This window comes from Nonomuraea sp. B12E4, from assembly GCF_039871825.1.
Lineage (GTDB): Bacteria > Actinomycetota > Actinomycetes > Streptosporangiales > Streptosporangiaceae > Nonomuraea.
Genome location: NZ_JBDPME010000030.1, coordinates 1 through 57,671, shown reverse-complemented (window position 1 = coordinate 57,671; position 57,671 = coordinate 1). Strand labels below are relative to the sequence as shown.

50 protein-coding genes and 5 pseudogenes (1 of these 55 running past the window's edge) are annotated in these 57,671 nt (G+C 68.4%); 31 read left to right on the top strand and 24 right to left on the bottom strand.

All coding sequences use genetic code 11. The annotated features are described in order from the left end of the window. A protein-coding gene (locus ABGB18_RS40945; RefSeq protein ID WP_347701068.1) for a hypothetical protein crosses the window boundary here: on the top strand, positions 1–805 show its end. 1,007 nt of this gene lie to the left of the window's left edge; the window shows 805 of its 1,812 coding nt (coding positions 1,008–1,812); the start codon falls outside the window, past its left edge; the stop codon is at positions 803–805. A 215-nt stretch (positions 806–1,020) separates the two neighbouring features. On the opposite strand, the gene ABGB18_RS40940 is transcribed toward ABGB18_RS40945, so the two are convergent. Then, positions 1,021–2,211, bottom strand: a complete 1,191-nt coding sequence (locus tag ABGB18_RS40940) for an alpha/beta fold hydrolase (protein ID WP_347701067.1) — start codon at positions 2,209–2,211, stop codon at positions 1,021–1,023. A gap of 87 nt (positions 2,212–2,298) precedes the next feature. On the opposite strand from ABGB18_RS40940, the gene ABGB18_RS40935 reads away from it, so the two are divergent. Continuing rightward, entirely contained in the window at positions 2,299–2,715 is a 417-nt protein-coding gene (locus ABGB18_RS40935) for a MarR family transcriptional regulator (protein WP_347701066.1), read from the top strand. 193 nt (positions 2,716–2,908) lie between these two features. Here the strand turns inward: ABGB18_RS40935 and ABGB18_RS40930 are convergent, their stop codons facing one another. From ABGB18_RS40930 to ABGB18_RS40920, 3 genes are all read right to left on the bottom strand, one after another. Next, a complete protein-coding gene (locus ABGB18_RS40930) occupies positions 2,909–3,796 on the bottom strand; it encodes an alpha/beta hydrolase (RefSeq protein WP_347701065.1) in 888 nt (295 codons plus the stop codon). A gap of 327 nt (positions 3,797–4,123) precedes the next feature. Beyond that, positions 4,124–4,495, bottom strand: coding sequence for a hypothetical protein (locus ABGB18_RS40925; protein ID WP_347701064.1), 372 nt, complete (start codon positions 4,493–4,495; stop codon positions 4,124–4,126). Between the two features lie 9 nt (positions 4,496–4,504). Then, positions 4,505–5,284 (bottom strand): SDR family oxidoreductase, encoded by a 780-nt coding sequence (locus ABGB18_RS40920; protein ID WP_347701063.1) that lies wholly within the window; start codon positions 5,282–5,284, stop codon positions 4,505–4,507. 102 nt (positions 5,285–5,386) lie between these two features. On the opposite strand from ABGB18_RS40920, the gene ABGB18_RS40915 reads away from it, so the two are divergent. Then, positions 5,387–6,223 carry a helix-turn-helix transcriptional regulator gene (locus ABGB18_RS40915; protein WP_347701062.1) on the top strand — a complete coding sequence of 279 codons (837 nt, stop codon included), beginning with the start codon at positions 5,387–5,389 and terminating at the stop codon, positions 6,221–6,223. A gap of 412 nt (positions 6,224–6,635) precedes the next feature. On the opposite strand, the gene ABGB18_RS40910 is transcribed toward ABGB18_RS40915, so the two are convergent. Together ABGB18_RS40910 and ABGB18_RS40905 are read right to left on the bottom strand one after the other, a co-directional pair. Next, a complete protein-coding gene (locus ABGB18_RS40910) occupies positions 6,636–7,634 on the bottom strand; it encodes an amidohydrolase family protein (RefSeq protein ID WP_347701061.1) in 999 nt (332 codons plus the stop codon). A gap of 120 nt (positions 7,635–7,754) precedes the next feature. Further along, a complete protein-coding gene (locus ABGB18_RS40905; RefSeq protein WP_347701060.1) occupies positions 7,755–8,942 on the bottom strand; it encodes an MFS transporter in 1,188 nt (395 codons plus the stop codon). Positions 8,943–9,053: 111 nt separating this feature from the next. On the opposite strand from ABGB18_RS40905, the gene ABGB18_RS40900 reads away from it, so the two are divergent. Further along, positions 9,054–9,518 carry a MarR family transcriptional regulator gene (locus ABGB18_RS40900; RefSeq protein ID WP_347701059.1) on the top strand — a complete coding sequence of 155 codons (465 nt, stop codon included), beginning with the start codon at positions 9,054–9,056 and terminating at the stop codon, positions 9,516–9,518. Positions 9,519–10,001: 483 nt separating this feature from the next. On the opposite strand, the gene ABGB18_RS40895 is transcribed toward ABGB18_RS40900, so the two are convergent. Further along, the gene (locus tag ABGB18_RS40895; protein WP_347701058.1) at positions 10,002–10,373 is read right to left on the bottom strand and encodes a hypothetical protein; all 372 of its coding nucleotides are present in this window, start codon (positions 10,371–10,373) and stop codon (positions 10,002–10,004) included. Positions 10,374–10,916: 543 nt separating this feature from the next. Then, complete coding sequence (locus ABGB18_RS40890) at positions 10,917–11,687, bottom strand: TetR/AcrR family transcriptional regulator (RefSeq protein ID WP_347701057.1); 771 nt, start codon at positions 11,685–11,687, stop codon at positions 10,917–10,919. Between the two features lie 195 nt (positions 11,688–11,882). Between ABGB18_RS40890 and ABGB18_RS40885 the strand changes: the two genes are divergently transcribed. Continuing rightward, positions 11,883–12,503, top strand: a complete 621-nt coding sequence (locus tag ABGB18_RS40885) for a DUF2306 domain-containing protein (protein WP_347701056.1) — start codon at positions 11,883–11,885, stop codon at positions 12,501–12,503. A 57-nt stretch (positions 12,504–12,560) separates the two neighbouring features. Here the strand turns inward: ABGB18_RS40885 and ABGB18_RS40880 are convergent. Then, a pseudogene (locus ABGB18_RS40880) lies at positions 12,561–12,676 on the bottom strand (IS5/IS1182 family transposase); the annotation flags it as partial. A gap of 351 nt (positions 12,677–13,027) precedes the next feature. Between ABGB18_RS40880 and ABGB18_RS40875 the strand changes: the two are divergent. After that, positions 13,028–13,999 (top strand): helix-turn-helix transcriptional regulator, encoded by a 972-nt coding sequence (locus tag ABGB18_RS40875; protein WP_347701055.1) that lies wholly within the window; start codon positions 13,028–13,030, stop codon positions 13,997–13,999. A gap of 681 nt (positions 14,000–14,680) precedes the next feature. Here the strand turns inward: ABGB18_RS40875 and ABGB18_RS40870 are convergent. Then, complete coding sequence (locus ABGB18_RS40870; RefSeq protein WP_347701054.1) at positions 14,681–19,411, bottom strand: PQQ-binding-like beta-propeller repeat protein; 4,731 nt, start codon at positions 19,409–19,411, stop codon at positions 14,681–14,683. 39 nt (positions 19,412–19,450) lie between these two features. After that, positions 19,451–20,572, bottom strand: a complete 1,122-nt coding sequence (locus tag ABGB18_RS40865; RefSeq protein WP_347701053.1) for a HupE/UreJ family protein — start codon at positions 20,570–20,572, stop codon at positions 19,451–19,453. 601 nt (positions 20,573–21,173) lie between these two features. Between ABGB18_RS40865 and uppS the strand changes: the two genes are divergently transcribed. Both uppS and ABGB18_RS40855 read left to right on the top strand, forming a co-directional pair. Further along, entirely contained in the window at positions 21,174–21,902 is a 729-nt protein-coding gene (uppS, locus tag ABGB18_RS40860) for a polyprenyl diphosphate synthase (RefSeq protein ID WP_347701052.1), read from the top strand. Further along, entirely contained in the window at positions 21,899–23,311 is a 1,413-nt protein-coding gene (locus tag ABGB18_RS40855; RefSeq protein WP_347701051.1) for an oxygenase MpaB family protein, read from the top strand. Before uppS ends, ABGB18_RS40855 begins: the two co-directional genes overlap by 4 nt. 432 nt (positions 23,312–23,743) lie before the next feature. On the opposite strand, the gene ABGB18_RS40850 is transcribed toward ABGB18_RS40855, so the two are convergent. Continuing rightward, positions 23,744–24,811, bottom strand: a complete 1,068-nt coding sequence (locus ABGB18_RS40850) for a LacI family DNA-binding transcriptional regulator (RefSeq protein ID WP_347701050.1) — start codon at positions 24,809–24,811, stop codon at positions 23,744–23,746. A 152-nt stretch (positions 24,812–24,963) separates the two neighbouring features. Between ABGB18_RS40850 and ABGB18_RS40845 the strand changes: the two genes are divergently transcribed. The 7 genes from ABGB18_RS40845 (at position 24,964) to ABGB18_RS40815 (ending at position 32,647) form a co-directional block, all read left to right on the top strand. After that, positions 24,964–26,283 carry an extracellular solute-binding protein gene (locus ABGB18_RS40845; RefSeq protein ID WP_347701049.1) on the top strand — a complete coding sequence of 440 codons (1,320 nt, stop codon included), beginning with the start codon at positions 24,964–24,966 and terminating at the stop codon, positions 26,281–26,283. Positions 26,284–26,294: 11 nt separating this feature from the next. Then, entirely contained in the window at positions 26,295–27,176 is an 882-nt protein-coding gene (locus ABGB18_RS40840; protein ID WP_347701048.1) for a sugar ABC transporter permease, read from the top strand. Further along, positions 27,176–28,060, top strand: a complete 885-nt coding sequence (locus tag ABGB18_RS40835) for a carbohydrate ABC transporter permease (protein WP_347701047.1) — start codon at positions 27,176–27,178, stop codon at positions 28,058–28,060. Before ABGB18_RS40840 ends, ABGB18_RS40835 begins: the two co-directional genes overlap by 1 nt. Before the next feature lie 29 nt (positions 28,061–28,089). Beyond that, positions 28,090–29,487 carry a cellulase family glycosylhydrolase gene (locus ABGB18_RS40830; protein WP_347701046.1) on the top strand — a complete coding sequence of 466 codons (1,398 nt, stop codon included), beginning with the start codon at positions 28,090–28,092 and terminating at the stop codon, positions 29,485–29,487. Next, positions 29,484–30,575 (top strand): mandelate racemase/muconate lactonizing enzyme family protein, encoded by a 1,092-nt coding sequence (locus ABGB18_RS40825; RefSeq protein ID WP_347701045.1) that lies wholly within the window; start codon positions 29,484–29,486, stop codon positions 30,573–30,575. Before ABGB18_RS40830 ends, ABGB18_RS40825 begins: the two co-directional genes overlap by 4 nt. A gap of 420 nt (positions 30,576–30,995) precedes the next feature. Next, positions 30,996–32,417 carry a phosphatidylinositol-specific phospholipase C domain-containing protein gene (locus ABGB18_RS40820; protein ID WP_347701044.1) on the top strand — a complete coding sequence of 474 codons (1,422 nt, stop codon included), beginning with the start codon at positions 30,996–30,998 and terminating at the stop codon, positions 32,415–32,417. 56 nt (positions 32,418–32,473) lie between these two features. Continuing rightward, positions 32,474–32,647 (top strand): hypothetical protein, encoded by a 174-nt coding sequence (locus ABGB18_RS40815; RefSeq protein ID WP_347701043.1) that lies wholly within the window; start codon positions 32,474–32,476, stop codon positions 32,645–32,647. An 8-nt stretch (positions 32,648–32,655) separates the two neighbouring features. Here the strand turns inward: ABGB18_RS40815 and ABGB18_RS40810 are convergent, their stop codons facing one another. Continuing rightward, positions 32,656–33,294 (bottom strand): substrate-binding domain-containing protein, encoded by a 639-nt coding sequence (locus ABGB18_RS40810; RefSeq protein ID WP_347701042.1) that lies wholly within the window; start codon positions 33,292–33,294, stop codon positions 32,656–32,658. A gap of 531 nt (positions 33,295–33,825) precedes the next feature. On the opposite strand from ABGB18_RS40810, the gene ABGB18_RS40805 reads away from it, so the two are divergent. After that, a complete protein-coding gene (locus ABGB18_RS40805; RefSeq protein WP_347701041.1) occupies positions 33,826–36,417 on the top strand; it encodes a M14 family zinc carboxypeptidase in 2,592 nt (863 codons plus the stop codon). Here the strand turns inward: ABGB18_RS40805 and ABGB18_RS40800 are convergent. The 3 genes from ABGB18_RS40800 to ABGB18_RS40790 form a co-directional block, all read right to left on the bottom strand. Beyond that, positions 36,392–37,027, bottom strand: a complete 636-nt coding sequence (locus tag ABGB18_RS40800) for a hypothetical protein (protein WP_347701040.1) — start codon at positions 37,025–37,027, stop codon at positions 36,392–36,394. The genes ABGB18_RS40805 and ABGB18_RS40800 overlap by 26 nt on opposite strands. An 86-nt stretch (positions 37,028–37,113) precedes the next feature. Next, positions 37,114–38,526: an APC family permease gene (locus ABGB18_RS40795; RefSeq protein ID WP_347701039.1), complete on the bottom strand. Its 1,413-nt coding sequence runs from the start codon at positions 38,524–38,526 to the stop codon at positions 37,114–37,116. After that, the gene (locus tag ABGB18_RS40790; protein WP_347701038.1) at positions 38,526–39,473 is read right to left on the bottom strand and encodes a proline iminopeptidase-family hydrolase; all 948 of its coding nucleotides are present in this window, start codon (positions 39,471–39,473) and stop codon (positions 38,526–38,528) included. Before ABGB18_RS40790 ends, ABGB18_RS40795 begins: the two co-directional genes overlap by 1 nt. Before the next feature lie 160 nt (positions 39,474–39,633). On the opposite strand from ABGB18_RS40790, the gene ABGB18_RS40785 reads away from it, so the two are divergent. The 3 genes from ABGB18_RS40785 to ABGB18_RS40775 all read left to right on the top strand — a co-directional run bounded on the left by ABGB18_RS40785 (position 39,634) and on the right by ABGB18_RS40775 (position 41,127). Beyond that, the gene (locus tag ABGB18_RS40785; protein WP_347701037.1) at positions 39,634–40,320 is read left to right on the top strand and encodes an FCD domain-containing protein; all 687 of its coding nucleotides are present in this window, start codon (positions 39,634–39,636) and stop codon (positions 40,318–40,320) included. A 51-nt stretch (positions 40,321–40,371) separates the two neighbouring features. Continuing rightward, a complete protein-coding gene (locus ABGB18_RS40780; RefSeq protein ID WP_347701036.1) occupies positions 40,372–40,737 on the top strand; it encodes a transposase in 366 nt (121 codons plus the stop codon). Between the two features lie 234 nt (positions 40,738–40,971). Continuing rightward, positions 40,972–41,127: a hypothetical protein gene (locus ABGB18_RS40775; RefSeq protein WP_347701035.1), complete on the top strand. Its 156-nt coding sequence runs from the start codon at positions 40,972–40,974 to the stop codon at positions 41,125–41,127. A 51-nt stretch (positions 41,128–41,178) separates the two neighbouring features. On the opposite strand, the gene ABGB18_RS40770 is transcribed toward ABGB18_RS40775, so the two are convergent. Then, entirely contained in the window at positions 41,179–41,448 is a 270-nt protein-coding gene (locus tag ABGB18_RS40770) for an HAD-IA family hydrolase (RefSeq protein WP_347701034.1), read from the bottom strand. A 179-nt stretch (positions 41,449–41,627) separates the two neighbouring features. On the opposite strand from ABGB18_RS40770, the pseudogene ABGB18_RS40765 reads away from it, so the two are divergent. The 3 pseudogenes from ABGB18_RS40765 to ABGB18_RS40755 all read left to right on the top strand — a co-directional run. After that, positions 41,628–41,897, top strand: a pseudogene (locus ABGB18_RS40765) (glycoside hydrolase family 20 zincin-like fold domain-containing protein); the annotation flags it as partial. Positions 41,898–41,968: 71 nt separating this feature from the next. After that, positions 41,969–42,604 (top strand): annotated as a pseudogene (locus tag ABGB18_RS40760) (family 20 glycosylhydrolase); the annotation flags it as partial. A 73-nt stretch (positions 42,605–42,677) separates the two neighbouring features. Beyond that, positions 42,678–42,989: pseudogene (locus ABGB18_RS40755) on the top strand (family 20 glycosylhydrolase); the annotation flags it as partial. Between the two features lie 238 nt (positions 42,990–43,227). Here ABGB18_RS40755 and ABGB18_RS40750 read toward each other — a convergent pair. From ABGB18_RS40750 to ABGB18_RS40735, 4 genes are all read right to left on the bottom strand, one after another. Then, positions 43,228–44,076, bottom strand: a complete 849-nt coding sequence (locus ABGB18_RS40750; protein ID WP_347701033.1) for an LLM class flavin-dependent oxidoreductase — start codon at positions 44,074–44,076, stop codon at positions 43,228–43,230. Between the two features lie 88 nt (positions 44,077–44,164). Further along, positions 44,165–45,517 carry a fumarylacetoacetate hydrolase family protein gene (locus ABGB18_RS40745; RefSeq protein WP_347701032.1) on the bottom strand — a complete coding sequence of 451 codons (1,353 nt, stop codon included), beginning with the start codon at positions 45,515–45,517 and terminating at the stop codon, positions 44,165–44,167. Next, positions 45,514–46,143: an SDR family NAD(P)-dependent oxidoreductase gene (locus tag ABGB18_RS40740; RefSeq protein WP_347701031.1), complete on the bottom strand. Its 630-nt coding sequence runs from the start codon at positions 46,141–46,143 to the stop codon at positions 45,514–45,516. The genes ABGB18_RS40745 and ABGB18_RS40740 overlap by 4 nt, the downstream gene beginning before the upstream one ends. Then, entirely contained in the window at positions 46,140–47,291 is a 1,152-nt protein-coding gene (locus tag ABGB18_RS40735; RefSeq protein ID WP_347701030.1) for an epoxide hydrolase family protein, read from the bottom strand. Before ABGB18_RS40735 ends, ABGB18_RS40740 begins: the two co-directional genes overlap by 4 nt. 189 nt (positions 47,292–47,480) lie before the next feature. Here ABGB18_RS40735 and ABGB18_RS40730 point away from each other — a divergent pair, with 189 nt between their 5' ends. The 4 genes and pseudogenes from ABGB18_RS40730 to ABGB18_RS40715 form a co-directional block, all read left to right on the top strand. Continuing rightward, the gene (locus ABGB18_RS40730; RefSeq protein WP_347701029.1) at positions 47,481–48,419 is read left to right on the top strand and encodes a LysR family transcriptional regulator; all 939 of its coding nucleotides are present in this window, start codon (positions 47,481–47,483) and stop codon (positions 48,417–48,419) included. Between the two features lie 760 nt (positions 48,420–49,179). Further along, on the top strand, positions 49,180–49,314 hold the full coding sequence (locus tag ABGB18_RS40725) for a hypothetical protein (protein WP_347701028.1): 135 nt from the start codon (positions 49,180–49,182) through the stop codon (positions 49,312–49,314). Positions 49,315–49,840: 526 nt separating this feature from the next. After that, a complete protein-coding gene (locus ABGB18_RS40720; protein ID WP_347701027.1) occupies positions 49,841–51,145 on the top strand; it encodes a hypothetical protein in 1,305 nt (434 codons plus the stop codon). Positions 51,146–51,480: 335 nt separating this feature from the next. Beyond that, positions 51,481–51,597, top strand: a pseudogene (locus ABGB18_RS40715) (IS630 family transposase); the annotation flags it as partial. Positions 51,598–51,645: 48 nt separating this feature from the next. Here the strand turns inward: ABGB18_RS40715 and ABGB18_RS40710 are convergent. Further along, complete coding sequence (locus ABGB18_RS40710) at positions 51,646–52,062, bottom strand: MarR family transcriptional regulator (protein WP_347701026.1); 417 nt, start codon at positions 52,060–52,062, stop codon at positions 51,646–51,648. Between the two features lie 114 nt (positions 52,063–52,176). On the opposite strand from ABGB18_RS40710, the gene ABGB18_RS40705 reads away from it, so the two are divergent. Further along, positions 52,177–53,091, top strand: a complete 915-nt coding sequence (locus tag ABGB18_RS40705; RefSeq protein WP_347701025.1) for an alpha/beta hydrolase — start codon at positions 52,177–52,179, stop codon at positions 53,089–53,091. A 184-nt stretch (positions 53,092–53,275) separates the two neighbouring features. Here ABGB18_RS40705 and ABGB18_RS40700 read toward each other — a convergent pair whose 3' ends face one another. Beyond that, on the bottom strand, positions 53,276–53,443 hold the full coding sequence (locus ABGB18_RS40700) for a hypothetical protein (RefSeq protein ID WP_347701024.1): 168 nt from the start codon (positions 53,441–53,443) through the stop codon (positions 53,276–53,278). 72 nt (positions 53,444–53,515) lie between these two features. Here ABGB18_RS40700 and ABGB18_RS40695 point away from each other — a divergent pair, with 72 nt between their 5' ends. Beyond that, entirely contained in the window at positions 53,516–53,881 is a 366-nt protein-coding gene (locus tag ABGB18_RS40695) for a hypothetical protein (protein ID WP_347701023.1), read from the top strand. A 527-nt stretch (positions 53,882–54,408) separates the two neighbouring features. Beyond that, the gene (locus ABGB18_RS40690) at positions 54,409–54,822 is read left to right on the top strand and encodes a response regulator transcription factor (protein ID WP_347701022.1); all 414 of its coding nucleotides are present in this window, start codon (positions 54,409–54,411) and stop codon (positions 54,820–54,822) included. Between the two features lie 509 nt (positions 54,823–55,331). Here ABGB18_RS40690 and ABGB18_RS40685 read toward each other — a convergent pair. Continuing rightward, positions 55,332–55,790, bottom strand: coding sequence for a MarR family transcriptional regulator (locus ABGB18_RS40685; RefSeq protein WP_347701021.1), 459 nt, complete (start codon positions 55,788–55,790; stop codon positions 55,332–55,334). A 106-nt stretch (positions 55,791–55,896) separates the two neighbouring features. On the opposite strand from ABGB18_RS40685, the gene ABGB18_RS40680 reads away from it, so the two are divergent. Both ABGB18_RS40680 and ABGB18_RS40675 read left to right on the top strand, forming a co-directional pair. Then, positions 55,897–57,192, top strand: a complete 1,296-nt coding sequence (locus ABGB18_RS40680) for an MFS transporter (RefSeq protein ID WP_347701020.1) — start codon at positions 55,897–55,899, stop codon at positions 57,190–57,192. A gap of 47 nt (positions 57,193–57,239) precedes the next feature. After that, complete coding sequence (locus ABGB18_RS40675; protein ID WP_347701019.1) at positions 57,240–57,578, top strand: heme-binding protein; 339 nt, start codon at positions 57,240–57,242, stop codon at positions 57,576–57,578. Positions 57,579–57,671: the final 93 nt, after the last annotated feature.

Genomic DNA, 57,671 nt, shown 5'->3' with positions numbered 1-57,671 from the left:
CGACAACATCGATCTTGGTGACACGGCGGGGGCGGGATCGTTCGTCATCTTCACCCGCCGGGTACGCGACAGCCACGTACGCGGCATCCGCGGCGGCGACACCCAGCGTCGCCTGATCTTCTTCGACACCGACGTGAGCGGCTGCGCGGTGGAGGACTTCCGCTTCGGCGCCACCAAGGGCACCGCCGGCGACGGCCGGGCCATCCACTGCGCGGGCCCCGGCAACCGCTTTACCGGCGGGTCGTTCGGCCACCAGAACACCGCCGCCCCCGAGGCCATCCTCATCTCCGCACGCGACGTCACCCTGTCGGGAGTCGACGTGCGCGAATGCGCCGCCCCACTGATCCTCAACGGTCCCCCTGCCGCCGAGGGCCTCTCGCTCACCGACTCCCGCTTCACCGCCGCGACCGCCTCCGCCTTCCGGGTCAAAGGCCCCGGCACCGTCATCCAGGGCAACCGCTTCTATACTCCGGACTCCCCCTTCGTCGGCCGCTTCGAAGGGCCGGACGGCCAGTGCGTCGGCAACCACCTGGCCGGCACCGGCCGGCAGCGCCTGATCCTCACCCCTGGCGCCTCCGCGCTCATCGCTCTCAACACCTTCGGCGCCGGCTCGTCGATCGAGTTCCAAGGCAGCACCCTGTACGCCAGCGCATGCTTCGCCAACACCGGCGTGACCGGCACCGGCCCGAACCACCTGCCGCTCGGAGGCGGAGCGCTGCACGCCGACGGATCCGGACGCCTGCGCATCAAGAACACCGCCTTCACCTCCGACACTGATGGCGTCGTGGTCGGCACCCAGACCTGATGCCCCGGCCGGCGCAGGATGGATACGCCATCCTGCGCCGACGGCAAGCCGGCGCTCCCCTGCCCGGCAGATCGTCGCGGCCGGTAGCCAACTCCCGCGGCCAGACTCGCCCCTGGCCCGGCCCAGGGGCGGACGTGACCGCATCGGCCGGCCTCAGCGTTCCGGCGTCACCGAAGCGCGCCGCACCACGATCCGGGCATGCTTGATCGGCTCGCTCACTGGTCAGCTCCCTTGAGGGCGGACAGCCAATCGAAGATGACCTCATGGGCGAGGTGAACGGCGCCGTTCTGGCAGTGCAGGCCGCCACCTTCGGCCCCGGGGAACTCGTGCACCCGGACCGAGCGCGCGCTGGTCAACCGGCGGGCGAAGTCGTGGGCGAGGCGGTTGTCGAAGAAGTGCTCGTCCTCGCCCAGCAGCACGAGGACATCGGCTTCGATGGCTTCCGCCCACTGGCCGTCGTCGTATCTGCCGATCTCTGCGATCAGGTCGGGAAGAGTGGCCACGCCGAACGTCCACAGCGCGTTGCCGAGCGCCCAGCGCAGTTCGGCGTCGTAACGTGCGTTCAGCCTGATCAGCAGCTGAAGCCAGGCGGGCATGGCGGAGAGCCGCCCGCGCAGCGGGCGGGGCATCTTGTGGGCGAACGCCTGCATCATGCCTGGGAAGTAGTCGAACAGCACGATCGCGTCGTAGCGCTTCTCCATCGCGGCCGCCCGGGCCAGTAGGTGGCCGCCGAAGCTCACCCCGACCCCGATGATCGAGCCGGGATCGCAGTGCCGTGCCAGCGAGTCGATCGCCGTGGCGACCGGCCGTTCCCAATGCGGCGTGAACGGCATCCCGAATTCCCGCAGCAGGTTTCCCTGCCCCGGCCCCTCGTACAGCAGCACGTGGAAGCCCCGCTCCAGCGCGCCGGCGCCGATGACGAAGTACAGCTCTTCCGGCGTCGAGTCGAACCCCCCGTGCACGACCAGCACGTCCCTGGCCTCCGGGCGCGGTGAACGAAGGAAGATCGTCTCCATCTCGGCGCCCTCATATGGAATGCGCGAGCGTGTGGCGTCCACGCCGAGAGCTGCCAGTCCGGCATCGAACCACGTCCGGGAACGGCGCGCGCAGTCCATGCGACGAGGGTCGCCGGGGTCGAGGTAGAACTCGGCGGTGCGCATGTAGTTGCTCGCCCGCAGCAGGGCCTTACCCCGCGAGACCCGGTCGCTCAGCCGTTCGCCGCGGCCGTGTGCGGTCATGGCCAGGCTCGCCCACTGCCGGTGCCAGGACTCGAAGTCGCCCGGTCGTACCCGTGAGACCGCGGAGACGACCTCGCCGTAGTCGGCTCCGTTGAACGGGCTGGACCACAGTGCCCGGACCGCTTCGAAGTGAAACGTTGATGTTCGTGACAGGACGGGGCCGCGCATACCACTCTCCTCGATATACGTCATGACGTCTAATGACATGACGCACAATATCTATGTCATGTCATCGATTCAAGTAGACTGCCGCCCGTGGACCAAGTGCTGGAATTCGTACTCGCCGTCAAGGCCGCACACCGGGAGATCAACCGGCGTTTCAGCGAAGCCCTGAAACCCCTGGGCATCACGGTGGTCCAAGCCGAAGCGATCCTCATCCTCGCCGACGACCAACCCCTCACCCTCGGCGAACTAGGCTCCCGACTCATCGCGGAGACCGGCAACCCCAGCCGCCTCGCCGACCGCCTTCAGGCCGCCGGCCTCATACACCGCCATCCATCTCCACACGACCGCCGCCGCATCGAACTCACCCTGACCACCCACGGCCGCGAGATGGCCACCCGCATCCAGCAAGCGCGCCGGCCACTGCTCGACTGGGGCCGCACGCTCCTGGACGACTCCCAGTTCGCCGCCGCCACTACCGCACTGCACCGCGTTCGCGACCAATCCTGACCTTTACGCCCGGGCGGCTTGGACGGGGCACAGACGTTCTGGATCAATGGTGTGCCGACGGGCACCGGCCTTGACCACGCCGACGTGCCGGAGTCGCGGCAGCATCAGATCCAGCGGCGGCGGTGCCGTGGGTGGGGCCCCGCCACCGCCGTACGCCCGGAGCGACGGGGGAACGCCGTCTGGCGCTCCCGTGTCAGACCAGGAATTCGAGCAGGGCCTTCACCACGGCCGCCGGAGCTTCCTCAGGAAGGAAGTGACCGGCCCCCGGGATGACGAGCCCGGTAACGTCTGTGGCCACCAGGCGCATGACCGTCTCCACGAACGTGCCGCCGCTCAGTTCGCCGCCGAGCGTCAGCACGGGGATGGTCAGTGGCCCGGCCTCACGTACCCGCGCCAGCCCTTGGTCCGCACGGTAGAACTCGAAACTGGCGTGTAGTGCGGCCGGGTCTCGCAGGGCGTCCACGTACACATCCACGGCGTGGGGCGGGATGGCGTAGGGGGTGGCGGCCTTGGAGGCGAACTGGTGGCCGAAGTAGATCTCCTCGCGACCGGCGACCATGCGTTCGTTGACGTCCGCGGGCAGGCGGTTGAAGGCGAAGTGCCACATGAGGTCGCCTCTGGCCGGGTCCGTCATGGGCGGCGGGAAGTCCGAGATGCCAGGGAGGATGGCTTCGGCCACCGCCAGGTGGGTGACACGGTCGCGGTGGCCGGCGGCGAGGGCGTAGCTGACGACCATGCCGAGGTCGAAGCCGGCGATGGCGAAGCGGTGGTGTCCCAGGCGGGTCATGAGGGCGGCCATGTCGTCGGCGAGTGTGAGGGGGTCGTACCCGGTGGCGGGTTTGTCGCTGGCCCCCACACCGCGGACGTCGGCGGCGACGACGGTGAAGCGCTCGGCGAGGTCCGGCATGGCCAGGCGCCAGCAGTACCAGAACTGGGGCCAGCCCGGGAGCAGCAACAGCGGCGGTCCGTCGCCACCGACCACGGCGTGCAGGGTGAGATCACGGACCTGGACCGTTCGGCTGGTGAACGTGCTGGTGAACCCGTCCGGCAGGTGTGGCACGTCTGTCACGGTGAAGGGCATGTTCGTCCTCCTTATGAGGGCAGGTGAAGAAGGGCAGGCAAAACTCGCCCGTGCGGAAATCCGGACGAGCCATCCGGTCATGCTGGTCGCATTACGAGGGCACCGCTGTGCGAGGACGCTGCTCGTAACCGGCAGCGCATCGCTGACGTGGGCCGAACAGGTGCTCACGACGACGCGCCTGTGCCGCGGGGTCGTGTGCCCCGACGTGACCCGGGACGACCTCATCCCGCTCATGTGCGGCGTGACCTACGCCATCGACGAGACGGCCATCGACAGGAAGGCCGGCCATCTCGATCGTCACGCAGCCGGGAGTCGGGCGCGGACAGGCTACGTCCAGCGGCGGATCGCGTCGATCGTGGTCTCGGGCGAGGTGTTGAAGCAGAACCGGATGCCGGGCTGCGCCGCCACCAGTACGTTGATCAGCCGCTCGAAGAGCACGGTGTGTTCCGGCAGCACGCGCACCCCGGCCCCGATCATGGCCAGGCCGAAGGGACCTTCGGCCGACAGTCGCTCGCGTACGGCTTCCTCGGCCACGACCGGGTCGGCGGCGATGAGGCACGACACGGTGTCCAGCCCCGCCGCATGCAGCGCTGCCTCGCCCTGTTCGATACGGGCGGCCAGCGTCGCCTCGTCCAGGCCGGGATGACCGGAGAAGTCGATCGCGCTCGGGTGCAGGCCGATCGTCAAGATCTTGGTCATGTGGGGCTCCTACCAGGGGACGGGTCCGTTGCGGTCGAAGAAGCCGCCCGTCGGCCCTTCGCGGTCCAACGTGGCCAACCGGATGACCGGCTCGGCGGCCTCCGCGACGGTGTGCATGCCGGTGTGCTGGTTCATGTCGGTCGCAGGGTTGCCCGGATCGGCGGCGTTGACCTTGAAGCCGGGCAGTGCACGGGCGTACTGGGAGACGAGCATGTTGAGCGCGGTCTTGGACGAGGCGTAGTCCAGGCTCAGGAAGCCGGACTCCGGGCGTGCGGGGTCGCAGGCGTAGGTCAGGGATGCAAGTGCGCTGGAGACCATGACGATACGGGGATGGTCCGACTTGCGCAGGAGGGGCAGGAACGCGTGCGTGACCCGTACCGGGCCGAACACGTTGGTTTCGTACAGGACCCGGAGCCGATCCACGCCCATGTCGGCGGGATCCAGCCGTGAGCCGCCGACTCCGGCGTTGTTGACCAGGACGTCAAGATGGCCGGCCCTCCTGGCCACCGTCTCGGCCGCCGCGGCGACGGAGTCGTCCGAGGTCACGTCCAGTTGGACGAACTCGACGCCAAGCGCGTCCGCCGCCCGCGTACCTCGTTCGCGATCACGGGCGGCCAGGAACACCCGCCAGCCCCGCTCCGACAGGCGGCCGACCGTCTCTCTGCCCAGCCCCTTGTTCGCTCCGGTGACCAGCGCCACCGTAGTCGTGTCCGCCGCCGTGAGCTGTTCCGCGCCCGGTGCCGGTGTATCCGCCGGCATCGGCTCATCGCCGTTGGTGTCCGTTGTCATGGATTGATCGTCCGGGAACGGGCCCAGCCCTCACCAGGACCGCTTTGGCCTGGGACTGACCGTACCACCCGATTTAGCTGATCAGCGCGGCAGAATCAAGGAGTGAATCGTGCCGAACTCGCCGCAGTACTCCGCCAGGCCCGCTCCCGCCTGCGACCGCAGGATGTCGGCCTGCCGTCGGGCACCCGCCGCCAGGTGCGCGGCCTGCGCCGCGAAGAGGTAGCCCTGCTCGCGGGGCTGAGCGTCGATTACGTCGTCCGGTTGGAGCAGGGGCGCGGCGCACGGCCGTCCGCCCAGGTCATCGCGGCGCTGGCGCAGGCCCTGCGGTTCGACGACGACGATCGTGACCTGGTGTTCCGCCTGGCCGGTCACGAGCCGCCGCAGCCCGGGCACGTTGCCATGGTCGTACGGCCGAGCGTGTTGCGGCTGCTGGACCGGATGGCGGATCTGCCGGTGCTGGTGCTGTCGGCCAAGGGCGACGTGCTGGCCTGGAACCCGCTGGCCGCAGCACTGCAGGGCGACATGACCGCCTGGCCCCGGCGCCGGCGCAACCTGATCTGGCAGCGCTTCCTTGGTAGCAGCCGCTGCCAGATCGCCGCGGACCCGCGCGAGGACGAGGCCGCCGCCCGCGCCGCCGTCGGTACCCTGCGCGCCGCCCAGGCCCGTTATCCGCGTGACACCGACCTCGCCCGGATGATCAGTGACCTGCGCCGCGGCAGTTCCCGGTTCGAGGAGCTCTGGCAGGAGGGACGCTCTGCGGCCTGGCGTGCGGCGATCAAGTCGATCCGCCATCCCCAGCTCGGAACGATCACGCTCGACTGCGACACCCTCCTGCTCCCCGACGCCGATCAGACCGTACTCGTGTACTCCGCCGAACCGGGAAGCCCTGAGGCCACAGCGCTCGACATGCTCAGGGCGACCGGGCTGCAGCAGCTGTGAGGACAGATTCGGGGCCCTGCACCGCGTCCAGCGCGCACTTGGCGGCGGTGAGGGCGTCAGCACAGGGTTCGGTTGGTGCGCCGGAGGATGGGTGCGCAGCGTCGCGATGCCCCGTTGGCACGAGTGCCGTGCAGGGCTCGCCCGGTCCGCTCATCGTGATCGGGCGGTCGCACCCGGAATCCGGCTCTGCTTCAACACCTCACCGGAGACGACGATCGACGCCCTTCACCGTTGGGTACAGCCCTCCCGGATTGCACTCAGCGGAAGGCCGCCGCGCGCTGAGGGATGCGGACCTATCCGGGCACAGGCCGAGATATAGGGCCGTGGACGACACGCTGTATGTCAAGCAGTGGACCAAGAAGGCGTGACTCCCCTCCGTCCGAAGCCGGTGGATGGAAGCGGTTCACGGTCATCAGAGGGCGCGGTTCTGGCTGGCCGGGGTGTGCTCGACGCCGCCGCACCAGATGCGACGGATGTTCCGGGTAGCGCGAATGTCGGCAAGAGGGTCGCCGTCGATCAAGATCAGGTCGGCGCGCAGCCCTGGCTCGACAGCACCGCGATCGGTCAGGCCGAACGCCTCGGCCGCGAGCCGGGTGGCCGCGCGTAGCGCCTCGGCGGGGCGCAGTCCGGCGTTGACCAGCAACTCGAGTTCGTGGTGCAAGCTGCCTCCGGCTTCGGGCTGGAACGGCACGCCGGCCGTGTCGTTCGTGTCGGTCCCGGCCACGACCCGCACCCCGGCCTGGTGAAGCAGACCCACGCTGCGGCGGGCGCCGGCGAACCCCTCCGGCCGCCCGATCGTTGCCGCGATGCCTTCCATCATGGTCATGGTGGGGACCACAGCGCAGCCGGCGTCCACGATCCGGGCCACGACCGGCAGGTCCAGCGCTGGGCCGAGCGGGACGTGGGTGATGATGTCCGCGCCCGCATCGAGGGCCATGATGACGGCGGCCTGGGACACGGCGTGTACCACGACCGGCTTGCCGCGGGCGTGTGCCGCGCGGGCCAGGGCTGTCACGGTTTCCTGGTCCGGGCCGCCTTCGCCCGGATCGGCCACGATCTTGATGTAGTCGCTGCCTTCGGCCAGCCGCGCGGCGACGAACGGCTCGGCCTGGTCCGGGCCGGTGACGATGGCGTCGGCCGGCATCGTCGGGATGCGCGAGTGCAGGCCGCCTGGGCCGATGGCGGGGGTGCCCGCGCTTCGCACGTCGCTCCCGCCCCGCACGCCGCGCAGCGTCGTCAATCGCCGCGCCGGCCAGGTCGCCATGTCCAGCCCCGTGGTGACCCCATACGAGCAGAGTTTCTCCCGCGTGTCCTCACCACTGAGGTGAATGTGCGCATCGATCAGGCCGGGCAGCATCACGCCGCCGTCAGCGTCGATGATCTCGGCGTCGTCGGCATCGGTGCCGATCATGTCACCGTCGATGACGACCGTACGTGGTTCGGACAGCCCATGTCCGTCAAAGACCCGCACGCCCGTGATGGCGACTCGATCATTCATGATCTTCCTGCTTTCTTCGTGTGCCTGAGCTGGTCAGCTCCGGGTGTGGCTGCCACGGGCATCGTCCGCGCCGGCCGCGCCGCTGTCCGGCCGGGTGCGCATCGACCACCACAGTGCGGTCAGCGCCAGGAGCCCGGTGATGAACGCGGCGTAGCCGATGCCGGTACGGCCGGCCAGGCTGTAGCCGATGGCACCGACGAGTCCGCCTGCGCTGATGCCGAGATAGATGGCGCTCTGGTGAAGGCCGAGCACGATGGGCGCCACCTCTGGCGCCGCCGCGGCGACGCGCAACTGCTGCGGGACGTTGACCATCCAATGCAGCATCGCCCAGGCGCCGACGCCCAGCAGCGCGAGCGGCATGGTGACCGCCACCGACGGGACCACCAGGACCGCGGCGGTGAGGCCGGGGGCGACCGCCGCGATCGTACGGTCCGGACCGTACCGATCCGCCAGCCGTCCGGCGAGCAGGTTGCCTGCCATCGCCCCGGCCCCGAAGCAGAGCAACGTCAGGAACTGGCGGTCCGGGTCGCCTCCGGTGGCCGGCATCAGGACCTCGTCGATGAAGTTGTACACCGTCCAGCTTGCGGTGAGGCACAACCAGGTCGCCAGCAGAGTGGCGAGCACCCACCGATCTCGCAGCGGCGCCACCCGATCCCTGAGTGCGACCGCGCGCGACCCCTCGAGCGCCGGCAGTAACAGGATCCCGGCCATCGGCAGCGTCGCGAGGAGTGCGAGCAGGCCGAGCACCAGTCGCCAGCTCGTCGTGACACCCAGCCACGCACCGATCGGAAGGCCGAGGACGATGGCCGTCGTCAGGCCGCCCACCACGACTGCCACAGCGCGTCCTTGCCGGTCTCCTGCGACCAGGCGCCGAGTGACGGCCAGTGCGTTGGCGGTGTAGACGCCGGCGCCTACGCCGGCGATCACACGCGCGGCGGCCGCACCGGGAAAGTCCATCGCGACCGCGGTCAGGGCGTTGCCCACACCGAACACGGCCAGCGCGACGAACAGCACCTGCCGTGGCGGCCGGTGCCCGACCAGAGTGGTGAGCAAGGGGCCGCCCAGCGCGTAGGCGAGCGCGTAAACCACGATGAGCTGCCCGACGACGGCTCGGCCGGCGTGCAGGTCCGCGCTCATGCGGCCGAGCATGGGCGCGATGACGAACGTTGAGACCCCGACCGCGAAGTTACCGGAAGCGAGCGTGAACAGCTTCGCCTTCATGGGGCTCTTCTCCGCGACATGAATGGCTCCCCGGCAGGTAGTTGAAGATCTCAATCATGTTGCCACAGGTTACCCGCACTAGTTGAAATCATCAACCGCTATTCTTGGCTCATGGGTGATCCGCGATGGCTGGACGACGCCGAGCAGCGAGACTGGCGCTCCTTCGTCGAAGGATCGGCGTTGCTGATGGAACTGCGCGACCGCCGGCTTCGCCGCCACCACAACCTGTCGCTGGCCGATTTCGAGATCCTGGTGCGGCTGTCCGAGGCGCCCGAGGGCCGCCTGCGCATGGCCGAGCTCGCCGAGCTGTCGTACTACTCCCGCAGCCGGTTGTCGCACACCGTCGCCCGGCTGGAGGCCCGCAAGCTCGTCCAGCGATGCAACGACGACGAAGACAAGCGCGGTGTGGTCGCCTCTCTGACAGAGACCGGGCGGACGGTGCTGGTCACGGCGGCCATGGACAACGTGCAAACCGTGCGCGAGCACTTCATCGACCTGCTCAGCGCGTCCGAACTGCAAGCGATCGGCCGGGCCTTCCGGGAGGTGGCGGCCAAGGTCCGCCAGTCAGCCGAGTAACGGGAGCTATGTCAGGGCCCCACCACAGTGAGGCGCTGGTTGCGGGTGGCCACGCCGTATTCCGATCACACCAAGGCGGCGCGGACCGTGGTACGCACTCGCGGTGATCTGGTCGAGGGTTGACACAGGGGGTGTCATCGGTGATGGTCCGGGGGCGGCCGGGACGCGGCTCGTCCAGCAGGCCTTCAAAGCGCTGTTCGACGAACCGTGCCCGCCCCTTGGTCACCGTCCCGCGAGAGACCCCCAGCTCGGTGGCCACCCTGCTGTTGGACCTGCCTTCGGCGCAGGCCGACACGATCCGCGACCGTAACGCCAGCGCCTGCGACATCTTGCGACTGCGCGTCTAGCTCTCCAGCGTGTGCCGTTCATCGTCAGTTAGTTCCGACGGTGCAAGCTTCAACCTCGGCATATCGCCAGCCTACAGACCGACCATGAATTAATGACTCAGAACACTAGCCGACAGTGGGCGGCGGCGATAAACGGCTATGACATACAAGCTCCGCCGGTTCTGACGATGTCGGCCTGGCGGACCCAGAAACGAACACCGCCCACGACTGTCGTCGTCTTCACAACCACGATCCCGTTGAGGATCTTGCGGGTCTCCCCCTGGTAGATGCCGAGTTGGCTGCCCTTACGGAAGAAGCTATGAGACGTCCAGCTACCGTCGGCCCTCGGCGCATAGCGCCGTGTAGTTCTAACGACCTTTACTGGGCAGATGACCGCTGCGCTCGCCGGGGCCGCTTTCGTTACCGCCGTTGCAGGCGCGCTCGCCTCGGCCGAGGCAGCCATTGGAACCATGAACATGCCGGTGACGGCGGCGGAAAATGCTGCCATCTTATAGCGCTTATATCTCACTGCTTCTCCTTCGTCGCACCCGCGCTTGTCCGCGCGCGAGTAAGACTATGGAGGAAGACGCGCCGGGATCCATCGCATGGAGTGCACAGTCTTTTCGCGCTCGCTCTATTGTTCTGAGTCATTAATTCATGGTCAGCGTTACGGGCGCACGAGCGGCCGGTGACCCGCTGGCGCAAGGCCTGGCTCGAGGGTGGCACGCAGGCGCTGCGCTCCAAGGGGCCGGTGTCGAAGGAGAAGCTGTCGGCCAAGCAGTGGGAGCGGCTGGAGGCCGAACTTCGGCGCGGCCCGCTGGCCTGGGGGGTACGACGAGAACCAGTGCTGGACGCTGGCCCGGGTCAAGACGCCGATCGGCCGGCTGTTCCCCAGCCGAACTCGCCGCACCCTATCCGTGGCGCCATAGCGGCCGGCTCAGAGATCTGTCAAGGTCCGCGGCGACCGGTTCCCAGCCAGGCGCGGCAGTTCTTACAGACGCCATCATGCTTCCCCCTCCGACACCGATGATCGCCCCGCACGAGCCGCTCCACCGGTCCGCTCTCGGGTCCATCATCCTGTTCGCGTGGCAGTGATCAGGGTGTCGATGCCGTTGAGTATCAGCTCGACCCCGAACCTGAAGCTGCCGTCCGTCCCTTGATGCAGGGGCGATCGGAAGACGTCGGAGGCGAAGAGCTTGGCCGCCTCGGGATAGTGGCCAGGCTCCACGAGCTCGGCTAGGGCCCTGCCATAATCTTGCTCGCTCTGCGTCTGATCGAGCCCGATCTCCTGGCGACCCTGCGCGAGCTGTCGCTCCTGAGCACTGGCGGTGCGGACATACCCGCCGATGAGGTTCAGTACGCCCACCTTCGCCCGCCAATCGAGGCCCGTCCCGCGCAGAGCACACAGCATGGCGTCCATCCAGCCGATCGCGTGCGGCCCACGCGGCGGGCCGCTGATCGGAAGGTGCGCCAGCCAGGGATGGCGCTCATAGACCTGCCGGTTGGCCAGGATCCACTGCTGCATGCCGGCCCGCCAGCCGTCCCTCTCGCTGATCTCGGGAGGCGGGCCGATGGCGAGGTCGCTCATCAGATCGAGCAGTTCGTCCTTCGATCCCACATAGCGATACAGCGACATCTTGGTGACGCCCAGCGCTTCGGCGACTTTCGGCAGTGTCGCGCCAGCCAGTCCGTCGCGGTCGGCGAGTTCCAGCGCGGTGCCGATCACCCGGTCAACATCAAGCCCCGCCGGGCGGCCGCGGTGCGACCCGGCGGGGAGCCGCCACAGCCGCCTCAGCGATGCGGACACCTCGCGTTCTGCCTCGTCGGACGGGTTGCTGCGCACGCTTACAGACTCTACCGCCCGAATTTAATATCCATGAGATAGTATCTCACGGATGCCAATTGAGAATGGGAGGTAGTCGAGATGACTCAGGTGTCGCAGCGCGACACCCCGGTGGCACGATCGCGGCGAAAGCGGCGACGCCCCGCCTGGTGGATGCTCCCCCTGCCGGTGATCACGCTGGCTATCCTGGCTTTCATGCTGTCGGCGTACATCCCGCCGGACATTCGTACGAGCCGGGCCGACATGCACGGCAACCAGGTGCGCTACTGGCTGCTGGTGGGACACATCGCGTTCGGCGCGGTCGCCACCGTGACGGGCCTGCTGCAACTGTGGGCGGGGTTACGCAACAGGTTTCCCCGCCTACATCGATGGACGGGCCGCATGTATTTCCACGCCGGGATCTTCCCGTCGATGATCCTCGCAGTGCCGGTTTCCGCTATGAGCGAGTCCGGCGTGTCCAACGTCGCCGCACTGGACGCCATGCTCATCCTGTGGGCCATCACCGGCGTCGCCGGCCTACGTGCCGCCAAGTCGCGCCGCTTCAGCGATCACCGCAAGTGGATGATCCGCAACTACGCCGTCACGCTCGCCATCCTCGCCTCCCGGCCGTGGGGCATCGTTATGGCGCTGATCGTCATGGCCCAAGCCGACTCCCCCGCCTACCAGGGCAACACCGTCGCGATGACCCACGACATCGCCAGCTCGGGCGCATGGACGGCTCTCATCGTCAACCTCGTCGTCGCCGAGGCGTACATCCAGCGCAAGTACGGAGGCAAGACCCGCAACCCCGCCCTGACGGGGCACGCCCAAGAGTGATGACCTCGCACGCGTCCCCGCCCTCGATGCCGCATATCCGCCGCTTACGACGGTGACTCACTTGGCAAGTCGGCGGTAGCAAATGAGGGCGGCGGCGATGGCGACGAAGGATGCGAAGTGGTCCGCCCGGCGTTGGTAGCGCCGGTGCAGCGGCGGCAGTCGGCCACCCAGGAGGATGGGTCGGTCGAGCGACGAGGTGTCAGCCGGGGCTGAGCCCTTTCCGCTCGGCCTCGGCCGAACCGGACCTGATGGTTTCCCGATCATCTGGCTCTCCAGCCCTCAACCTTAGTCGGCGAGCTGTCCGGAAGATCTGGGGGCACATCAAGGTCATCGCAGGAGACCGGCTCACTGCGACACCGCTGCTCCTCATGACCGCCCTGCCGATGATCGCCGTGGTCGGCCTGATGGCATTCCAGCGTCGCAACCCCGCCTGACCCGCCCCTCAGGACAGAAGGGAAGACACAAAGCCATGAGGATCCGGCCCCACTCGCCCGGTTCCATCTCTCTGCGAAAAGAGGATACGAGTGCATGGAGAAGAGATAGCTCGCCGACGGGCGACGGCTTGGAGTGACTGGATCACCAATGCCGATCTGTGTCGTGAGTTCGCCACCGTCGATGGAAGTGGCTTTCCCGCCGGCACACGTGTGGTCGATCTCGGCGTGGCCGTATTGGAGGTGAAACGATTCCGCCCGATACACCTTCAGCGGGAGGCCGGCCTGGTACAGACTGGCGATGCGGACATTGTCCAGCTCATCGTGCCAAGGCGCGGCACCGTGAACGCAACGTGGGCAGGACGGCAGGACACCGTGAGCGTGGGCGATCTTTACGCACACGACCTTGCCCAACTCGACGAGATACGCCTGGAATCCGATGGACAGGACGATGCCCTGGAGTTGGCCCTGGTCGCCATCCCGAAGCCGGTGCTGCCGCTGGCAGGCGAGGCGATGGCTCCTCTGCTCGGGCATGGCGTGCCCGTTGACGGCGGAGTGAGCGGGCTGCTCAAACGATTCATCGAGGACCTGTCCGATGAGAGGCTGTCGCTCAACCCGGCAGACAGGCAACGGCTGGGGATGGTGCTGGTGGATCTCGTGACCGCGTGCTTTTCCAGTCTGCTTCAATCTGGGCCGGCCCCCCGGCCGGGCTCCCCACGGCGAGTCCTCGCCCTACGCATACGCGCCTACATTCAGCGCCACCTGAACGATCCCGAGCTCACACCGCGTTCGGTCGCGGCCGCACACCACATCTCGGTCAGCTACCTCCACCGGCTGTTCCAGGAGGAAGGTGACACCATCGCGGCGTGGATACGCGATCAGCGGCTGCAGCGCACACGTCGCGACCTCGCCGACGCCGCCCTGACCGACGTCCCGATCCACGAGATCGCCACCCGATGGGGTTTCGGCCGGGCAGGCGACTTCAGCCGCGCCTTCCGTGCGACTTATGGCGTGTCCCCGCGGGAGTTCAGGTCCCACACAACCCGCTGGGCGTCACGCCCATAGACGCTGCCCGCGTGGATACGGACGCGTAGACCGCACCGCAGCGCTACCTGTCAGTGGGCGTTTAGTCCCGTCTGCCCACGCCGGTCGCGACGCCCCAGTCGGTATGTCAGCCCCCGTTCCAGGGGTCCAAGCCGTTGTCGCTGCCCGGGCCTGCGGTGACGCAGGGACCGACGAATACGCCCCCGCGGACTCCACCTGACCGGGCCCCTTGCTCTTCCACAGGGGAGGTGACCCACTGCGCGGAAGCTCGGAACCCGGCCGCACCGGGGCCTACACCGACTTGGCAGGTGCCGCCCTGGACACCGACGGACACGCAGATGTCATAGCAAACCCCTAGCTGGACCTTGACATGGTCGACTACATGGCTTGTTGCATCCCGCAGCCCACCGGGCGGAACGCAGTTCTCTGGTTCTATTGGACAGCTCGCTGGTTTTTCGCCGCCGCGGCGGGATCGCAGGCACCGAACGCCGCCCGGCAGAGCACGGTGGCCGCTTTCTTGGCCTGACCGGCCTTCTCTCGTGCTTGTCTCGCCCGCTTCCTCGCCTTACGTTTCAGGGCCAGGGCTTTCTGCCGAGCCCGTTCCTGGCTGCCTGGGCGGACGCTTGGCGGCTTCCCTGGCCTTGCGGGCCCGCTCGCCGCACGAATGGGGCCGGTCCGGCGTCCGGACCGGCCCCGTGAGGGTTACGGCGCGGGAACGCCGTCGAGAACGCCCACCGCGTCGGTGCCCGGCGTGACGACGAGCTTGCGGGTGAGGGTGTAGGAGCCGCCCGCCGGCACGTCGACGTTGAACCGGCTCATCACCCAGTTGCCCGCGGCATAGACGTCGAAGGCCCCGGCCGGCGTGCCATAGACGAGGCCGAAGACCTGCGGGTCCGTCCCGGTCATGCCGAAGTACGGCTTGGTCGGGGTGTACGCCGCCGTCGCACCCGGCGCCACGACGCCGGCGCCCGGGATGACACTGGCCTGGCCGGCCGCGTCGTGGTCCATCGCGTCACCGGTCCACACGTTCAGCGGAGCCGGGCCGGAGTTGCTCAGCTCCGTCGAGACCGTGGCGAAGTCGTCGCCCGGCTTCAGCGTGTACGTCGTCGCCGCCGTCAGGCCCGTGATGCCCTTGACCGGCCCGGACGCCCGGACGACGGCCTTGTCTCCGGTCGCCTGGACGATCTGGACGTCGGTCGCCGCCACCGTCCGGACGTCCCACGCGCTGGTGCCGGTCGGCTGGGCCGCCGAGACGTAGGGCAGGTTGATCCAGTCGAACTGGTCGGCCCTGCCCTGGACGGCGACGTCGACCGGCTTGCCGCGGGTGCCACCGGAGAGCTGCGAGTCGTTGTAGGCGTCGGCGATCGCCATCGAGAGCTTGTCGTTCTCGAGCATGACGTCGCCGTAGCCCGCCTCGGCCAGACCCGAGCCGATCTGCTTGCCGTAGCTCGCCTCGACCGTGACCGGGCTCAGCGCGACGTCGGCGACGCCGCTGCCCGCCGCCGGCACGCTGACGGTGCCGGCGGCCGTCTGGTAGCCCACCTTGGACACCCGGACGTCGTACTGACCGGCCGGGGCCTTGACGAGGTACCTGCCCTGGGCGTCGGTGCTCGCGCTCGCGACCGCCGTGCCGGCCTGCTCGAGGACGACCCGGGCACCGGGAACGGCGGTGCCGCCCGCCGTGATCGTGCCGGCCGCGCGAGCGGCGTCCGATACGGCCGCGTCGTGCAGGTCGATCTCGTCGGCCCACTTCGCGATGTTGCCGGTGGGGTCGCCGCCGGCGGTCGCGTAGTCGGTCAGGTGGTAGAAGCTGAACTGCTTGGTGGCGCCGGGCGCCATCGTGGCATCGTAGTAGAGACCCTCGATGTAGCCGTACGCGCCGACCGCGGCCGGCGCGTCCGCCGCCCACGCGAGACCGTGGGCGGCCTGGCCGTTCGTGGTGGCCGCGTCGGCGCCGACGTAGACGTAGTTCCCGGTCCAGCCCGAGGTCTTCAGGCCCGGGTTGACGCCGCTGAACCCGGGGATCCGGCCGTTGTCGGCCGAGCTGTCGGGGTCGATCATGTAGTTGAAGTAGCCCTGGTAGCCCGTCGTGCCGGTGTTGGTCAGCTTGACCGTCAGCTTCACGATCGGGGAGTCGGGCAGGGCCTCGTAACGGACCTGCGCCTTGATGGCCGGGTCCGCCCGGTACTGACCGTTGCCGACCACGGCGGCGCCGTCGACCGCGAGGTCGGGCAGGTCGAGCTGGTCGTTCGGCCGGTCCCACGAGTCGGGAGGCGTGAGGCTCGGACGCAGCAGCATCTCGCCCCAGTCGAGGGTCTCGGCGCCGTTGGCGTCGTTGAGCATGAGGTCTGTCAGCGCGCCCTGGCCCAGACCACCGGCGAGGTTGTTGCCGGCGGTGTACGGCGTCACGGACGCCCGGATCCTGTCGTTTGCCAGGTAGTAGTACTCCGTGCCGTTGACGACGTCCGTGCGCGTGCTGCCGCTGCCGTAGTCCGGCGCGTACGTCGACTTGCCGGCGGCCGGGTGGACCACCCTGATCAGCTTCAGATCGGCCGTCACGCCGCCGGTGGTGCGGACCGTGACGCCGGCGGTCGAGCGGCCGTCGGCGATCAGGCCGCGCTTGGCCGCCGTGACGGTCCAGGTCGACGCCGGCAGACCGATCCGGTAGCGGCCCCCGGCGTCGGTCGTGGTCGCCGCGGTGTCCTGGCCGTCGGCCATGGCGGTGACCTTCGCGCCGGCGACGGGATCACCCGTCTCCGGGTCGCTGACCGTGCCGGTCACGGTCGCCCAGCGCTGTGCGGACTCGCCACCGGGCACGTAGGCGTAGAGGTTGCCGTCCCAGGCGCCCGCCACGACGGTGTTGCCGCTGACGGCCGGGCCGGCGCCCACCCAGGTGCCGATCTCGTGGCTCCACAGGATCTGGCCGGTGGCGGAGGCCAGCGCGTAGAAGTTGCCGTTGTTGGCCCCGACGAAGAGCGTGTCGCCGGCCACGACCGGGCTGGACATGACACCACCGTGGTAGATGTCGCCGGGCAGCGCCCGCTCCCAGATGACGTTGCCGGTCTGGGCGTCGAGGGCGACGACGGCGCCGCTCGGGAAGCCCATGTAGACGATGCCCTGCTTGACGGCCGCGGCGCTCGGGGTCGAGCCGCTCGACACGAGCGAGGAGCGCGAGCTCTTGTACGTCCACAGCGTCGCGCCGGTCTTGGCGTCACGCGCGACGATGCCGTTGTTGGCACCGATGAAGACCTTGCCCTCGGCCGCGGTCGGCACGCCATCCTGCCAGCTGCCCAGCGACTCGGTCCCGGTCCACTTGCGGGCGCCGGTGGCCAGGTCGTAGGCGAGCACGCGGTCGGCGGTCTCGTTGCCGACGTACACGGTACCGTCCATGACGGCGGGCGTGCCGTCGCTCATGGTCGCACCGGACATCGGGGAGGCCCAGATCTGCCGCCCGGTGCGGGTGTCGAGCGCCTTGAGCACGCCCTGGCTGCCGATGCCGAAGCGGGTCTGGTAGGGCCAGAGCACCGTGTGGCCGGAGACGGCCGGCGAGTAGTAGCCGTAGGTGCGCTGGTTGTTCGGGGCCGGCGCCTGCTCGGGCACGGCCTTCCAGCGCAGCTTGCCGCTCTTCGTGTCGACGGCGTAGAGCTCCGAGCCGAGGGTGGGCGCGAAGATCAGGCCGTCACCGTAGGCCAGGCTGCCGTGGATCGACTGCGGCACCCTGACGTTCCACAGCTCCTTGCCGTTCTTCAGCTGGACGGCGTAGATCCGGCTGTTGCCGTCGCCGTTCTCGTCCCGGGTGCCGGCGTAGACGACGCCGTCGTGGATGACCGGCGACCCGGTGAGGAAGGTGCCTTCGGTACGGAAGCTCCAGGCCAGGCGGCGGCCGGCCTCTTGCGCCGACGCGACACCGGAGTGGGCCACGTTCCCATGGTGCTGGTCCCAGTCACCCTCGGAGACCGGCTTGAGCGCCGGCTCGCGCGTGAGAGTGAAGTCCGCCGACTTGGTCCAAGTCTTGCCCGCCGCGTCGACCACCTGCACGTCGATGTGGTGCTCACCGACCGTCTGCCGGCCCCCCGGCAGGTTGCCCTGCCAGGTGAACTCGCCGCTGTGGTGCAGCGGCATCCAGACTTCGTCCTTGCCGCCGTGCTTGTCGTCGTGCTTGTCGCCGGTGATCCGGTAGCGCGCCGAGACGACCTCGTCGCCGGTGTCGTACGCGTTGATCTGGATGCCGGGGAAGCCCGCCGCCGGCACCTTCGAGCCGGGCGCGGGGCTGACGATGGTGAGGTGCTCGTTCTCCCCGTACATCCGGAACGGGTTGTCGAAGCCCGCCTCGGCCATGTGGATGTAGCGGAAGCCGCGGGGCGCGTTGTCGATCGTGTACGAGCTCGACACGGTCTGGATGTGCTTGGCCGTCGAGGCGAACGCCGAGTTGTTCTCGACATGGTTGGAGTGCTCGTGGCCGACCAGGATCAGTTGCGCCTTGTACTTCTCGAGCACGTCACCGAAGGCGTCGTACTCCGAGGGCGAGCCGAACGGGACGTTCATCGGCTGGTGGGTCAGGACGACGAGCTCGATGTCGTTTCTCGGGTCGCGGTCGAACGGCACGCTCGCGGCGAGGTCCTCCTGGAGCCAGTCGAGCTCCTCGTCGAACGGCGCCGAGCCGTTGTTCTCCAGCACCACGAAGTGCCGGTTGCCGTAGTTGAACGAGTACCACTCAGGACCGACGTTCTTGCGATAGTTGTCGATCTTGTCCGCATATGCCGAACCGCTCGCGTACTCGTGGTTGCCGACGGCCGGCCACACGCCGACGGCCGACTGCTGGGCGCCGCGCCGGTATGTGTCGAACTGCCCCTGGCTGGCGTCGTTGGTGAGGTCGCCGCTGACCGCGATGAAGCGCAGGTCGGTGCCGGTGGAGTTGATCTCGCGGATCTGGTCGGGCAGCTGTGCGTTGACGTGCGGGTCGGCGATGTTGGCCCAGGAGAACTTGTCTCCGTCGGAGAGTTCGTCACGGACGAGCGCGAAGTCCGCGGTCGACGTGGCGTCGTCGGCGAGCTCGCCGAGGTTGGCCCAGAACCTCGGCTCCTTGTACTCGTCCAGGCCGAACCGGTAACCCCGCGGCTGGACGGCCCACACGATGTCCGACTTGCGACGGTCGGTGGAGATCGTCATCGAGTAGGAGCCGTCGGCGGCGGTCGTAGTGGCGATCTTGCCGTCTGAGACGCGGACACCGGCCAGGCCGGCCTCGCCGGGGTCGCGGCGCCCGTCGCCGTTGGCGTCGACGTACACGACGCCGGTGACGGTGGCCTCCGGCGGGTCGATGGCGGCCGCCGCGTACGACGTGAGCGGACCCGCGACGACGCTGGCGGCGAGCCCGAGCGTGGTGGTGTAAAGGACGACGCGCAGGCGAGCGCGTGTCCAGAATAACGCGGACATGGGTGATCCTTCGTGATGCTTCGTGATACGGGAGGGGTTTCAGGCCAGGAGCGGGGAGCGTTCCACGAACCAGACCAGACCGGCACCGGCCACGGCGACGGTCGCCGCGACGGTACCGAGTGTGAGGGCGCGAGCGGCGACCGGCGTGGCCGCCGCCCGGCGCAGGAACACCAGCGCCGGGAAGGCAAGCGCGATGATCGTCAACTGGACGAGTTCGATGCCGACGTTGAAGGAGACCAGGTCAGCCAGCGTCGAGGCCGACAGCGGCCCGTCGACCCTGAGCGCGCCCGCGAAGCCGAGCCCGTGCAGCAGCCCGAAGCCGAAGACCACGGGCAGCCGGTGGCTCGTCTTCGGCGAGAGCAGGTTGTCGATCGCGACGAAGGCGATCGACAACGCGATGAGCGGCTCGACGATCCATCCGGGCACGCTGACCCAGCCGATCGCGGCCAGCACCAGGGTCACCGAGTGCGCGACCGTGAAGGCTGTGGCGACCTCGACGACGTCGCGCAGCCGCTTCGCACCCAGCAGCAGCGCCAGCAGGAAGAGCAGGTGGTCGAGCCCGGTGAGCAGGTGCTCCGCCCCGAACCGGACGAACCGCGGGATCTCGCTGAGCAGGTCCGTGCGCCCCACCGTGACGCTGGTACGGGCGGCGTCGAGCAACATCGAACCCCGGTGGCCGTCGACGTCGTAGACCACCATCGTGGTGGTCTCGTCGACGACGCCGTCGGAGGCCTGGAAGATGTCGCTGCGGACGGTGAGCGCTCCGGACGCCGGGCAGTCGTAGGCGAGCGCGACCCGCACCGCGCCGGAGTCGGCGAGCTCGACGCGGGCGGCGTCCTCGGCAGTGCACCCGATCGCACCGCGGCTCAGCCGCAGCCGCTCACCGGCGTAGGCCGCCACGTCGCTCGTGTGCGCGTCCAGCGAGCTGCGCCGCACCTCGGTCGGCACTTCGGCGTCCGCGGCCACCGCGTCCGGGCTCAGGACACCGTCGAGGCTCAGCAGCCGGGCAAGGATGTCGTACTCCACGTCGACGACAGCGGAGACGCCGTCGCCGTGGCTGCGCAGGTCGACCGCGACCGAGGTCGTACGGACGTGCGCCTGCGCAGGATCGGCGAGAAGGAGCAGGACGACAAGGGGGGCGAGCAACGCCAGGAGACGCACGGCAAGCACTTCCGTCGTGGGGGAACGGCGGTCGTTTTGCAACCCTGCAGTGCTCAGCCCACCCCCGGCAACGGGAGACGACCCCATTTCACCGACCCTTCCGCTGCCGGTTACCACCCGGCCGAAAGCCTGGTTTGTGGCGTTTGGTCCGACTACGGAGCCGGCCTTCGGCTCCCTGCGCATGCGATCGGCCGCATGGCCCTACGGCTCGTTCAGGCAGCGCCCCCAGCGCCTCCGCGGACGCTGGTAATCCCCACCGAGGACGACCTTGGCGGGGCTTACCCGCCCGGCGTCAGTGCTCGGCTACCGGGATGGCGACCTGGAACGCCCCGATCCACTGCCGCTGGCAGGTGTCGCGTCCCCGGACCACCACGGAGTCGTGGTAGACGTCCACCACCAGAGCGCCTGCCGATAATCACATCCGCGGCAGGACCATGCCGTCGGCGCCCTCTTCGATGGCTGCCCAGACCGGGAAGACGGCCGCTACTCCGACGGATACAAAGAGCCTGTACCTGGCAAGCCAAGTCGGCCCAAGGGGCTGCCAGAACCCCGCACAGCACTTACAGTGTTTATATAGTCACGTTCAGCTATTGGGGTGGTCATGGTCGTGCCGCGTCACGTGGCCTGTGTAATGGACGGGAACGGCCGTTGGGCCGCGCAGCGATCGCTACCGCGCACCGCAGGTCACGAGGCCGCCGAGGCCGCCGTGATGGACGTCATCGAAGCAGCACGCGCCTCGGGGGTTACCTGGCTGAGCCTGTACGCCTTCTCCACGGAAAACTGGCGGCGGCCATCCGGCGAGATCGACATCCTCATGCGGCTTGTCCGGCGCGCCATCCGCAAACACGCGCCGGTGCTGCACACGCGGGGCATCCGCTGCAGGTTCCTCGGCATGAGCGATCCGCGCATCCCGGCACCGCTGGTCCAGGACATCAGGGACCTGATAACGCTCACCCGCGACAACAGGCGCATGACGCTGACCGTCGCCTTCGACCACGGCGGGCGCCGCGACATCGTAGAGGCCGCGCGGTCGCTGATCCGGTCCGCGACGCCGGCCGACCAGGTCACCGAGGCGAGCTTCGCCGAGCACCTGCCCCACCCCGACACACCCGACGTCGACCTGGTCATCCGCACCTCCGGCGAGCAGCGCATCTCCAACTTCATGCTCTGGCAGGTGGCCTATGCCGAGTGGGTCTTCCCCCAGGTGCTCTGGCCGGACTTCCGCGCCACCCACTTCGGGGAATGCCTCGACGCCTACCTCCGGCGCCAGCGCCGGTTCGGCGACGTACGCCCCACCATTACCACCATGACAGGAGAGAGCCGTCGATGAGTCACACCACCCCGCGGGAGGACGTCGACGTTTTCGGACCCGACTCCATCCTGCGCCGTCTGGTCAACGAAGCCCGCTGGGGCCTCGCGGTGGCCCGGGCCACCCTGCTGGAAGCCGCCTACCCGCAGATCGGCGCGGCGCTGATGGAGAACTCCACGTTCCTCACCCACCCGTGGCGGCGCCTGCGCAACACCACGATGAGCTCGCGCCGGATCCTCGACCCCGATCCGCGCGTACGCGACCGCGAGGCGGCCCGGCTCAACCGCCTCCACGCCCGCATGTCCGGCACCAGTTCCCAAGGCCTCCCCTACGACGCGACCGACCCCGAAGCGCGCGCCTGGGTGGTGGCGACCCTCTTCGAGTCGACGGTGACGATGTGCCGGCTGAGCGGTGACGCGCTCGACGCCACGGCGATGCGGCGCCTGTACGACGAACACCGCACGTTCCTGGCCCTGATCGACGGCACCAGTGACCGCCTCCCCGCGACGCTGCCGGAGTTCTGGTCCTACTACGACGACGTCATCGAGCACCGCCTGCAGAACAACGAGGCGGTGAGCGTCATCCTTTACCAACTCTTCGCCAACGTGCCGGCGCCTCCGGTGCTGCGCGGCCATCCCGCGCTGTGGGCCGCGGGCAGGGCCGTGGCAGGCCCGATGGCGACCGCGATCACCATCGCCTCGCTCCCCGAAGCCTTCAGCCGGCGCGTCGCCCTGCCCGACCTGCCGGGAGCTCGCACGCTCATGCGCTCCGCGTACCTGAGCGCCGCGCTCGCCACCCGCTACCTGCCGGAGAGCTGGACACGGGTGGATTTCTTCATGGAATTGCTGGACCCTTCCAGCGAGAGCGCGGGCCCATGGGGGGCTGTGCGCCGCCAGGCCGGCAAGGCCGCGGCCCTGGTACGTCTCCTCCTCCCCGCCCCCGGCGAGGACGACCAGGCGGTCCGGTCGGCCGACCGGTTCTTCGCCGAGGTCCTCGACCAGACCGGCGACGGCTACCTTCGCTGGCCCGATCTGGCCGCCATGGCCCGAGAGATCGCTACCCGGCTCAACCTGGGCGAGCAGGAAGAAGAGCGGCTGTTCCAGGCGTACGCCACCTGGTGGCGCGAGCTGCAGACCGGCCTCGACAGCGACGGCGACGGACGCGTCAACCGCGACGAATACGCCGCCGCGGCCGCCTGCCTGCCCAGCACCGGACTCATCAAAATCGCCGACGTGCTGTTCGACGTCACTGACGTCGACGACGACGAGAAGATCGACACCGAAGAATATTGCGACCTGTTCCGTACGGCTTTCCACCGCGACTTGACCGGCAGCGGCGACAACTACACACGCAGCGCCTTCGTCAGGCAGTTCGTCTCCTTCATGACCGGGCAACAGCACTCGAACGCCTACACCGAGCTCTTCTCATAGGGGTGACCGTGCGTGGGCAGCCGGAGCGCGAAGGCCGAGCCGTCGTGCTGTCCCGCTCGGAAATACGGTCTCGTGCCGTGAGCTGGGGGTTTGCTGCGTGATCAGGGTAGCGACTGCGACCATCTCGAGTTGTCCCGGCTGATCCGCCGCTGCCGGTGGGCGGAAATCTTCCCGGTCACCCCAGCGACGATCCTGCGTTGGCACCGCACCCTGGTAGCGCGTAAGTGGACCTTCACCGACAGGAGAAGCCCGGGACGCCCTTGCACTCGCCAGCCGGTCAAGACACCGATCATTCAGATGACACGGGAGAACCCGACCTGGGGGCACCGGAGAATCCAAGGCGAGTTGGGCGCCTGGGCTACCCGATCGCCGCCTCCACGGTGCGGGAACTCCAGCACACAGCCGGTATCGATCCGGCACCCCGCCGGGCGCCTATGACTGGGGCTGGGCGGGCAGGCGGGTGTTCCGTGCACCCGCCGGCGGGCGGGGGGCGCCGCTGGGAGGGGCGCACGAGGCACGGGTGATCAGACGGGTGGGGAGGCGTACGTGCCGCTGGGGCAGCTCGCGGTCGGCCAGCATGTCCAGCAGCATCTCAACCGCGAGCCGGCCCATGAGCTGGATCGGCTGCTCGACGGTCGTGAGGGCCGGTTGGCTCATCATGCTTTCGGGGACGTTGTCGAAGCCGATGACCGAGAGGTCGTCGGGCACTCGGAGACCCATCCACGTGGCGACCTCCATGGCGGAGATGGCCGACACGTCGTTGGCTGCGAAGATCGCGGTGGGCGGCTCGGGCAGGCTGAGCAGGTCGCGGACCGTGTCGCGCGCGTCGTTCTCGTCGTAGCCGGCGACCCGTACGAGCGAGGGGTCGACCGGGATGCCGGCATCGGCCAGCGCGGACCGGTAGCCCTCCTCGCGTAGAGGACCGGACTCCAGGTCGCGAGGCGGCCTGCCGAGGAACCCGATCCGCCGGTGGCCGAGGCCGATGAGATGCTCAGTGGCGAGCCGACCGCCCTGCAGGTTGTCGGCGTCGACCGTCGGCACGGTCTCACGCCCGCTGTGCGGATCGACGGCGACGACCGGGGAGCCGCTGTCGACGTTGAGGACCGTGGGCGTGACCATCACCGCCCCGTCGATGAGCGTGCCGGACAGACGAGACAGGTAGCGGCGCTCCCAGCCGAGCCGGCCCGAGCCCTTGCCGCCGCCCGCGTAGACCACCAGCTCGTAGTCCGTGCCCCTGATCGCACGGGCGGCTCCCTTGAGCAACTCGGCGCTGAACGGCTCGATGTCCCAGACGAGGACCCCGATCACGTTCGTACGCTGGTTGCGCAGGCTTCGTGCCACGAGGCTGGACTCGTAGCCCAGCTCGGCGATGACCTCGCGCACCCGACTGACGGTGGCCGCCGCCACGCCGTAGCGGTCGTTGAGCACCTTGGACACCGTCGCCACCGAGACGCCGGCCTGCTCGGCGACGTCGCGGATCGTCACGCGGCCACTGTTCACGGCAGCGATCCTAGCGCATATAAAACGTTATCGATAACGATTGACATGACGTGAGCGGGCTTGCACGATGTCGGACTAACCGAAGCAAGACCGGCTGTGTGCGATGTCACGCCGGAGACGTGTCTCCGATGGTGCACAGGAAGGTGAAGGACATGAAGACATCGGTCGGTTCCCCCAGGACTCTGCTCGCGATGGGACTCGCCGTGCTGGTGGCCGGCGTTGCCGCGTGCGGGACCTCCGGCCCTCAGCAGGGTGGAAGCACCTCGGCGGGCCCTTCCGCGTGGATCATCAGCGGCGTCACCGCGAAGGCCTTCCAGAACTCCTTCGACTCCTGGAACGCGGCTCATTCCGGGCAGCGCTTCGCCATCCAGGAGTTCGCCAACGATCCCTACAAACAGAAGATCCGGACCGCCGTCGGTGCGCGGCAGGCACCCACGCTGATCTATGGCTGGGGAGGCGGCGTGCTCAAGTCGTACGTGGACGCCGGTGCGGTCGAGGACCTGAGCGACCTCGCCGCGGACCCCGCGGTCAAGGAGCGCTTCCTCCCCTCGATCGCCGCCGTCGGCACGGTGAACGGCAAGACCTACGCGGTGCCGAACAACGGCGTGAAGCCCGTGGTGATCTACTACAACAAGGACCTGTTCGCCAAGATCGGCGCGCAGCCACCGAAGACGTGGGACGAACTGCTGGCGCTGGTGCCCCGGTTCACGGGGGCGGGCATCGCGCCTTTCACCGTCAGCGGCCAGGCCAAGTGGCCGTTGCTGCCGTGGCTGGCATACCTGGTCGACCGCATCGGCGGCCCCCGTGTCATGAACGACGTGGCGGCCGGCAAGCCGAACGCCTGGTCCGACCCGGCGGTGACGGAGGCCAACCAGAAGATCCAGGAACTGGTCAAGGCCGGCGGCTTCGTCAAGGGCTTCTCCTCGATCTCCACTGACAGTGGTGCCGACGTGGCCCTGATGTACACCGGCAAGGCCGCGATGACGCTCGGCCTGCCGGCGACGTACCAGACGATCAAGACAGCGGACCCCGCGTTCATCACCGGCGGCAAGCTGGGCTACTTCCCGTTCCCGGCCGTCGATGGGGGCAAGGGCGACCCCGCCGACGTGGTGGGCAACCCGACCAACTTCTGGTCGATCTCGTCGGCGGCGACCTCGGCGCAGAAGCAGGCGGCCCGTGACTACATCAAGAGCGACCTGCTGAACGAGAAGTACGCCGCCGACCTGCTGGCCGTCGGGAACGTGCCCCCGGTGGCCGGCATGGAGGACGCCATCGCCAAGTCCGACGACCCGGCGTACTTCTCGATGATCTACGAGGTGACGGCGAAGGCCCCGAACTTCCAGCTCTCCCTGGACCAGGCGCTCGCTCCCGAGCAGGGTGACAAGCTGCTGACCGCGCTGCAACAGATCTTCCTCGGCGAGGTCACTCCCGAGCAGTTCGCCACCACCATGAACGCCACGATCCACGGCTGAGGCGGTGCGAGGTGTCTGCTACGCAATCCCGCACCCGCAGCGGGCTGCTGACCTTGCCGGCGCTGTTGATGTTCGTGGTGTTCGCCGTGGTTCCCCTGGCGGGGGCCGTGATCCTCAGCCTGACGCGCTGGGACGGTCTCGGCGCCATCTCGTGGGAGGGGCTCGGCAACTGGGACAAGGTACTGCACGATCCGCTGACCGGGAACGCGCTCCTGCTCACCCTCAAGATCATGGTGGTCTCGTGGCTGGTGCAGACGCCGATCAGCCTGCTGCTCGGCGTGTTCACCGCCGGGACGCAGCGCTACCGGGCCGTGCTCGCCGTCCTGTACTTCATCCCGCTGCTGCTTTCCTCGGCCGCGGTGGCCATCGCGTTCAAGGCCGTCCTCGACCCGAACTTCGGGCTCGGCGGGGTTCCGGGGCTCGGCTTCCTGAGCCAGGACTGGCTCGGTGATCCGGACCTCGTGCTGTACGTCGTGATCTTCGTGATCGCGTGGCAGTTCGTCCCCTTCCACACCCTGCTCTACCAGGCCGCCGTACGGCAGATCCCGGCCTCGCTCTACGAGGCCGCCGACATCGACGGAGCCGGGCGGGTGAAGCAGTTCCGCCACATCACACTGCCGCAGCTCCGCAACACCATCGTCACGTCGTCGACTCTGATGGTCACCGGCTCGCTGACCTACTTCGACGTGGTCTTCGTGCTCACCGGGGGCGGGCCGGGCAACGCGACGAGGCTGCTCCCGCTCGACATGTACCTCACCGGCTTCTCGGCCAACGACATGGGGCGCGCCAGCGTGCTCGCCGTGATCCTGGTCGTGACGGGGCTGGCGCTGGCCTTCTCGTTGACCAAGTACACCGGCTTCGCCCGCATGCGCAGTGAACAGGAAGGGCTCTGATGGCCGCCCCGACCACGATCGCCGACCATCGTCCGCACGCCCGGGCCTCGGCCCGCGGCGGCGGGGTGCGCCGGCTCCCCAACATCGGCGCCGGCATCGGCGGGTTCGTATGGCTGGCCGTCATCATCGTGCCCATCTACTACGTGGTGATCTCCAGTCTGCGCAGCCAGACCGGGTTCTTCGCCGGCAACCCGCTGGCGCCTCCCGATCACATCTCGTTCGAGAAGTACGTGCTCGTGCTGCAGAGCGGCTTCGGCCGGTACTTCCTCAACAGCGTCGTCATCACGGTGGTATCGGTGGCGGTGACGGTCACGTTCTCGCTGATGGCGGCGTACGGGGTGGTGCGCGGGGAGGGCCGGCTCGCTCGCACGAGCTTCTCGGTCTTCCTGCTGGGCCTGGCGATCCCCGTGCACGCCACGATCATCCCGCTGTACTACATGATCACCCGGCTCCATCTGTACGACAGCCTGCTCGCGCTGATCCTGCCGTCCATCGGGTTCGCGGTACCGATCACGGTGCTGATCCTGGCGAACTTCATCCGCGACATCCCCCGGGAGCTGTTCGAGTCGATGCGGATGGACGGGGCCACCGACTGGGGCATGTTGTGGCGTCTGGTGCTGCCGCTCGCCCGGCCGGCCCTGGTCACGGTCGGCATCTATGACGCGCTGCACGTCTGGAACGGTTTCCTGTTTCCTCTCATCCTCACCCAAAGCGCCAATCTGCGCGTTCTGCCGATGGCGCTGTGGGCGTTCCAGGGCGAGTTCACAGTGGACGTCCCGGCGGTGCTGGCCGCCGTCGTGCTGTCCACACTTCCCATGCTCGTGGCGTACGTGCTGGGACGCCGCCACCTGGTACGCGGCCTGACGGCCGGGTTCGGCAAATGACCCTCATCTCAAGGAGCGATAGCACCACCATGCACGACGAGTCCGTAAGGCTGCACATAGACGGCGACCGACTGGTGACCGCGTCCGGCGAGGCGGTTCGCCTGCGCGGCGTGGGGCTCGGCGGCTGGATGAACATGGAGAACTTCATCACGGGCTACCCCTCGACCGAGGAGTTGCATCGCGCCGCGCTGCGCCGGGTGCTCGGCCAGGAGGTCTACGACGCCTTCTTCGAGCGTTTCCTCGAGGTGTTCTTCACCGATGACGACGCGCGTTTCCTCGCCGGCCTCGGTATGAACAGCGTCCGGGTGCCCTTCAACTACCGGCACTTCGAGGACGATGACCGGCCGATGCGGCTCAAGGAGGAAGGCTTCCTGCTGCTCGACCGGGTGATCGAGACGTGCGCGCGCAACGGCCTCTACACTGTGCTCGACCTGCACGCCGCGCCCGGTTACCACAACCAGCGCTGGCACAGCGACAACCCCACGCACCGATCGCTGTTCTGGACCCACCGGCACTTCCAGGACAGGGTCGTCCACCTGTGGGAGGCGCTCGCCGACCGATATCGGGACAACCCATGGGTGGCCGGCTACAACCCCGTCAACGAGCCGGCCGACCCGTCCGGCGAGCGGATCGGCCCGTTCTACGAGCGGCTGCACGCCGCTATCCGGGCCGTCGATCCCGCGCACGTCATCTTCCTGGACGGCAACCGGCACGCCACCGACTTCGAGGTGTTCGCCGATCCGCTGCCCGGCACGGTCTACACCGTGCACGACTACGCCCTGGCCGGCTTCGCCGACAGCGGCGACTACCCGGGGATCTCGCGCGGGCGGCACGTCGATCGTGACTACCTGGAGGCCAGGTTCCTGGAACGGGCGGAGTACATGCGCCGCACCGGCACCCCCATCTGGGTCGGCGAGTTCGGACCCGTATACAGCACGCCGTATGGCGGCGACCCGGCCCTCGATGCCGCGCGGTACCGGGTCCTCGCCGACCAACTCGGCATCTACGACGAGTACGGTGCCGGCTGGAGCTTGTGGACGTACAAGGACATCGGGCTGCAGGGCGTGGTCCACGCCGCCGCGGACTCACCGTACATACGCAAGATCACCCCCGTGCTGGAGAAGAAGGCCCGGCTGGGGGTGGACGTGTGGGGCGGCGTCGACACCGGTGTCCGGCACCTCCTGGACCCGATCGAGAAAGCCATGACCGAGGAGTACCCGCACTTCGACCCGCCTCCGTTCGGTCGGCGTCAGTGGATCCACGTGCTGGTGCGGCACATCCTGCTCGCTGAGCCGATGGTGGACGAGTTCGCCGGGCTCTTCGCCGGGATCAACGCCGAGCAGGCCCGCGAGCTGGCGGACTCCTTCCGGTTCGATCGGTGTGTCGTACGGACTCCCCTTGTCGAGACGTTGAGGACGCACCTGTGAAGATCACCGAGATCGAGACCCTCACCCGGGGGCAGCTCGCCGTCGTCCGGGTCCGCACCGACGACGGCGCGGAAGGCATCGGACAGACCGCGCCCTACGAGGCGGATACCACGGTCCGCGTGTTGCACACGATGGTGGCGCCGATGTTCCTGGGCCGTGACCCCTGGGACGCGGAGGCGCTGGTCGACGAGTGCCTGAGGACGCACTACAAGTTTCCCAGCAGCTTCTTGCACCGCGCGGTCGCGGGGGTGGAGACGGCACTGTGGGACATCATGGGCAAGGTGGCGGGGCGGCCGGTGTGCCAGTTGCTCGGCGGCCGCGCCAGGACGACCGTTCCGATGTACGCCTCCAGCATGTCCCGCGCCATCAGCCCCGAGGACGAGGCCGAGCGGCTCGGCGGCCTCATCGCCGAGCACGGCTACCGCGCGGTGAAAATCCGGGTCGGGGAGGCGATGGGACGCGACGGCGACGCCGCCCCCGGGCGCACCGAGCGCATCATCGCGCACCTGCGGGACGCCCTCGGCCCGGAGGTCGACCTGTCGGCCGACGCCAACGGCGGATTCTCGGTGCCCCGGGCGATCCGGGTCGGCCGGATGCTGGAGGAACACGGCTACTTCCATTTCGAAGAGCCCTGCCCCTTCCCGGACATCGAGGCCACCGCCCAGGTCACGGCCGCCCTTGACATCGCCGTCTCCGGCGGTGAACAGGACTTCTCGCTACCGCAGTTCAACCGCATGATCGCTGGCCGCTCGGTGGACATCGTGCAGCCCGACATCGGCTACATCGGGGGCATCTCACGGGCCCGTAAGGTGGCCGTGCTCGCCGAGGCCGCCGGGATCCCGTGCACCCCGCACTGTGCGAACGACTCACTGCTTCGCGTGTTCACCCTCCATCTCGCCGCCGCGATGCCTGCCTGCGTTCATCCCCAGGAGTGGAGCATCGAGACCACCCCGTGGACCCGGGACGTGTACGGGCCGATGCCTCAGGTGACCGACGGCGCCGTACCGGCTCCGACCGCCCCGGGCTGGGGCGTCGGCCTCCTGCCGTCCTTCGTCCGCGGCGCCGAACGGGCCCTGTCACGCCGGTGACGTCTGGAGACCGACCACGTCGGCCCCTGCACTCAACTCAGGCACGCACCTGGATCGGCATGACGAGCGGGTCCGACGCGTCCGCGCGGACAAACAGCCGACGAAGGCGACGGCGGAGCCCAGACCCGCCGAGACGCCGATGACGGTGGTGGCGAAGGAGGCGACGGACAGCGGGAGGCCGAACAGGGTGGAGCGGGTGTCGGTGGTGAGGCGGCGCCGGGAGGGTTCTCATGGGAAAACGCTACGAGCCGGGCCCATACCCCCCCGACCCTGCGCGCGGGCGTGTACGGGGTAGGGCCGGCCTTTCCCCCGACGCCCGCCGACGAGACCGTGACGACGGGCTGAACAAAGCACCGACCGGGTTGGCCGGACGCGCGTGATCGTATTGGCTGGGAAGATCCCCGACGTGAGGATCAGAGGATGCTCCGTTCAAGAACCGTCCTGTCCGTGCTCGCCGTCGCCGCGGCCACGCTGCTGCTCAGCGGGCCCGCCGAGGCGCTGGCGGATCAGCCGTTACCCTCGGCGATCTTCCGCGCCACGCACAACAGCTACTCGGGAAACGTCTCCGGCGCCAGGAACTCGATCGCCTACCAACTCGACCACGGCATCCGCTTCATCGAACTCGACATTCACGACAACGACTACGCCACCTCGCGCGACTACTCCATCGGCCACGACTCCCCAGGCAACCAGGTCGACCACGCGGGCAACCCCGCGTCGAACCTCCTGCGCGACTGGCTCAACGTGATCAACACCTGGTCCGCGCAGCATCCCACCGCCGCACCGATCGTCGTCGCGCTCGACATCAAGGACGACCTCACCGACAACGCCTCCTACGCCGCGGGCAACCTGGCGGCGCTCAACCAGGAGTTCGTCTCCGTCTTCGGCGCGCGGCTGTTCCGGGCCGAGGACTACCCGGCGAGCCCGCCGACCGTGGACGCGCTGCGCGGCCGGGTACTCCCCCTGATCTCCGGCGACGGCAAGACCCGCACCCAGTACAAGCGAGACATCGGCTCCAACCCGGCCGTCGCGATCAACGGCCGCGGCCAGGTCGTGGAGGTGCACGACTCGGGTTCGGGCGCGCTCTGGTACTGGTCCGGCACGTACGGCGCCGACGGCCGGGTGACCTGGCTACGCCACGGAAAGTACGACAACGGCGTCACACCGGCCGTCGCGCTGAACGACAACGGCGACCTGGTGGAGGTCCACCAGTCCCAGAACGCGACCACGCTGTGGTACCGCGTGGGCCGCCTCGGCGCCGACGGCGAGATCACCTGGTCAGCCAGCCGCAAGTACGATGACGGCGTCCTGCCCACGATCAGGTTCACCGACGCGGCCGGCACCCGGTTGCGCGAGATCCACCGCAGCCAGAGCAACAGCCAGAACTGGAGCTGGGACGGCGTGCTCGACGCCGGCGCGATGGCGGTCTCGTGGAGCGGCAACGCCAAGACCTCCGACGCCCGCCACGACAAGACCACCTCGACCAGCGGCACCTCGCGCGTGCGCGTGTGGACCGGCGCCGACGGCCCGACCCCGTCCCAGACCCTGCGCATCGACACCGACAGGTACGCCGGTGACCGCATCCGCTACCAGCAGGTCGCCTTCGACGAGTTCCAGCAGGGCGACAGCGCGGAGCTCCAGCAGGGCGCGCTGTTCTACGCTGCGCCCGCCACCCAGTCGGCGTTCATCACCGCGGCCCGGCAAGCGGGACGGCTCGTCCGCGGCTGGGACTTCGACTCGGCGGGCGACGCGACCACCCCACTGGCCAACCAACCGGCGACCAACCGCCCGTACGACACCTGGTACCAGGACCTCCTCACCCGATCCGGCGCCATCCAGTAACGAACCCGCGAGGGGGCGGCGGCCGGAAAATCGTCCGCGTCTGGCGGCGGCCGGCCGTGCTGGTCATCGACGCGGACGCCATCCTCCCTAAAGGACCGGGCCTCCGAGCTCCCATCGACGACAACTGCGATGTGATCCCGATGCCGACCGGCCGGATCGAGCGCCGTCGAGTTCTCAGAGGACTGATCAACGAGTACAGCCGCGAGTTGATCAAATCAAACGCCCTCTAAGGACAAGCTCAGATGACGCTCGCGGATGCCCGGAGGGTGTGTAGCTCGCCGAGCAGGTCGCGGATCAGCGCTGATCTGGTCAGCTCTCGGGTCGTCACGTAGCCCACCCGGCGTTGCGGGGCGCCGTCGCCGAGTTCGGTTATGGCGACTTTGGGTGGCGCGTCCACTGTCGACAGCCGCGGCACGATCGCCGCGCCGAGTCCGTGGCCGGCCATCGACAGCACCACTCCGTCGTCCTCGACCGTGGTGTCGCCGGGCGGGATCCACTCCTGCGTGGCCAGCCAGCGCCGGGTCTCGTCCGAGCAGTTCTCGTGCCAGTCGATCATAGGCAGTGAGCGCGGATCCGGATGCCCCGCCGGATAGGCCAGCACGTACGGCTCGTCGTACAACTCCTTGCAGACCAGCCCGTTCAAGTACACCGGCAGAGAGACGACGCCGACGTCGGCCCGCCCGTCGGCCACCTCGCCGGCGATGCCCCTGCCCAGGTCCGGCACGATGCGCACGTCCACGGTGACCTTGGGGTGACGTTGCCCGAACCGCACCAGCACGCGCGGCAGCAGGTGGAAGGCGGCGCTGCGGAACGCGGCCAGCCGGATGGTCCCGCTGGCCTGGCACCCGGCGCTCTGGTCACCGACCTGGCCGAACATCCCCGCAATCGCCGCCGTGGGTATCACGGTGCTGAAGACGCCACCGCAGACACCGTGGGCGAACTGCTTCGCCGAGGGCTGGATCCGGACGGTGCGAGCCGAGTGCACTATCGTCAGGGCTGTTACATGGGTGATCGGTCCACTTTATTCACTTAAAATGCATCTTGACCGTTTTATCCATAGTTTATAACATCACGATAGTCTTTTCCCGCCACACTGGCGTCGCTCCACCACAGACGTCCCGACTTCGATCCCGGAGGCGAGACGTCCCTGCCCCCCCGAGGAGTCGTCATGCCCGCAAGCGCCGAGAGGCGCCGCAGACCCGCGTACGGAAAGGTGCTGGGCGTCGCGGTTCTGGCATTGACCGCGCTCGTTCTGCCGTCGAGTCCGTCCGCGTACGCCGACCCCGATGTCCGCTTACCCGCCGATCGGAACAGCACGCGGTGCGTCGCTGATCCGAACGCTCACCTCACCTCCGTGCCGAGCCCTGAGTCATTCTTCGGTTTCCCCCTCGGCAAGGGCCAGCCCCGTGTGGTCACGACCGAAGAGATCCTGAACTACGTCCAGGCCGTGGGGAAGAACTCCAAGCGAGTGGTCACCGGCACGATGGCACACAGCGCCACCGGCCAGGACCTGCCGTACGCCATCGTGTCCAGCGAAAAGCACATGGCCCCCGGGCAGCTTGCCAAGATCGCCAAGCAGATCCGGGAACTACGCGACCCGCGATCCCTCAAACCAAACAAGGCGGCGCGCATCGCCGCCGGCACCCCCGCCATCGTCTGGGTGGCGGGCAACGTTCACGGTGGCGAGAAGAGCGGCGGCGACGCCGCGCTCAAGACCCTGTACGAGCTGGCCGGCGGCCTGTCCTGCGATGTGGCCAAGCGCAATGACAACACCGTCACCGTCATCGTGCCGACTCAGAACCCGGACGGCCGCGACGCGAACCGCCGCCAGAACGACTTCGGGTTCGACCTGAACCGGGACTGGTTCGTCCGGAGCCAGCCCGAGACCGACGGCAAGATCGCTATGCTGCGCGACTACCCGCCGCAGGTCTACATCGACGCCCATGAGATGGGTGGGCGCCAGTTCTTCTTCCCGCCGAACGCGGACCCGATCCACCACGAGATCGCCGACCAGCCGGTGGACTGGATCAACCGCATCGGGGCCGCCAACGCGGCGGGCTTCGGCTACAACGGTGCGTGCGACGACACGGTGACCGAGGAGTGCTACTTCAACTACGCCACGTACGACCTGTTCTACATGGGGTACGGCGACACGGTACCGACCGCCGGCTTCGGTGCCGCCGGCATGACGTTCGAGAAGGGCAGCAGCTCGGCGGTCGAGGACCGGGTGCAGCAGCAGTTCAACACGCAGTGGGCCACCACCGGCTGGGCAGCGGCCAACAAGAACGAGATCCTGAGCGACTACTACAAGATCTGGCAGACCGCGCTCGCAGAAGGCGCCAACGGCACGCTCGAGCCCAACCAGGTCGTGCAGCCGACCAACGCCGTCCAGTTCCCGGTCCCCGACGTCAAGATCCGGTCGTACTTCCTGCTGCCGGACCGCCAACTGGGCGACGCCCGCCGGCTGGTCGAGCGGTTGCGCGGCATGGACGTCGAAGTCTATCGGCTCGACAAGGCGATCACCGTGCCCAACGCCCGGATCTTCGGCGGCCGCACTGCGAGCAACCTTGAGGTTCCGGCCGGGGCCTACTGGATCCCGATGGCCCAGCCGCAGAAGCACTGGATCCAGGCGCTGATCGGAGAGGACCCCTACGCCCCGTTCCCCTACTTCTATGACGTCTCCTCGTGGAGTAACCCGCTGCTGATGGGCATCGACACCGTCTACACCGGCGACGCGCTGTCACCGAAAGCCCAGTTGGTGAAGCGCATCGACGGCGGCGTCGACCGGCCCGCCCCACGGAGAGGCTCATACTCCTATCCGCTGGACTCCGCGGCCGCGTCGGAGCTCACGTTCCGGCTTCTCAGGTCGGGTGTGCCCCTCACCCGTGACCTCACCACCGGCGTGGCCGGCCTGCCCGCCCGCGCGATCGACGGGAACGCGCTGGACAAGCTGGCCCAGCCGCTCGGCGTGACCGTCACGGGCAGCGCCCACGAGCCCGTCGGCACCGCGCTGCGGCTGCCCGACGTCGGCCTGTTCTCCGGCACCGGCATCTCGACGACCTCCGGGTCGTACGGCGAGGCGCGGTACGTGCTCGGCAGCCGGTGGGGCCTCGACCTCAAGCCCGTGACGACCGCCGACATCAACACCAACGCCCCGGCGTTCACCGAGCGCACCACGCTGGTGATCCCGGACGGCAGCAGCTCGAACGGCGGGCTGGACGCGCAGGGCCTCGCCAACCTCAAGGCGTGGGTGGCTGCGGGCGGCACGTACGTCGGGCTGCGCAACCAGGGCACCCGGGTCGCCCGCGCCGCGGGCCTCACCTCCACCACGGAGAAGGCCAAGCCGACCGGCTACGAGGTCATCGGCTCGCACTTCCGGGTGGACGTGGCCACCGACGATCCGGTGGCGCTGGGCCGCCCCGCGGAGGACTTCCAGTTCAACAACGACGACCCGATCCTCAGTCCGAGTCAGACGGGTGTGAACGTCCTGACCTACCCGTCGGACGACACGTTCTGGTCCAACGGCTACACCGTGCAGGCCGACGCTCTCAAGGGGACGGCGGCCCTCGTCGACGAACCCGTCGGCACCGGCCACGCCGTGCTCTTCTCCTACAACCCGCTGTTCCGCGCGTACAACGAGAACGGCATCCACCTGGTCGCGAACGCGCTGCTCGCGCCGGTCTCGGCAACGTCCGCGCAGCGCCTGATGACGCCCAAGTCGGACGAGCTCCGCGCCGCGGCCGAGCGGTCCGAGGAGCCGCCCAACCTGGGCGGTGAGTGGCGGCCCATCACCATCCAGGTCGCCGAGGCCGACCTGACGCGGACCCAGGCCGTGGTCGGGAAGTACACCGGCACCGGGACCTCGGCCGTGGCTGACGGCTCGGCGTACATCACCATCCCGAACCCCGAAGGGCTCGCGGCGGACGAACACCCGTTCCTCCGCGACCTGATCAATGAACTGGGCACCTCGGGCATCACGCTGCGCTCCCTCGTGGCCTGATCCCGCCCGCACCGACGACTGAGGTCCCGGCCGAGTCACCCTCGGCCGGGACCTCCTCGATGGTAGGCCAGGCCAGGAGTACCTGATCCACGACAACGGGCACCCGCCGCACCAGTCTTGACACCAACGACCCCTGAACATCGCAACGCAGCCCGGCCACGACGTCGCCGGCTTCGACGACCAGCGAACCATCCGCCGAAGACGCGTCGTCGCAGGCACGATCAGCGAATACCTGTACCGCGTCGAAATGCGGCCACAACGGCTCTGACCTGTGGTCTGACCGGGTCCTTCCGAGCAGGAAAGATCTTGTCCTGTGCATGCCCGCCTGCTCTGTCTGATCATGCTCCTGGAGTTGAGCCGGCTGATGTTGCTGGGCCGCGGTCAGGCGTCGAAGGATGCAGAAATCATGGTGTTGCGTCACGAGGTGGCGGTGCCGCGGCGTCAGGTCGGACGGCGGAAGCCGGAGGTGGTGCGACTTGGCTTCCAGGCCAGCGAGGCGAACTGCTTCGCCAAGCGCTGGATCCGGACGGTGCGAGCCGAGTGCACCGATCGCCTGCTGCTCTACGGCGAACGGCACCTGCGCTCGGCCCTGAGCGAATATGTCGATCACTACAACGCGGTACCGGCGTGCCGCGTGTGGTGTTGCGCGTCAGCTCCGCGCGGTGTCCGGCGGCATGGATCGGTCGCGACCGGGCGTCACTGGTCGGACGAGGTGCCGACGGCGGAGACGCTCTCGGCCGGGGCGGCGTCGGCGACCCCGCGGCGGACCGCCCGCCACCGGAAGCAGAGACCGACCACCACGCCGACCACCAGCCACGCCAACCCGAGGATCTTGGCGTTGAGGTTGGCGTTCCACAGCGCGTAGAGCAGTACCGCGGTGCCGACGATCGGCGAGATCCAGTGCAGGAACACGTTGCGGCTGCGGCCACGGATACCGAAGTGCACCAGTACCGAGACGTGCAACAGGATGTACGCGGTGAGCGCGCCGAAGGTGACCAGCGTCGTGAGCAGCGTCTGCGCTTGCGTACCGACGATCCCCACCACCAGCGAGAGCCCGGCGAGGAACAGCAGCGCGTTGCGCGGCACCTTCCGGCGCGGGCTCACCGCGGCGAGCGCCCGCGGCAGCTGCCCGTCCCGGGCCATGCTGAACACCAGCCGGGACGAGGTGGCCTGGGAGGCGATCGAGTTCGCGAAGATCGCGATCAGCGCCGAGGTCAGGGTGATGACCACCTTGAACCACGGCCCGACGACCTGGCCGGCGATGTTGTAGAAGGCGTTGTTCTCCGCGTCGCCGGCCGGGAACGTGTGGCCCTGCGGGACGTAGCAGGCGGCCAGGTACACCTGGAGGAAGAAGGCCGCGGCCACCACGACCAGCACGATCATCGTGGCCTTGGAGACGGCGCGGCCACCGCCGCGGGCCTCCTCGTTCAGGGTGGAGATCGCGTCGAACCCGATGAAGCTCAGCGCCGCGATCGGGATCGCGCCGAACACGATCGACCAGGAGAACCCGTGTGAGTTGTACAGCGGAAAGAGCTCCAGGCTGGCCCGACCGCGCGCGACGTCGACGAGCACCCAGCCGCAGAAGATCGCCAACACCGCCAGCTGTATCACCAGGAACAGCTTGTTCATCGTCGCGGTTACCGTGATACCAGCGAGGTTGACGCCGGCGGCGAGCGCGACGAACACCACGATCCAGACCCACGCCGGGATCGCCGACCAGAGACTGACCATGGCCGCCGCGGCGAACACCGACAGCAGCGCCGGCAACAGCAGGTAGTCCAGCAGGATGGCCCAGCCGGCGATGAAACCGACGAACCCGTTGAGCCCCATCCGCACGTACGAGTAGACGGACCCGGCGATCGGGAACCGCAGCGCCATCTCCTTGTAGCTCAACGCGCTGAACACCATCGCGAACGCGGCGACGAGGTAGACCAGGGCGACCTGGCCGGCGGAGAAGTTGACGATCGTGCCAAAGACCGGCAACGGCGCCATCGGCACCATGTAGATCAGGCCGAAAACCACAACGTCGGTCAACGACATGGACCGGCGCAGTTCCTGGCGGTACCCGAGCTGTTCCAGTTTCCGCGCCGCCGACTGGGGACTCGACATCAGTTGCTCCGTTGTAGTGCGTCGTATGTCCGGAGGAACCCGCCCACCACGTCGGCGAACTGGTCGGGTACCTCCAAATGGGGGGTGTGGCTCGCGCCGACGAAGACGTGCGCGCGAGCGTCCGGGATGGTGGCGGCGAACGGCTGCCAGGCGGCCGGTGTCGCCTCGTCGTGCTCACCGGCGACCACCAGCGTCGGCACCCGGATGTCGGGTAGCCGGTCCACCACCGACCAGTCGCGCAGCGATCCGGTGACGTGGAACTCGCTGGGGCCGATCATGGTCCGGTACACGGTCGGGTCGGCGTCCAGGGCGGCGAGGCTCGCCGCGAGGTCGGCCGGATACGGGTCGACAGTGCACAGGAACCGGTGGTAGAAGACGTCGACCGCGGCCTGGTATTCGGCCGAATCGGTGGTTCCGGCCGCTTCGTGTGCGGCCACTGTGGCCTGCACCTCGGCCGGCAGCCGGGTCAGCAGTTCGTTGGTACCGGCAACCCACAGCGGCATCGATGCGGGACTGTCGCACAGGACGAGGCTGCGCACACCGTCCGGATGGGCGAGCACGTACTCCGAGGCGAGCATGCCGCCCCAGGACTGCCCGAGCAGGTGGAAACCGCCCGCCAGCACGTCGAGTCGGTCGACGAGATTGCGCAGCTCCTCGACGAACAGCGACACGGTCCAGAAGTCGGCGGGCACCTCGGCGGGATGGCTGCTGCGCCCGCAGCCGAGCTGGTCGTAGTGGACCACGGTGCGGCCGTCCGCCCCGAGCAGGTCGGCGATCGGCCGGGTGTAGTCGTGCGGGATACCGGGCCCACCGTGCAGGACCAGCAGCGGCAGTCGATCGGCACCGTCCGCGGGCATCTGCGTCGGACGTGTGATGCGATACCACGTCCGGAAGCCGCGGAACGCAACGGTGCCCTCGTCGATCCGGACACGAGGCTGTGTTGTCATGGAAGCCATCCGAGGTCGGTGAGTGGGTTACGGGGCAACGGTCTGGGAGTTAAACACGTAAAAGGTATTAGTACAATACCTTTACCCGGAAGGTGCGATGCGAGTGTCCAGGCAGCCGGCTCAGCCCAACGACCGGCCGACGAACCGAAACAGTTACGACATGTCCACTGTTCGCCACGAACTCGTCGATCGCATCGTCACCGCGATCGCCATCGGCGCCTACTCCCCCGGCGACCGTCTCCCACCCGAGCGCGACCTCGCCGTCATGCAGGGCGTCAGCCGCGTCACCGTACGGGAGGCGCTGAAGCTGCTGAACGCGCGAGGTCTGATCGTCTCGCGGCGCGGCCGGGACGGCGGCACCTTCGTCGCGCCGATCGACTGGGACAGCAAGCTGACCGACGTCGCTCGCCGCACCCTGGCCGACGAGTTACCCAAACTCACCGAGTTCTTCGAGTATCGCTGCCTGATCGAGGGGCTCGTCGCACGTACCGCCGCCGAACGCGGGACCGAGCGGCAGGCGGACGAACTGCGCCGGCTGATGGCGGATTTCCGGCACGCGGACGGGATGTCCGCGGCGCGCGAGCTCGACCGGCGGCTGCACGCGCATGTCACCGCCATGGCCGGCAACGCCAACCTGACGGCCCTGTGCGACCAGCTCAACGCCCGGGCGACGCTCGGCTTCAACTCCGAGCCCTACCCACCGGACTACCTGGACCGGGCCACCGCCGAGCATTCCCGGCTCGTCGAGGCCATCGTCTCCCGCAACGCCGAAGCCGCATATCAGGCCGGGCACGACCATTTCCGGTTGACCCTGGACATCATGGCCGACAAGCTCCGTCGATGTTGAGATCAAAGGGATCGCCTGCGCTCCGGTCTGCGCTCCTGGTAGGCCTTCGCCATGGCGTGTGGAGACCTCACCGATGAGGAGTGGTCCTTGATCGAGCCTCACTTGCCGCTGGGTGAGCGAGGTCCGATCCCGGACCTGCGGCGGCAGTTCAACGCGGTGATGTGGCGGTTTCGGACCGGCAGCCCGTGGCGGGACCTGCCCGCCGCCGAGTACGGGCCCTGGTGCACGGTCTATGACCGGTTCCGCTCGTGGGCGGTGAGTGGGGTGTTCGAGCGGCTGATGCAGGCGGTGATCGCTGAGGCGGCTCGTTACCCCGGCGACGCTGCTGTCGTGGCATCGTCGTTCACTCCGGCAGGGCCTGGACCTATCCACATCGGCCTGGACGTCCAACGACAAGTCGAGAGATCCGGGACTTGATTCTCCGCCTGGCGCGGGAGAACCCCGCGTGGGGCCATCGACGGGTACACGGGGAACTGGTGCGGCTCGGCGTTCAGATCAGCGAGGCGACCGTACGACGCATCCTGCGCTCCCGCCGCATCGCCCCGGCGAGCATGGACCGTCCAGCAGGCCCGTAATCTCCTGATCGACCTCGGCGAGCGAGCAGACTCGTTCCGTTTCCTCACCCGCGATCGAGATGCCCAGTTCACCACCGTGTTCGATGAGGTCTTCGCCGCCGTGGGCGTCATCGTGATGAAGACGCCGCCGCGAACACCGAGGGCGAACTGCTATGCCGAGCGGTGGATCCGGACGGTGCGCGCCGAGTGCACCGACCGAATGCTGATCTACGGTGAACGTCACCTGCGATGACGACTGGTATGTCGTCTGCGCCATCGAAGTCGCCACGCCCGGTGTCTGGTCTTACTCGCGCAGCTGCGGCGCGAGGAAGGCATCCACCTCCTGCAGCCGGCGGATGTGCTCATGGTCGCCGGGGTCGTCGCAGTCTTCGTAGGGGTCGTAGTGGATCGCCAGGATGCCGGCGGCCTGCGCGCCGCGGACATCGGCCGGCACGGTGTCCCCCACGTGGACGGCCTGGGAGGCATCCACGTGCAGACGATCCAGGGCGGCGCGGAAGAACCGTGGGTCCGGTTTGTCGAAGCCCACGATCGTGCTGTCGAGTATGGCGTCCACACAGATGCCAGGCCCGGAGGTCGCCGTCTACCTCGACCCGTCAAGCCGCACGACCCACGTCCGGCGAGCCCACGCGTCGATTTCCCTCGAAGTGAGGGGATGACAGTGACCACAACGGTCGGCGGGGCGAGAGTCCGCGGCCACATCCGCGCCCGCCGGACCCGGACGGTGCAGGCCCGGTGACGACCATCCCGGCGCCCGTCCGCCTCATTCCGGCCGAAGGACGCTTCACCTTCACCGCCGCCACCCCGCTCACCGCCGACCCGGCGCTGGCCGGGGCGGCGGCGTGGCTGCGCGAGAATCTCACCCCCTCCACCGGCCTGGCGCTGCCCGAGGGCCCCGGCGGCATCGAGTTCCGCCAGGCCGGCGGGCTCGGGCCGGAGGAGTACCGGCTCACGGTCACGGGAGAGTCGGTGCTGATCGAGGCGGCGAGCCAGGCCGGCGCCTTCTACGGGGCGCAGACGCTGCGCCAGCTCCTCGACCCGGCCGCCTTCCGCAAAGGCCGCATCGCGAACAGGACGTGGAGCGTCCCTCTCGTCTCGATCGCCGGCCGCACGGCGGCTACTACAGCCAGGACGACATCAGGGAGATCGTCGCCTACGCCGCCGACCGGTTCATCACCGTCGTCCCGGAGATCGACCTGTCCGGCCACACGCAGGCCGCCATCGCCGCCTACCCGGAGCTCGGCAATCTCGGCACCCCGCTGGAGGTGGGCACGGAACGGGGCGTCAGCGAGAACGTGCTCAATGTCGCCGATGCGACCATCGCCTTCTTCACCGACGTTCTGGAGGAGGTTCTGGAGCTCTTCCCCGGCCCTTATGTGTGCGTCGGCGGCGACGAGGTCCCCAAGACCCAGTGGAACGACAGTGTCCCCGCCAAGGAGCGCATCCGCGAGCTCGGCCTGCGCGACGCCGACGAGCTGCAGACCTGGCTCGTGAGGCACTTCACCGACTTCCTGCTCGCCCGCGGACGCAAGCCCTTCGGCTGGGACGAGCTCATGGAAGGCGGCCTGCCGCCGGGCGTCACGGTGGCCGCCTGGCGCGGGGCCACCTGCACGGCGCTGGCCGCGCGGGCCGGTCATGACGTGGTCGTCTCACCCTTCGCCGAGACCTACCTGGACTTTCGCCAGGCCGAGGGCGAGCGGGAACCGGTGCCGATCGGCAGCGTGACCTCCCTCAGCTCGGTGTACGCCTTCGACCCGATCCCACGCCGGCCTCACCGAAGAGGAACAGGGCCGGATCCTCGGTGCTCAGGCGGCGCTGTGGACCGAGCACATCGACTCGCCCCGGCTGCTCGACTACATGGCCTTCCCCCGCCTGGCCGCCTTCGCCGAAGCGGTATGGAGTGCCGGACGCGACTTCGAGGACTTCCTCGTCCGGCTCGCCGTGCACGAGAAGCGGCTCGGCGCGCTGGGCGTGGAGTATCGCCCGGCCGCCGGCCCGCACCCCTGGCAGCAGCGCCCCGACGCCCCCGGCCACCCGCGGACCAGGGCGGAGATCAACGGCGAGCTCGCCGCCTGGACCGCGAACCTGCGGTTCTGAGCCATCTCCACCAGGAGGTACCCGGGCGTTTCGCTTCCCGACCAGACGACCGCCGGCCACTCCGGCCGACGCCCCCACGCTTCCTCGCGTCTCCGCCTCCGTCCAGCCCGCGACGGCAAGCCAGCCGCCCGGAGTTGACAGGTCAGTGGCAGCGTACAAGATACTTGCCATAGAACAGGTCCTAGCTGGCCGAGTTGAAGTTCTCCACCGCACAAGACCGCAAGCCCCGTCCGACCGTTCAGGTGACGATGTCGGCGAGCCGGGTGACCTCGTCGAGGGCGTCTGTGGCGGGGATGAAGATGATCTCGTCGAGACCGAGGTCGGTGTAGTCCGCGATAGATTGCTTGATCATTTTCGGAGTGGTGCAGAGCACCGCGTTGGTGGCGATGTTCTTGGGGGCCAGCCGGTAGAAGTCCTGGATGTTCGCCCGTCCGGTCTCGGTGTCGCCCAGCGCGAAGTAGGCGAGCACGACGAGTTTCGGGGCGCCCTGGCGGCCTGCCTCCCGCCAGGCCCGTTTCGCCGCTTCGAAGCTAGGCGCCGTCATGGCGGACGGCAGCGAGCCGCCGATGTAGCCCTCGCCCCAGCGCACCATGCGGTCCAGCGTGCGAGCGGAGTATCCGCCGAACAGCATGGGGACTTGCCGGGTTCCCGATGGCACGGCCGGGTACGGTCCGTTGCCGACCGGCGCGCCGCCCCAGACCTCGCGGTAGGTCGCCAGGTCGGCTTCCAACCGCGCGCCGCGACCGTGCAGGTCGTGCCCGGGCACGGTGAATTCGTCCTCGCGCGACCCGACGCCGACCCCGAGGGTGAGACGGCCGCCTGAGACACCGTCGATGCCAGCGATTTCCTTGGCCAGCAGGGCACCAGGCCATGTCGGGGCCAGCAGAACCGCGCTGAGCAGGCCGATCGTGGTGGTCGCCCCCGCCGCGGCCGCGAGCGCGATGGTGTCGCTCACACCCGGGTACGCGTAACGCCCGGTCGTGGCGAGGGTAGAAAACCCGGCTACCTCAGCCCGGGCCGCCCAGTGTGGAATGGTCGAGGCGGTGACGTCGCGCACCTGATTCGGAAGTCCGATGCCGATCTGCACAGGGGTTCCTCTCTGCGGTTGGGTCAATCTGCCAGTCAGGGCTTGCCAGGAAGGGCGAGCCGGGTGGGGTCGACCTGGCTGGTGGGGTTCAGGCGCCGTTCTCGACCAGCGCTTTGAGCCGCGGCAGGCTCTTCTCGATGGCCTCGGCATCCCGCCGGCCCCAGGCGGATCCCGCTACGCGCTCTCCCCACGGTGAGGTGGTGAAGTCGCAGGTCTCGGTGACCAGGGTGCCGGCCTCGACCTCCTCGAGTTCGTAGCGCCAGCGGTGCCGACCCGGATGGGCCCAGGCGATGCGGCGGTTCTCCTCGTACTCCAGAACCGTGTTCGTCACCTCGTAGGGCACGTCGAACATCGCCATCGAGACGCTGAACTCCGAGCCCAGGGTCAGGCGATCGGGGCCGGAGATCGTGCCCGCGACCGTGCCGGACCCGTCGAAGTCGGCGTGCCGGCGGGGATCGGCGATCACGTCGAACACGGCCGCGGGGGGAGCGGCGATCAGGATGCTCCGTGCGATCATCATCTCGGGCACGAACTTCTCGCCCTTGTCGACGATCCGCGCCTCTACTGCGCCGAGTCGCTCCACCTCGACCCGAACGGTGTCACCAGGCGTGAGGTAGTCACGGTGCTCGGACAACTCGAAGATGCATCCGGTGCCGACGGGCCCGCTGGCGATGATGTCGCCGGCCCGCAGCGTGGTGTCCCGTGACGCGTGCGCCAGCATCTCACCGAACGACCAGTGGATCTCGCCCCAGTTGCCACCTCCGTACAGCTCGCCGTTGACGTAGGCGTTCATCGTGAGCGTGTAGCCCTTGCCCGACCGGTGGGGTTCCAGTTCGTCGGGCGTGACCAGGTACGGGCCGAGGCTTGTCGCGGCGTCCTTGCTCTTGGAGGGGCCGAAGACGAAACCCATCTCCCGGGCGGAGAGGTCGCGTGCGCTCCAGTCGCAGTAGACGAGGTACCCGGCGATGTGGCTCTCGGCCGTCGCCGCGTCCAGGTCCGAGCAGTCGTCGGCGATCACGGCCGCGACCTCGACCTCGACCTCGTAGTCCCATGCCCTGGTCCCCGCCGGAACGGGGACGTCGTCGCGCGGGCCCCTGATCGCGGCCGGGTTCGAGAAGTGGAAGACCGGCTCCTCGTACCAGGGCGGGCTGACCGTGCCGTCGCCGCCCGCGACGACCGCTGCGTTGCTGACATGCCGCTCGAAGGCCGCGAAGTCCCGAACCGATGGGGGCACGGGGATCGGTGCCAGGACATCCGCCCAGGCCAGATCCACGATTTCGGCCGGGTTCGACGTCACCAGGGCGGCAGCCGCCTCCAGCCCTTCACCGGAGCGCAGCAGGTCCAGCAGGGTGATTCCGGCGGTGTGACCGAGGATCTTGCCTCCCTGCACCAGCCCGCAACGCTCCGATCCATCGGCTGATCGGTAACTGACCCACTTCATCGTTCGGGCACCTCGATGTTCTTGTTCGATCGCGGCCGCTCGGCCAGCACGTTCTGGGTGTACTCGTACAGACGCCGGGCGTCGGCGGGCGAGGAGGCGCGCGGGTCCAGCGGAACGGCGCGTCCCTCGCTGACGGCGACCTGGATCATGGCCGTGAGTCCGCTGTACTGCGTCCGCTGCTGGAGGTCGTCCCATCGTGGGGGCCCGAAGCCACCGGCGCCGCCGAAGTTGAGCACGACGGGCGAGTCGGCCCGGGCGAGCAGGTCGATGAGCCCGTGGCTGAGCAGGAACCGGCTCAGGTACGTCAGCGCGAAGTTGGACTCCAGGCCGTCGGCGGTCTCCGTGCGCTTCGACCGCTGGTACCTGGCACCCAGCACGAGAACGTCCACCTGGTCAAGAGCGTTCGTGAGCTCGTCGACGACCCGGTGGTTCTCATCGACGAGTTCGAGGTCGGCCCGGATGAACGCGACACGATTCGGGCTCATCGATGGGGCGGCTGCCACGACGTTCTCACCCTTGGCCGGGTCGGTGCCGATCATCACGACGCGGTCGCCCCGATCGACATAGGTCAGGGCCAGGCCACGGCCGATGCCGTCGGTGCCACCGGTGATGACGACCGTCTTCACGTCGCCACCGTCCGCGCGAACTTGCGTACCTCTTCTGCGAACAGTGCGGGCTGCTCGAAAGCCGCGAAGTGGCCACCGGCGGCGATGTCATCGTTGAAGTAACGCAGGTCGTGGTAGGCGCGTTCGGCCCAGATGCGCGGTGTGCGGGTGAGCTCATCGGGGAAGACGCTCACGCCCACCGGCAGGTCCAGTTCGGTCAGCCCGAGGGGTTCCCGCGCGTACTCCCAGTACAGACGGGAGGACGAGGCGGCCGTCCCGGTCAGCCAGTACAGGGAGATGTGGTCGAGCATCTCGTCCATGGTGAACGCGTCGGGGGCGGCCCAGTCCAGGAACTTCTCGTAGATCCAGGCGGCCTGCCCGGCCGGGGAGTCGGTCAGGGCGTAGCCGATGGTCTGCGGCCGGGTGCGCTGCAGCAAGTGATAGCCGGAGTGGACGTGGGTGAACACGTTGCCCTGGGCGATGGCCGCGGCCTCTTCGGGGGTCGGCTCGTCGCTGACCGGCGGCATGGCGAGGAATTCGGGGAAGTTGACGTGGACGGCATGCAGGCCGGGCGGGCGCTGCCTGCCCATGCGGGTGGCCACCACGCCGCCCCAGTCGCCGCCCTGAGCCAGATAGGAGTCGTACCCCAGGCGCCGCATCAGCACCGCGTAGGCGGCGGCGATCCGGTCCGGGTTCCAGCCCCCGGTGGTGGGTGCGTCCGAGAATCCGTAGCCGGGCATGGACGGGATGACGACGTGGAAGGCGTCCTGTGCGTCCCCGCCGTCCGTGACCGGATCGGTCAGCGGGCCGGTCACCTTCAGGAACTCCAGGAACGATCCGGGCCATCCGTGCAGCAGCAACAGGGGTGTCGCGTTCTCATGGGGGGAGCGAACGTGCATGAAGTGGATGGCAAGGCCGTCGATCGTGGTACGGAACTGGCCGATGTCGTTCAGGTGCTGCTCGATCTTGCGCCAGTCGTAGCCGGTGGCCCAGTAGTCCAGCAGTTCCCGCAACCGTGCGATCTGCACGCCCTGGCTGCTGTCCGGCACGGTCTCCGGGTCGGGCAGGCGCACCCGGCTCAGCCGTTCTCTGAGATCGGCCAGCGCACTGTCCGGGATGTCAATGTGAAACGGCAGGACAGCGTCCTGGCGATCTGTGTCTATGTCCATGATTTTCTCCGTGAGCGGGTGTTGTCGCCTGGCCGGAAATTCCGGCGTCGCGGCGAGCCGGCCGGCGCTGCCCGCCGGGCGCGGCTTCAGCAGGTCCACCATGCGACCGCGCCGCCCGCTCCGTCCAATGAAAGTTCCGGAAGTGGTAATACGCTTTGCGTATAACAGCAGGCGGGCTACCCTGCCTGTGTGGCTGACGCATTCCCCGACCCCGTCGACCTCGACCTGAGGCTGGTGCAGTGCTTCGTCGTCGTCGCCGGGCACCAGCACTTCGGCCGCGCGGCAGAGGCACTGCACACCACCCAGCCGTCGCTGAGCCGTCAGATCCGGCGTCTCGAGCAGCAGCTCGGCGTCCGGTTGCTCGACCGCACGACGCGCGGCACCCGCCTGTCCGAGGCCGGCGAGGTCTTCCTGCCCCTGGCCGCCGAGCTGCTGCGCTCGGCCGGCCAGGCCATGGCCCGCACCCGGGCCGCCGCCCGGCCACGTGAAATCACCATCGGCTACACCCGCGGCCTGCTCATCACCCCGGCCGTACGCGCATTGCGGAAGGCAGAACCCGAAGCAGAGGTGAAGACCCGCCTTCTGGCATGGAACGACTCGCGATCAGCGCTTCTGGAGCACCGCGTCGATGCGGTCGTGACCCGGCTGCCGTTCGCCACCGACCAGCTACGCGTCACGGTCCTCTACGACGAGCCCCGTGTCCTGGTGGTGCCGCTCGATCATCCTCTCGTCGGCCGGGAATCGGTCACGCTCGACGACATAGCCGACGAGCCGATCCCCCACGTCCGGCACACCGATCCCATTTTGAATGCCTACTGGCGCATGGACCCCCGCCCTGACGGCCGCCCGGCACCGGACGGCCCGCTCGTCGAGGACCTCGAGGACAAGCACGAACTCATCGCCGCGGGGCAGGCCGTGGCCATCGGCCCGCCCCTCGACTACGCCACCGGCCTGCATCCCGGTCTGACCACCATCCCGCTGCGCGGCATCGAACCCAGCCAGGTCGTCCTCGCCACACGCACCAGCGACCGAAATCGCCTGGTCACAGGCTTCCGCAAGCACGCCGAGGCCCAGTTGCGAACGCACCGGAGCCACGCCGCGCCGGTATCCGCCGTCACCGGGGCTTGAACTCACCTCTCCCTCCCGTCCTCGGGCCGCCGGAGATGACGGACACCGGCTACCTGCCCAGCTGGACCAAGCCGAAGCCCCCTGAAGAGCCTGGCCAACGGCATCCGCCAGGACTCGTGCGGTGACCGCGGGACTGAGCATGCCGTGGAACTCCGGCCGAGTCCAAGGCAACGTGAATAGGGAGTCGCCGCCACCGTCCGCCCGGTCACCGGGTAACGCTGCACACGCTTCTGATAGGCGTTCCACAACGACTGGCCTGGCCTTCTATCCTCGGCACTCGTATTTCTACACCTGCTGTATCTGCTGATGGTCCGGTTGTTCGGCTGGTTGACGCTACTCGCGCAGGATGACCTCTCCAAGGAGGTGGAGATCTTGGCGCTGCGTCATGAAGTCGCCGTCCTGCGTCGTCAGGTCTCCCGACCGCGACCAGGCGACCGGCAGAGGATCCAGTGCGCGATGTCAACCTTGCGATCGGTGAGGCCGAATCCGTTAAGGATGGTGGACAGTTCGGTGCTGTAGCTACCGGGCATGGCAGCCCGTATCTGGCTGGCCGCCGTCCTCTCGTAGAGGCTCACAACTAGGTCCAAGTCGCCCATTATTCGTGCTCTGCGGGCCAGCAGCCCAGCCTCACGGGGGTAACTCTTGGTGCTCAGGACGAAGTCCATGACCTCACCGCTGCTCAATCGCTTCCAACCCGGAAGCGCGAGGCCGCCAGCGTCCTGAGTGTCGGCGATCTCAAAATTGAGCCACTCGGAACAGGATGCTCACGAAGGACGGCAGGGGTGTTCGGCGGGAGCTCTTCTCCGGTGCGTACCCGCAGATGATCCTGCGGTTCGTCGTCACCTCTGACGATAAGGACGTGCCCCACCGCCCGCTGCCCGAGGTCCTGGAGTAGAGGACGAACGTCCTTCGGCCGCCACCGCGGTGGTCATCTTGATGGGCTTTTGCTCCCTGCTCGGCTCACCGCTCCCCGGCGAACCTTCACATTTGTCAGGTACATCGGCTCGGGGAAGCTGGACCGAGCCGCCTCCGACCGGTCCGGCTCCGTCGTGGACTCTGCGCCGGAAACAAGCGAAGAGCTCTGTCTTGTCGTCCGATCAAACGCTCTCCAAGACGCCTTCAACTCGGGTTCGAGGGTCCAACAGGGCGGTACAACGCGCGACATGACCGGAAACGACGGAAGCCACCCGCCCGAGGCGCGGACTTCTGGAATGCCGAGCAGGCGGTACCTGCTCGCCGGGGGGACACTCGCCACGGCCCTGGCTACGGCGGGGATCTACGAGCTCGTCGACACGCTAATGGGGGTGCCCGAGCGGCCGACCCCGCCGGCGCCGCAGGCGTTGCCGCCTGAGCAGTACGTCTTCCCGCGCCCGCGCGTCGTCATGGACGACGGCTCCGGCGTCGCCAGCAGCAAGGGCACGATGGCCGTCGCGATCCCGCCGTTCCACGCCCATGTCATCACGGCGAAGCTGAAGGTGCCGGCACGGGCGAAGGCCTTGCAGGAGGCGCAGCGGCACCTGGAGGAGGTGCTGAAGCGCCTGGAGCAGCAGTACCCACCCGCCCCGAGCGGGGTGACCATCACAGTCGCGTGGGGGCTCCCCTATTTCGAGCATTACATCCCCAGACTCGGGAAGAGTTCGAGCTATTTCGACGCTGGCACGCCGTACCCGATGTATTTGCCGGTGGATGTGACCACCTCGAAGGAGCTCGGCCGGACCGTCTACGCGCTGCAACGGTCCAGGACGTTCCCCAGCGATGAGCCGCCCTCCGGCTTCGGGCCGATCCGCCTGGAGGACAACGACGTCGCGGTGCTGCTGCGCAGCGACTCGATCACCAAGATCCTTGACGTCACGAACACTCTGTTCGGTACGAGAGACGGTCAGGCGGGTGGCCTGTTCAAGGTGACCAGCATCCGGCGCGGCTTCACGGGTGGAGGGCACACCGGACAGCAGGGGCTGGCGAGCAAGCTGGCGACGCAGGCAGGCGTTCCCGGCGCGAAATCCATCCCCCGGCTCTCACCGATCTTCCTCGGCTTCACCACCACGCTCAGGGACGCGGAGAGCTCCACCCCGGTTTCCAACTTCGAGACGTTTCCCGGCTGGACCGACCAGTGGCCCAACGGTTACTTCAAACAGGGGACCATCATGCCCCTGTCGCATCTGTTCGAAGACCTCGTCGCGTGGTACTCGAAGGACTTTCCGACGTTCGAGGAACGGATCCATGCCATGTTCCGCCCGGGAATCTCCTTCCCGCCGAACACGATCACGGCCGATCCGCCCGAGCAGAACGAGGCCGACGTCCTTTCCGACATCGAGAAATTCCACGCCTACGGGCACAACGGAAGCATGCAGCCGGTGAACCGCCTGCAACAGGAGTTGACCAGCAACTACGGTCACGTCTATCCCGTGAACACGGCCATCACGAATCGCGGGGACTTCGCCACGCTGGACAATCCATTCCACTACACCTCGGACCCCGTGGGAAACCACTACAGCAAGCAACCGGCCCCCGGACTGCACTTCCTGCTGTTCACCCCGACCACCGAGATCTTCAATCGCGTGCGCCTCGCCATGGACGGCGTGCTCCCCGGCGGGAAGAGTGCTCCGTTCTCGCCGCGCTCGTCCGGAGCGGGACTGAACTCTGTCATGCACACGACGCACCGGCAGAACTTCCTGATCCCGCCGCGCTCCCGCCGATCCTTTCCACTCGCCGAGTTCCTGACCTGACCATACTGCCCACGCCGGAGCGCGATGCCTGGCGCGGGCAAGGGGAGAGCGTGGACTGGTCGCCGACCCATGCAAGTGCTCCGCCCAGTGCGTACAGGTCGGTGGCGTCGATGCTGGTTCGTGACGGCGGCCGGTTTCCTCGCTCGCTCAAGCGTGGTGGCGCACTGTTCCAGGTCTTTCCCGGCTCGTGATCGCCTGCTCGCCTTCGCCGACAACCTCTACCCCACAGCCAGCGCACTGCAGACCGTGCAACACGCCCCGCCGGGCATCGCCATGCTGGCACGCCCCCATGGCCTCGGCCTCGCCCGCCAGCGCGGCGTGATCGTCACGACCCGGCAGCCCACCACCTGCGGTGGCGCAACGCCAACGCCCGTCACCGCGACGTCCTGGCTGCCGAACGCAAGGAACGCGCTCGCATCCGAAGCGAGAAGGGCATCGGCTGGGATGGACGCCGGCGGGCAAGGCATTCGCCGGAAGGCCAACCGCCCGTCATCATGCCCTCAGCCCGCGGACTTGAGCATCTCCACAAGGATGCGCTGCAACTCGGTGCGGTCCCGGGGGGTAATCCTCGCCAGCCTGCGGTCGAACTCCGCCGCGAGCGCTGAAAGCGCGCGGTCCCGCGCCGCCTCGCCCTCGGCCGTCAGTATGAGCCGATGCCGCCGCAGGTCCTCGTCGTCGATCTCGCGCCGCATGAACCCCTTCGCGACCAGATTGCGGACGTAAACCGTCACGCTCGCCTTTGGGATCATCAGCGCCGCCGCGAGTTCGGCCGGGTACGGCGACGCGGCCACCTCGGCCAGCACGAAGAACTCCTTCGTCTCCAGCCCAAGCCCGGCCAGCTCAGCGCTGCAGGCATCCATCACGACGCTCAGCAGACGCTGGTTCAGCGTCCACAACTCCGCCCCGTCGACCGCCACGCGAGCCCTCCATCCAACCAGGTGATACAGTCCTAGACTAGTTCGGAATTGTATCAGTTTAGGTTTCGTACTAAATAAATATGGAACAAACTCCGACGGGAAAGGCGCCATCAGATGCTTCAGCACATCACGATCCCGCGTGGGCCGATCGCCCTCGCGGCCGACCTCCACCTGCCCGACAGCGCCGACGACGCGGCGCCGCTGCGTGCCGTGGTGCTCTCCACGCCCGGCAGCAGCGTTAAGGAGCAGATCGGCGCGAACTACGCATCCCGCCTCGCCGCCCACGGCATCGCGGCGCTCGTGTTCGACCCCGCCCATCAAGGTCAGAGCGGCGGAGAGCCCCGCGACCTCGAAGACCCCTACCGCCGCGGCGAGGACATCTCCTACGCGATCGACGCGCTCAGCACGATCCCCGGCATCGACCCGCAGCGCATCGGCGTCCTCGGCATCTGTGCCGGCGGAGGCTACGCCGTGCACACCGCCCGCACGGACCACCGCATCAAGGCGGTCGGCACGGTCGTCCCCGGCAACATGGGCACGTCGTTCCGCAGCTTCCAGCCGGACGGCGCGGCGGCCGCACTCGGCATCATGGCCGACGCCCGCATCGAAGAGACCCGCTCCGGCGAGCCGACCCGCGTGAACTGGCTACCCGACACCCTGGAAGAGGCCGCAGCAGTCGGGCTGACCGACATCGATACAACCCAGGCAATCACCTACTACCGCACCGAGCGGGGCAGGAACGAACACTCCACGAACCGCCGCCTCTCCCGCGGCGACTCGCTGCTGCTGGGCTACGACGCGTATCACTTGGCCGACCAGCTCATGACCCAGCCGCTGCAGGTCATCCTCGCCGGACGCCTCGGCAACACCGGCTCCTACGAGTCCGGCATGCAGTTGTGGAAGCTGGCACCCAACCCGGTCGACCTCATGGTGATCGATGGCGCCGGCCACTATGAGATGTACGACGAGCCCGAGTATGTCGACGCCGCCGTCAACCGGCTCGTCGGCTTCTACTCGAACAACCTGTAAACCGTCCAACCAGTGAACCTATGCGTCACAGCACTAGCGAATTGGAGCCGTTGGCACCCGATTGCACGCATCAGTCACCCCAGCCACGCGTTGGAGTGCCACAGCCTGGCCAGGACACGCGCGTCACGGCGTGCGGCGGCACTGCCGATCCGGCTCTGCCGGGGGGCGGGGCCGGCGTGCGAGGTTACCCGATGGCCGATAACCTGCTGAACACCATCGAAATGGCCGTGAGGAACGCGAACAGGCGGCTGCACGACATGGTGAGCTCCGACCCCGCCCTGCGGGGCATGGCCACCTCGCCCACCGCGATGCTCTGGTCGGGGAGCCAAGTCGCGGTGGTCCACACCGGCATGACCCGCGCCTATCTGCTGCGCAGGGGGAGCTCTACCAGATCACCCACGACCACACCTCGGTCCAGTCGCTGGTGGACGAGGGACGGATCACCCAGGAGGAGGCGCAGTCCCACCCCCAGAGTGACGTCCTGCTCCGCTCATTGGACGGCGGCCCCGAAGTGGATCCGGACCTCACGCTGCGGGAGGCCCAAGTCGGCGACCGGTATGTGCTGTGCACACGCGGGCTCTGGGGCTTGGTCTCGGCAGAAGGAATGCACAACGCGCTCACCACCGAGCACGAGCCGGAGGAGACCGTCCGCCGGTTGATGGACATGGCCAGACGAGGCGGCGGCGCGTACAACATCACCTGCTGCGTGCTGGACGTCGTCGAGGCCTCGCCCAAGGAACTGCTCGGCCAACCCGCGATCAAGGTGACCGGTCAGGAGCAGCGCTCCTAGTAGGACTTTGTTAGGTCGTTATGGCGGTCGTTGATGGCAGGTGGGGCATCGGCCGCTACAAGTGGCTAACAAGATCTGGAGCATGTGCAGAATCTTGTAGAAAGTCAGCCCGGGCCAACCTGTACCGCGCCATAACACACCCACGATGGCGCTGACCTGCGACTTGACGGGCACCGGCATAGCCGAAAAGATCGCGTCTTGTGCTTGCCCGCCTGCTCTACCTCATCACGCTGGGGATGTTCGGCTGGCTGATGTTACCGGGCCGCAGCCAGGCGTCGAAGAACGCGGGGAATCATGGTGCTGCGTCACGAAGTGGCAGTCCTACGGCGCCAGGTCGAACGCCCGAAGCCGGGCTGGGCCGATCGAGCCGTCCTGGCGGCGTTGGCCCGGTGGCTGCCGGCGGTGCTGCGCGCTCATCGGCTGGTACCCCGGCGACGCTGCTGTCGTGGCATCGTCGTTCGCTCCGACAGGCCTGGACCTATCCACATCGGCCCGGACGTCCAACGACAAGCCGAAAGATCCAGAACTTGATTCTCCGCCTGGCGCGGGAGAACCCCGCGTGGGGCCATCGACGGGTACACGGGGAACTGGTGCGGCTCGGTCTGCGCCGAGCCCTGGCCTCCGGAGCCGCCGGGTTCCTGCCCAAGTCCCGCTCCGCCGACGAGGTCGCGGCCGTCATCCGCCGCGTCGCCGCCGGCGGTCGGTACGTCGACCCCGAGATCGCCGCCGACGCGCTGAGCGACGAACGCTCACCACTGACCGACCGCGAGCTCGACGTACTCCGCGCCGGCCGGCACGGCGAGACCACCGGACAGATCGCCCGCACCCTGTCCCTCGCCCCCGGCACCGTCCGCAACCACATCTCCACTGTGCTGGGCAAGCTCGCCGTCGACACCCGCCAGCAGGCCGTACTCCTCGCGGAAGAGCGCGGCTGGATCTGATCGGCCCCGCGGCTCACCCCACGAGCGCGCCGATCCGGCACAGGAGGTAGGGCGAGAAGTGAGGCTACCGCGGCCGCCGAGACCGAGCAGGCCCGCGCCGCCGACGCCGCGGCGACCCCGACCGTCTACCACCTGCACCTGCACGTCGTCCCCCGCGAGATGGGTCTCCCTGGTCCCCGCAGTGTCAGCGGACATGAAGAAGCCCCTGCGGGCGGACACGTGAGCTAACACGCTGGCGGACAGCAGGAAATCCTCGGCGCGTCCGGGCGCACGCGGGTGTCCGCCCGGACATGACGGCTTGCGGCTGCTCCACGGCCATAGCCTTGAAGGCGTGATCACGAAGACGCCCCGAGGAAGCATGCTCGCTTGGCGCGCCCGACGGGACAGCTACAGAGGTTCCAGCCGTGATGTCGTGCTGATACCGGCCTCTTGAACTGGTTTCGACGAACAGCGGCCTCACGACATCACGTAGAGATCATCGGTAGCAGCGGTGAGATGGAGTTGGCGAACTAACCGGCGCTCGTCCGAGAGGCGGGTGACGCGGTGATCTGCTGGGCGGTGTCACCGACGCGCTTCAGCAGGTGCTTGAGGTCGGCCAGTTCCTCGGCGCTGAGTTCCTTGGCCAAGGCGGAGTCCAGCTCGGCGACGTGGGCGTCGGCGCGGTCGAACAGCTCGCGCCCGGCGGTGGTGAGGCGGACCTCGATGAGCGTGCCGTGCATGGGGTGGGGGCGGCGCTCCACCAGACCGCGTTTCTCCAGTCGTCCCAGGGTGCTGTTCATGGTCTGGGGCGTGACGGCACACTTGCGGGCCAACTCGGCGGCGGTGATGCCGTCATGGTCGGACAGGATCGCCATCGCGCTCTGCTGTGCCGGGGTGATCCCGTGGTCACGCAGCACGTGTTCCTTGGCCGCCTGGGTGGTCTGCTCGGCGCGCTTGATGTAGCCCAGCAGCCGTTCGGAGTAGTGCATACCCACAAACTATCAGCCTCCGAACATCAGCCAATTTGCGATAACTCGTCAGCATGCTGTTAAGTATCAGCCATCGAATAACATCGAGTGTCGCAAGGAGGACTCCGTGCCCCCCACGCCATCACCGCGCCCGCCCACCAGCGGGCCCCACCTCTCACCGGCTGACCGGCGGCGTTGGCTGGTGCTGACGGTCGGGATGCTGGCCATGACCGCCGGATGCACCTTCCAGTTCGGCCTGGCCTACCTGATCCCAACCCTGCGCGCCCAGGGCCTGTCGCTGGCCGAGGCCGGACTACTGGCCGCCGCCCCGACCGCCGGGCTGCTGGCCACCTTGATCGCCTGGGGTGCGGCCGCCGACCGCTGGGGCGAGCGGATCGTGCTGTCGAGCGGGCTGAGCCTGGCCGGGGTGGTGCTGCTGGCCGCCGCCACCATCCACCACCCGGTCGCGCTGGGGATCTGCTTCCTGGCCGCCGGAGCGGCCGGGGCCTCGGTGCACGCCTCCAGCGGCCGGCTGATCATGGGCTGGTTCGCCGCCGCCGAGCGCGGCCTGGCCATGGGCATCCGCCAGACTGCCCAACCCCTCGGCGTCGCGGTCGCCGCGCTGGCGCTGCCGAGCCTGGCCGCCACCGGCAGCGCCTGCGCCCTGGTCTTCATGGGCGCGTGCTGCCTGGTCGCCGCCGCACTGGTGGTGGCGCTGGTCCGCGACCCGCAGCGCGCGGCCGCAGGACAAGACGCACGTACCGGTTCGCCGTACCGGACCCCGGTGCTGTGGCGCATCCACGCCGCCAGCGCCCTGCTGATCGTGCCGCAGTTCACCGTGGCCACCTTCGCGCTGGTGTTCCTGGTGGACGCCCAGCACTTCGACCCCGCCACCGCCGGACGCCTGCTGGCCGCGGGGCAGATCGGCGGAGCCGCCGCCCGCCTGGCGGCCGGCTGGTGGTCGGATCGGGTCGGCTCACGGCTACAGCCGATGCGCATCACCGCTGTGGCCATCGCCGCCGTGGTGGCGGTGCTGGCCGCCACCACCCACTCGCCGGTGGCGGTGGTGGTGCTGCTGGTCGCCACCATCATCACCGTCAGCCCCAACGGCCTGGCCTTCACCGCCGTGGCCGAACATGCCGGACGCGCCTGGTCCGGGCGCGCGCTGGGCATTCAGAACACCGCCCAGAACGCCGTCGCCTCGGCCACCCCGCCGATCCTGGGCGCTCTGATCGCAGGCGTCGGCTACGGCCCCGCGTTCGCCGCGATCCTGGCCTTCCCCCTGCTGGCCGCCGCCATCATCCCCACCCGCGCCGAAGACCCCGACCCCCAACCCGCCATTTCCGCCCCCGGCGCAGCCACGACCGGCACGACCGGCAGCACGACCGGCAGCACGACCGGCACGGCCACCGGCGCCCGCTGAACCATCCCCGCCCCACCCACTGATCACTCATCTGAAAGGCATCGATCATGTCTGCTGTCCGTACCGTTCCCGCCCTGACCAACCAGGCCGCCCGCGCCATCGTCGAGGCCGCCATCGCCGCCGCTGAGGTCACCGACCAGCGCTTCTCCATCGCGGTGGTGGACGCCGCCGGGCACCTGAACGCCTTCGCCCGCATGGACGGCGCTCCGCACATCACCATCCAGGTCGCCACCGACAAGGCCTACACTGCCGCCGGATTCGGCATGACCACCCAGGCCTGGCACGACTTCATCAAGGATGACGCCCCGCTAGCGACGGGCGTCCCCGCCCAGATCGACCGAATCGTCACCTTTGACATGCCCCGCATTTTCCGGACACCGGAGTAAATGAACTATATCATGCAGCGACTTGCCTATCGAACCATTCCTCGAGAACTTCCAGCGGCGGCCGGTATCCCAACACAGAATGCAGGCGCCGAC

Bases quoted from the DNA above. Each gene is read 5' to 3' on its own strand.
- ABGB18_RS40940 (WP_347701067.1), bottom strand. From the start codon at position 2,211: ATGCGCGGCCCCGTCCTGTCACGAACATCAACGTTTCACTTCGAAGCG.
- ABGB18_RS40930 (WP_347701065.1), bottom strand. From the start codon at position 3,796: ATGCCCTTCACCGTGACAGACGTGCCACACCTGCCGGACGGGTTCACC.
- ABGB18_RS40925 (WP_347701064.1), bottom strand. From the start codon at position 4,495: ATGACCAAGATCTTGACGATCGGCCTGCACCCGAGCGCGATCGACTTC.
- ABGB18_RS40920 (WP_347701063.1), bottom strand. From the start codon at position 5,284: ATGACAACGGACACCAACGGCGATGAGCCGATGCCGGCGGATACACCG.
- ABGB18_RS40910 (WP_347701061.1), bottom strand. From the start codon at position 7,634: ATGATCGGCACCGATGCCGACGACGCCGAGATCATCGACGCTGACGGC.
- ABGB18_RS40905 (WP_347701060.1), bottom strand. From the start codon at position 8,942: ATGAAGGCGAAGCTGTTCACGCTCGCTTCCGGTAACTTCGCGGTCGGG.
- ABGB18_RS40900 (WP_347701059.1), top strand. From the start codon at position 9,054: ATGGGTGATCCGCGATGGCTGGACGACGCCGAGCAGCGAGACTGGCGC.
- ABGB18_RS40885 (WP_347701056.1), top strand. From the start codon at position 11,883: ATGCTGTCGGCGTACATCCCGCCGGACATTCGTACGAGCCGGGCCGAC.
- ABGB18_RS40870 (WP_347701054.1), bottom strand. From the start codon at position 19,411: ATGTCCGCGTTATTCTGGACACGCGCTCGCCTGCGCGTCGTCCTTTAC.
- uppS (WP_347701052.1), top strand. From the start codon at position 21,174: ATGGTCGTGCCGCGTCACGTGGCCTGTGTAATGGACGGGAACGGCCGT.
- ABGB18_RS40855 (WP_347701051.1), top strand. From the start codon at position 21,899: ATGAGTCACACCACCCCGCGGGAGGACGTCGACGTTTTCGGACCCGAC.
- ABGB18_RS40845 (WP_347701049.1), top strand. From the start codon at position 24,964: ATGAAGACATCGGTCGGTTCCCCCAGGACTCTGCTCGCGATGGGACTC.
- ABGB18_RS40835 (WP_347701047.1), top strand. From the start codon at position 27,176: ATGGCCGCCCCGACCACGATCGCCGACCATCGTCCGCACGCCCGGGCC.
- ABGB18_RS40830 (WP_347701046.1), top strand. From the start codon at position 28,090: ATGCACGACGAGTCCGTAAGGCTGCACATAGACGGCGACCGACTGGTG.
- ABGB18_RS40820 (WP_347701044.1), top strand. From the start codon at position 30,996: ATGCTCCGTTCAAGAACCGTCCTGTCCGTGCTCGCCGTCGCCGCGGCC.
- ABGB18_RS40810 (WP_347701042.1), bottom strand. From the start codon at position 33,294: ATGTTCGGCCAGGTCGGTGACCAGAGCGCCGGGTGCCAGGCCAGCGGG.
- ABGB18_RS40795 (WP_347701039.1), bottom strand. From the start codon at position 38,526: ATGTCGAGTCCCCAGTCGGCGGCGCGGAAACTGGAACAGCTCGGGTAC.
- ABGB18_RS40790 (WP_347701038.1), bottom strand. From the start codon at position 39,473: ATGACAACACAGCCTCGTGTCCGGATCGACGAGGGCACCGTTGCGTTC.
- ABGB18_RS40785 (WP_347701037.1), top strand. From the start codon at position 39,634: ATGTCCACTGTTCGCCACGAACTCGTCGATCGCATCGTCACCGCGATC.
- ABGB18_RS40780 (WP_347701036.1), top strand. From the start codon at position 40,372: ATGGCGTGTGGAGACCTCACCGATGAGGAGTGGTCCTTGATCGAGCCT.
- ABGB18_RS40745 (WP_347701032.1), bottom strand. From the start codon at position 45,517: ATGAAGTGGGTCAGTTACCGATCAGCCGATGGATCGGAGCGTTGCGGG.
- ABGB18_RS40735 (WP_347701030.1), bottom strand. From the start codon at position 47,291: ATGGACATAGACACAGATCGCCAGGACGCTGTCCTGCCGTTTCACATT.
- ABGB18_RS40725 (WP_347701028.1), top strand. From the start codon at position 49,180: ATGCTCACGAAGGACGGCAGGGGTGTTCGGCGGGAGCTCTTCTCCGGT.
- ABGB18_RS40720 (WP_347701027.1), top strand. From the start codon at position 49,841: ATGGCCGTCGCGATCCCGCCGTTCCACGCCCATGTCATCACGGCGAAG.
- ABGB18_RS40705 (WP_347701025.1), top strand. From the start codon at position 52,177: ATGCTTCAGCACATCACGATCCCGCGTGGGCCGATCGCCCTCGCGGCC.
- ABGB18_RS40700 (WP_347701024.1), bottom strand. From the start codon at position 53,443: ATGCCGGTGTGGACCACCGCGACTTGGCTCCCCGACCAGAGCATCGCG.
- ABGB18_RS40685 (WP_347701021.1), bottom strand. From the start codon at position 55,790: ATGCACTACTCCGAACGGCTGCTGGGCTACATCAAGCGCGCCGAGCAG.
- ABGB18_RS40675 (WP_347701019.1), top strand. From the start codon at position 57,240: ATGTCTGCTGTCCGTACCGTTCCCGCCCTGACCAACCAGGCCGCCCGC.